The sequence below is a fragment of the Pseudobdellovibrionaceae bacterium genome (assembly GCA_019637875.1).
Lineage (GTDB): Bacteria > Bdellovibrionota > Bdellovibrionia > Bdellovibrionales > Bdellovibrionaceae > JAHBUW01.
Window position 1 is genome coordinate 114,773 of record JAHBUW010000007.1, and the last position, 55,206, is coordinate 169,978.

A 55,206-nucleotide genomic window follows, 5' to 3' on the forward strand; every position below is an offset into this window, starting at 1 on the left:
CGATCGATGCTTACGATTCAATTAATGACAAGGTCGTCAACCAGGTCGGGAAAGTCTGAGGTAGTTGATATATGATTCGTGCACTCAATACAGCCGCGACCGGGATGCAAGCGCAGCAGACGAACATGGACGTCATTTCGAACAACATGGCGAACGTGAACACCGCCGGGTTCAAACGTTCGCGCGCCGAATTCGAAGACCTTCTTTACCAAAATGAAAAAGAGCCCGGCACCGCGACCGGGATGAACGCCGTCACGCCCACGGGCGTGCAAGTCGGTCTGGGGGTGCGCACCGCAGCTGTCCAGCGTGATATGGGCGCCATCGGCAGCGCGGTCATGACGAAACGTGCGCTCGACGTGATGATCGAAGGCCCCGGCTTCTTCCAGATCCAGACTCCCGACGGTCAGATGGCTTACACCCGCGACGGTCAATTCCGTCCGGACGCGAATGGCCGCATCGTGGATAAGAACGGGAACGTTCTGCAACCCGAAATCACCATTCCCCCCGAAGCGACCAATATCGAAATCGCGCCCAATGGTGAGGTCCGCGTGCAGACGGGCGATACGGGCGTTCCGCAAACGGTGGGACAGATCGACATCGCGAATTTCGTGAACGCGGCGGGACTGCGTTCGATCGGCCGTAACCTTTACCAACAGACGCCCTCCAGCGGACAGGCGCAAGTTGTCCGCCCGGGCTTGAGCGGTGCGGGTTTCTTGGGACAAGGTCAGTACGAATCGTCGAACGTGAACATCGTCGATGAGATGGTGAATATGATCACGGCCCAGCGCGCTTACGAGTCGAACTCGAAAGCGATTCAGGCCGCCGATCAAATGCTCCAAACCATCAATAGTCTGAGGTAATCGCGAATGAGTTTGTGGTCTTCGGTTCAAAACGTCTGCCGCATTTCGCTCGTGATCCTCTTCGTGGTCACGTTGGTGTACGACTTCGCGCAAGCCAGTGAAGCCGCCGATCACGCGTTGGCGGTCGACGAAAACGGCAAGACCGGCTTCGAGCCCGAACTCAAGTCGACGAAGCGGAGCTTGCAGAACCAGAAGCCCGCGGCGGCCATCGCGGTGGGCTCGGCACAAGCTTTGGAGCAATCCGGAGAAGGCCGCGCTTTGGTCGAGGCGACGCTGCTCGCGCAGTTGCGCCAAGGCTACCGTAATCTTTGCGACGATTGCCGCGTGGAATTCCGTGACGTGAAATTCCCGCCGTTCGCCGTCGAGGACGTCGCGGATCTGAAAATCGGCTTCAAAGATCTGAAGTGGGGCGGAAGTTTCCTGTTACCGGTGGAGTTCCTGGGGGAAACCCAAAGCTACATCAGCGGTCAGGTGCGTTTGCATCGCCAAGGTTTGCAGGCCGCGCGGACCTTGAACGCGCTCGCGGTCTTGAACCCGTCGGATCTGAAATCCGAGTGGATCGACGTCACCTTCCTGAAGGACGATCTGGCGACTTACGCGGATCTCGATGGCGCGGTCGCCAAACGTTTTCTGGCGCTACGCCAAACCGTGCTGAAGTCGGATCTGCGTCTACCGCAGATCGTGAGTCGCGGTCAGATGATCAAGGTTGTCGCCGGGAACGATACGTTCGAGATCACCAGCCACTTTCGCGCGGAAGAAAACGGCAGCATGGGCGACTACGTTCGCGTGAAAAGCGATCAGAATAAAATCCTCAGCGTGCGCGTGATCGCACCCGGAACCGGAAGGCTTGAGTAATGACATTTCGGACAACGATCTTACACATCATCTTCCTGATCGCGATCGCTTTCGGTCTGCTGAATACCGGTTGCGCGGGTTTGATCCCGCGCAGTGAAAAAGCGCAGATCCAAGAGGAAGTCAGCGACGCCGTGAAGTTCTCGGACACGAACGAGTACATGAACATGGCGAATCGCAACTACAAGCGCATGACCCGCAGTCGCATGGAAGAAGAGGCCGAGCTGCACGCGCAGGCCGGTTCGATGTGGGTGATGGAAGGTCAGGGCGCCTATCTGTTCGCGCAGAACAAAAGTCGTCGTGAAGGCGATCTGCTGAACGTGAAGGTCGAAGGCCCCGCGCAAAAGCAAGTCGAAATGAAAGTGAACGTCATCAAGTCGCTGCTCAAGCAGCTCGAGGAACAGGAAAATCCGCCGGCCAAAGATCCGCAACCCGGCGAAGGGCAAACCGTCGAGTCGCAGAAACTCGCCGAGGGCAAAGACGACGGTAAAGGTCGCCAGCCCGCCAGCGAAGGCGGCAAAAGCGTGAACGAGCAGTCGACCGCGGACGCCGTGACGAACGTGCCCACCCGTATCGTCGAAAAACTTTCGGACGGGAATTACCGCGTGAAAGGCCAACAGCCCTTCATGATCGGACAGCGTGAGTACAAGGTGATCGTGACGGGCGTGATCCGTCCCGAGGATTTCAATGATGAAGGCGTCTCTTCCAACCGCCTGCTGGATCCGCAATTCGATGTCGTGAACATTCGCCGCACGGAGAAACGCTAATGAGCCCGCGCTTCGTTCTTCTTTCGATCTATGCCCTTCTGGTCGCGATGCTCGCGGATACGGCGCAAGCTGCGCGTCTGAAAGATATCGCCAGCATCCGCGGGGTGCGTGAAAACCAGCTGATCGGTTACGGGATCGTCGTCGGACTGAAAGGCACGGGCGACGGCAAAACTGAATTCACCGGCAAGTCGATGGCGCGTATGCTCGACAAGCTGGGCGTGAAACTCGATACCCAACAAGTGGACAGTAAAAACGTCGCGGCCGTCATCGTGACGGCGAATCTTCCCGCTTTCGGGAAAGCCGGAAATCCCATGGACATCACCGTAAGTTCGCTCGGCGATGCAAGCTCGCTCGAGGGCGGAACGCTTCTGCAGACGCCTTTGCGCGCGGCGAATGAGCAGGTCTATGCCGTCGGACAGGGAACGGTGACCATCGGTGGGCAAGGCAAAGACGCTTTCACGACGGTGGGGCGCATTCCGAACGGCGCGATCATCGAACGTGACGTCACCAGCGATTTCTCTTCGCGGAAGATGTTCCGTCTGACGTTGCACAATCCGGATTTCATCACGGCGGCGCGAACCTCGCTGCAGATCAATCGCGAGCTCGGCGGACAGTTCGCCGCCGCGAAGGATGCCGGGACGATCGACATCGTGACGCCGCCTTCGTTCGAAGGGCGGGGCGTAGAGTTACTGGCCACGATCGAAGCTGTGGAAATCAATCCCGACCAGAAAGCGAAAGTCGTCATCAACGAAAAAACCGGAACGGTGATCATCGGTGACCGCGTGAAAATTTCACGCGTGGCGATCGCGCACGGCAACCTCTCGGTGAAAGTCCAGGGGAAATCCGCCAAGGACGTGGTCGACGAGAAAGTGAATGTGATCGAAGGCGTATCGGTGGGTGAACTCGTCCAGTCGTTGAACAAGCTGGGCGTCTCTCCGAAAGACCTGATCACTCTGCTTCAGTCCATAAAGGCAGCTGGAGCTTTGCACGGGGAACTCGAAATTTTATGAAAAGTTCTCGTGGAATTTTGAGTTTTGATTCTACAATGTATTTAGCACCTGCGACATGGATGTTGTTGGTGCGCGGGGAGGGCGGGTTAGAGATCAAGAACCAAGGACGGTTAAGATTCTCAACACGTTTCTCGCAGGAAACAGGTGGCAATGGCAAGCAGTCGTCAAGGATTGACGGAATGTGGCCGAAGCTTAAAGAGCTCAGTGCAGGATGCACGCTGAACTCTGACTCCTCTCCCCTTTCTTTTCTCTCGAGCGGCGCGAATGGCGCCGATATCCACGGACGAAATCTATGAGCGAAGTGACGCGCCTCCAGCGTGGCTATCAGCCGCGCGCGGAAGTCACGAACGAACAGAAGGAAGCGAAGATCCGCGAAGTCGCGGAGATGTACGAAAAGCACTTCCTGCGCGAAATGGTGAAGTCCATGCGCGCGACGGTCGGTGACGGCGGACTCATTCAGAAAAACCAGGCCGAAAAAATCTTCAGCGAACAGCTCGACGAGCAGTACGTCGAGAACTGGGGGAAGAAGGGCGGCGTGGGCCTCGCGGATTTGATCCAAGACCAGCTCATGCAACGTTTCGGCGAACAGATGGGCCTGCGTTTCCCGACGGCGAAACCCCAAGGCCCCGTGGCGCTCGACGCGGCCTCGAAGGCCCGTCTGCAAGACGGTGCCCGCGCACGTGAAGCCCGCGTCGGTTTTCAAACGACGTCGAACGCGGCCGAGAAGCAAGTGAACTTCAAAATGAACGACCCGGAAAAACTGACACGCGAGGTCGCCCCCCCTTGGTCGGGGCGGCTGACCGAAATGACGACCGGCGCGAATGGCGAACAGGTCTTGGGCGTCGATCACGGGAACGGATTTCGCAGTCTGTTGAAATTCCAGGGCGAGCTGGTGACAAATTTGCGCCCCGGTCCAGTCGAGGCCGGTCAGGCGCTCGGAGCTTGGGATTCCGGGCGGGGCGACATGAACTGGACGCTTGAATTTCGCCCGGACTCGATCACAGAATAATTTTGGTCCGATGTCCCGATATGCTACGCTAATGAGTAGGGACCTGGTCTTGATGAAACTCGCCAAGGATAAGGCGATGGAGGCTTTCCGATGAAAATCACGCACAACAAAGTGGGTCAGAACGTGAACGTTCGCGACACTCAACGCGGTGAAAAAACCGACGCGTCGGCCAATATCGGTTCGGCCGCGAAGGCGAACATCAGCGAGTCCACGGGCGCGGGATTGAAAGAGCTCGGAGACTTGGGCGCATCGAAAGTCGATATTTCGAAACGCGCGCAGGACATCAAGAAAGCGAAAGAGCTGGCGACGGCGGCTCCCGATGTGGATGAAGCGAAAGTCGCGCGTCTGCAAAAGCTGATCGACGAAGGTAAATACAAAGTCGACGCGGGCGCGATCGCCGACAAGATGATCTCTGAAGCGACGTCGTGGGAGTAATCGATCATGTTCGACATGGACTCCGATAAAAATCGCGAAGAACGCACGCAGAACGCTTACAAGAAGTTGGTCACCAATCTGGATGACATGACGAAAGCGTACCGCAATTTCTTGGACGTCGTTCGCAAAGAGAAAGACTTCCTGCTGACGAGCGATATCGAAAAACTGCGCGACAACAACAGCGTGAAGGAAAGCACCCTCACGAAGCTGAAGGCGCTGGACGGCGCGCGTGAGCGTTACGCGAAAGACCTGGCGAACCTGGTGGGTGGCGAAGCGGAAAGCCCGCGCCTGCTCGATATCGCGCAGAAGATGGCCGGTCCCAACGGGGATCAGCTGCGCTCGATCCACGCGACGCTCGAACTTTTGGTTCGTCGCGCGACCGAGATCAATCGTGAAAATGAACGTTACGCCCAAAGCGCATTGAAGACCCTGGACGGCGCGATGGGAAATATCAAAGAGACGTTGGTGGGAAAAACCACTTACCAGCGCCAGGGCACACTTTCGAACGAGCCGAACAAAGCGGGTAATTTCGTCCGTAAGGAAGGCTAGTTCGCGGGACGGTAAGGCCGGTCCATGAAGGACGGGCCGATGACCTCAAGGAAGAGGGCAGGTTGTGGGTAAAATTCATGCCATGATGGACATGGGTAAACGCGCGATGATGAACAGTCAGACCGCGCTGCAAACCGTGTCCCACAACATCGCCAACAAAACGACCGAAGGTTATTCGCGCCAACGGGTCGAGCAGGTCACGGCGCCGCCCGTGAGCGAAGGCAATCTGCGGCTTGGGACGGGGTCGCGCGCGGCGCAGGTCAGCCGGATCAACAATCCTTTCATCGACAAGCAGCTTCAAGGTGCAAACCGCGAGATGGGGTTTCTGAACGCGCGTTCGGAAACCATGGGGCGCATCGAGCAGGTTTTCAACGAGCAGCAGAACAAAAGCCTGAACCAGTACGTTTCGGATTTCTTCAACAGCTTCCGCGAGCTTTCGAACAATCCCGAGTCGACCACGATCCGCACGATCGTGAAAGAAACCGCCGAAGCCCTGACCAAGGACTTCAAGCGCGTCGACGATCAGCTCGAAACCGTGCGCAAGGACATCGACTTCCAGCTGGACGCGCGGGTCGGCGAGATCAATCGCTATACCAACGAGATCGCCGAGCTGAACCAGAAGATTGCCTCGGTCGAAATTCAGAACGTGCCGGCGAACGACGAACGTGACCGTCGCGACCTCGTTTTGAAAAAACTGAATGAACTCATCGACGTGAACGTCGCCGACGGCGACGCGGGTATGATCAACGTTTCGACGGCGGGCAACGCGCTTTTGGTGACCGGTTTCAGTCAAACCGAGCTGAGCGCGAAAGTGGATCCGGGTTCGGGGCAAACCGAAATCTACGCCGTCGGCCAAGCCGGCGCGCATGACATCAAGATCACGAACCGGATCAAAAGCGGCGTGACGGGCGGATTGCTGTCGGTGCGCGATCGGGTCATCACGGAAGTCAAAGATCGCATGGACAGCCTGGCGTTCACGCTGGGGAACGAAGTCAACAAGGCCCACGTCCTCGGTTACGACCGCGGCGGTCGCGAGGGCTTGGCGTTCTTCATGACCAGCGACACGAAGGCGGGCGCGGCGCGCTCGCTGCGTTTGAATGAAGCGATCGCGAACGACGTCAGCCGGATCGCGGCGGGCGCGAAGGATGGCTCGCCCGGGGACAATACCGTCGCGAACGTCATCAGCCGTATTCAGTACAAACAGGTTTTCGATAACGGCGCGGCGACGATGGACGACTACTACAACGCCCAGGTGGGTCGCATCGGGGTCGTGGCCCATCAAGCGAACAAACAAGTCGAGACCCAGGGCAACGTCGTGAAGCAGATCGAAAAGCTGCGCGAGAGCGTTGCGGGCGTGAGTCTGGATGAAGAAGCGACGAAGATGATCGAGTTCCAGAAAAGTTTTGACGCCTCGGCGCGATTGATTCGCGTCGCGGATGAAATGTTCGACACGGTATTGAACCTTAAACGGATGTAATGAATGCGCGTCACTGACCGGATGAATTTTGACCAAGTCCATCAGAATCTGCAGAAGAATCGGACCGATATGTCCGATCTGCAGAATCAGGCGGCTTCGCAAAAACGTCTGAACAAACCTTCCGACGATCCCGTGGGCGCCGCGCGCGTCCTCGCGACGCGTACGGAAGACCGCGGATTGAATCAATTCGTTAAGAACATTCATCAAGCGCGCAGCTTCCTGGATATGACCGATCAGGCGCTGAATGAGATGTCGGATCTTTTGGTGCGGGCGAAAGAGCTTGCCGTGCAGCAAGCCAACGACGCCGGGGCGAACCCCGAAACCCGTCAGGTTGCCGCGCTCGAGATCGGTCAGACGTTCTCGCAGGCCGTTCAGATCGGGAACCGCAAGCTGGGCGAGCGTTACATCTTCGGCGGATTCAAGACGACGACCTCACCGTTCAATCAGGCCGGCGACTACAAGGGCGACGATGGCGACATGAACGTCCTGATCAACAAGGACGCGGAAGTCGCGATGAACCTGCCGGGCAGTCGGGTCTTCGGCGGCGTCGGCGTGAGCGCCGACGGTCACCTGCGCGCGAAAATGGATTCGCCGAAAACGGCCGAGGACTTGAACCAGTACCAACGCGACAACGAAGAACTTCGTCAAGAGATCGAAGACGGTCGCGACGAAGAATTCGTTTTGCGCGGACCGGCTTCTTCGACCGAGACTTCGCGGCGGCGTCAGGTCGAAACCGTCCCCCAAAATACGCAGGACGGGATCAACGTCTTCCGCGTGTTGAAGAACTTCGAAATCGCTTTGCGAACGAATGATAAAGAAGAAATTCAGATTGCGATCGATGACATCGACCGTTCGCTCAGCCAGGTTATTCAGGGCCGGGCCCAGGTCGGGGCGCGGGTTCAGACCTTGAACCAAACCCAGGAAAGTTTACAAAAATCCCTCGTCGACAATAAGGCTCTACAGAGTCAGATCGAAGATGCGGATCTCTTCCAAACGGTGAGTGATATCTCGAAGACCGATAGTGCTCTTCGCGCCTCGCTCGAGACGTCTGGGCGTTTAGTCCAGAAGAGCCTCCTTGACTTTCTCCGGTAGCGGAAATAGCTACAGTTCCGCTCTTTAGCCACCGATAAAGCCAGCGTTGGAGAACGCTCTTTACCCGGATTGGTATCGAGTCGGAATATCCAGGGAGCCCCCGTATGCTGGTTTTGACAAGGAAGTTGGGAGAAAGCATCGCCATTGACGACCATATCAAGATTCGGGTCGTTCAAATCAAAGGCAAGCAGGTCCGTTTAGGGATCGAAGCCCCCAAAGAGACGAAAATTCACCGCGAAGAAGTCTATCTGGCGATCCAGGACACGAATAAAGAGTCCGCGGCAACCGGTCCGGAAAAGACGCGTAATATCTCGAAAATGCTTAAACCCTAATCGGGTTAAAAGTTTTCGCGGCGCTCGAGAATCACTTTGTTTCCACCTTCAAACCGGCTCTGAACGCGCTTCAGAGGCCGGTTTTTGCGTTTTCGATGCACCGAGAACTCACCCGATTTTTGTCTTGCTGTGTCTGTTCTTTTAGGGTGTGATCCGTTTGTGGAGGGGGGGCCTGCACGTGGTTATTCAGACAACGCGTTTCGGACAAGTCGAGATTCAAGATCAAGACATCCTGTTGTTTTCCGAGGGAATCCTGGGTTTTGCAGAGCTGCACAAGTTCGTGCTGCTGGACGATCCCACGGACGATATCTTCGCTTGGCTGCAAAGCTGCGATGAGCCGGCAATCGCTTTCCCGGTGCTGGAGCCCGAACTTTTCGCGGAAAACTACAAAGTGACCCTCGCCAAGACCGATTACGAAGCCCTCAAAATGACGGACCTCAGCAAAGCTCGTCTTTTGTGCATCGTGACGATCCCCGATGATCCCACGCAAATGACCGCGAACCTCAAAGCACCGGTCGTGATCAATATTCCCGATCGCAAAGCTCGTCAGTGCGTCCTTCAGGACAACCACTTGGCGATCCGTGAGCCGATCTTTGCGAAGCTGCAGCAACGTGTGGTGCAGAATCCGACTCAGTCGATCAAATCGCAGAGCGCGGCCCTCGAAGTCGCGGTTCGTATCCAGAATAAGAATCAACCGGAAGCGGGTCTTTGACCCCCTCCGTTTTTCGCAAGGCTGGCGCAGCTGGCTTTCGCAAAGTCGCCTTGGGGACCTGGAAAACCGCCGGGGACCCCAGCGTCTACGGTCTTGTCGAGTTCGACGCGACTCCCTGTCTTGAGCTCATCCGCTCCACCAAAGCCGAATATGAACGTCCCTTGTCGCTGACGAGCATCGTCGGTGCGGCCGTTGCGCGCGTGCTCGCACGTCGACCCGAGATCAACGCGATTCTGTACCGGGGAAGTATCCGGCGTCGCGAGACCGTGGATTTGTTCTTCCAGTTGAACGTGCCGGGAGCGGGACCCGATCCCGTCGCGGGCGCGGAGCTGAAGGGCGTGACGGTTCGTCGCGCCGACACCAAGGATCTGCGCCGCGTGCACGAGGAGCTGACCGGCAAGGTGCGCGACTCGAAGGCCGGCAAAGAAAACGAACTCGATGCTTCGATGAAGGTCCTCGCGCTGTTGCCGACGTGGCTGATGGCGCTCGTGCTGCGGGCGGCGGCTTGGTTGAATTACGACATCGGCCTTCCGCTCACGTGGTTGGGGATGCCTAGGGATGCGTTCGGCTCGGTGATGATCACGAACGTCGGAACGCTGGGTGTCTCGGTGGCCTGGGCGCCGCTGGTGCCGTTCTCGCGCGTGCCGCTGCTGTTGACGGTGGGCGCGCTGGAAGACCGGGCGTGGGTCGTCGACGGCCGCGTCGAGGTTCGTCCGATCGTGCGTATGGGAATCACCTTCGATCACCGTCTGATGGACGGCGCGCACGCGGCCGAAATGCAGAAACTCTTTTTGGATTATATGCGAAACCCGTCGGTCTTACTCGGCCAGTAAGGCGGGATAAGTCGTCCCGGGATTGACGATAAGGATATCCGAAACCGAACGCGTGAAGATGCTCGGTGTGATGAAGGGCTTCGACTTCACGCGGGTGAGCAGACCCGTGCTCGGGTCGAAGCTGAAGTGTTCGATCGTGTTGAAGGCGGCCGCGGCCGCGACGACCAGAACGTCACCGTTCGCGAGCTCGGCCATTTTCGAAATCCCTTGAAGGACCGCCAGATCGCCGAAGGCTTTGACGGGCGTGCCGAAGGCGGCCGAGTTCACGGCGACACTGTGAATTTCGTGAACGGGGCCGGTGTTGTTGCCGTAGCCGATCAAAAGCTGTCCCGAGGAGTGCATCAGCAGCGATGTCGGAAACGAGGCCGTGGTCGGAGCCGCGAGCACCGCTAGGCAGTCGCCCGCCGTCGCGTAACCTGATTTAGAAATCATGACCACTCGGTTGTTCGCGGCCGCTGCGGTGAAGGCATGAGCCATCAGAACTTGTCCATCGGGGCCGTTGGCGATCGAACTGATGTTCGTGATCACGGGCGCGCAGGCGCCGCCGGGGGCGTTCACGAAGGCATTTGCGCCCATGGTCACACGTACGCCGTTCGCGGTAAACTTCTCGACGGCGGTCGAACGCGAAATCAATAGCGCGCCCGCCGAATCATATCTCATTTGTCGCAAGACCGAAGAGAGGCCCGCGTTCGTGAAAAGCGTCGAATAGCTGGAGCCATCTTTGCGCACGAGTTCCACGCGGCGGCTGGCGGTGTTTTCAACGAGCACCAGAATGTGTTGTTCATCATAGTCCGCGAGCGAGACCGGAGTATCGCCAGGAGAGCTCGTGTAGTCGCGCAAAACCGCGACGAAGTTTCCGTTGCCATCAAAGCGCGAGACCGTTTGCGAAGGTGCGGCCGTCGTGACGCCTAAGCCGACGTAGACCGTGCCGCTGGCCAGGTAGATGTCGGCCAAGGGGGCGGCGATCGCGGGCTCGTCTTTTTTCTTCTCGCACGCGGCGAAAAACCCCACGCACATCAGCACGAGAAGGCTTTGCCGCAGAAATTGAGAAGAGGACTTCTTGTTCACAATTAAGAGATCGGAAGCCTGATATGAGACTGAACAGGACTTACGGCATGTAATCGACGGATGACATGACCTATATCCCCCCGAGTAACCCAAGATTTTCGCGGTTTTTGAGGTCCGAATGTTCCCAACCGGCTTCGGGTTGATAGTTTGCATAGACGTTTCAGGGGATGAGAAAAGGGACAACAATCCAACGGGAGGATCCGTGAAGAAGTTTTTTGCTCGTCGAATCGCCGTGCTTTTGTCGGCGCTGCTCTGCTCGGCTTGTGTTTTCGCGCAGCCCGATGACCCGCAGGTCGTCAGCGCGGTCGATCTCAAACGTTATATGGGAAAGTGGCTTGAGATCGCCCACTCGCCCAACTTTTTCCAGAAGGGCTGCGTGCGTTCGACCGCTGAATACACCTTGAATGAAGACGGCAGCGTGAAGGTCTACAACGTCTGTACGAAAGGGGACGGCTCGGTCAGCGATATCGAAGGCGTCGCGACGGTGCCGAACGCGAATGAGCCGGCGAAGCTAAAGGTCGACTTCGGGTTTCCTTGGAAGGGTGACTACTGGGTCATCGATCTCGAGCCGAACTATGAATGGGCGGTCGTGAGCGGGCCGGGGAAAGACTCGCTCTTCTTCCTCTCACGCACGGCGCCAATGCCCGTGGCGACGCTCCAACCGATTCTGGAGCGTTTAGAGGCCCAGGGCTTCGAAACGGATGAGTTCGTGTTTGATCAGTGGTGAGGGAAGGGGCGCTTGCTTTTTAGGCACGAGGCTCCGTCGGTCGCGGCACTAGCCCGGCTTTCAATTCTTTGTTAAGAGGGCCTTTTCATTCTCAAGCGAAAGGCCTTTTTCATGGCAAAACCCACCGTGCCCAATCCCATCACTCCCGCCGCGGATTGGAAAAGCATCAAGACTTTCGAAGACATCAAGTTCGAAAAAACCGAGGACGGCATCGGCAAAATCACGATCAACCGTCCCGAACGGCGTAACGCCTTCCGTCCGCAAACCGTCTTGGAGCTTCAAGAGGCCTTCCACATGGCGCGTGAAGATCAGTCGATCGGCGTGATCATTTTGACCGGTGAGGGGCACGAGGCGTTCTGCTCGGGAGGCGATCAGAAAGTGCGCGGCGATGCGGGTTATGTCGGTAAAGATGGAATTCCGCGCCTGAACATCCTGGATGTGCAAAAACAAATTCGTCAAATTCCCAAACCCGTCGTCGCGATGGTCGCGGGCTACGCGATCGGCGGGGGGCACGTGCTGCACGTCGTTTGCGATCTGACGGTCGCCGCGGACAACGCGAAGTTCGGTCAGACGGGACCCAAAGTCGGCTCGTTCGACGGCGGTCTGGGCTCGAGCTACCTGGCCCGCATCGTGGGTCAGAAAAAAGCGCGCGAGATTTGGTACCTGTGCCGTCAGTACGATGCGCAGCAGGCTCTCGACATGGGCTTGGTGAATACCGTCGTTCCCGTCAAAGACCTGGAACTCGAGACCGTGAAGTGGTGCCGCGAGATGCTCCAACACTCGCCCATGTCGCTACGGATGCTGAAGGTCTGTCACAACGCGGATTGCGACGGTCAGATGGGACTTTTGGACCTCGCGGGCAACGCGACGCTGTTGTACTACATGAGCGAAGAGGCCCAAGAGGGACGCGACGCTTACGTCGAAAAGCGCAAACCCGATTTCTCGAAATTCCCGCGTCTTCCCTAATCGATGAAGCAGTGGCTCTTGGCCTTCCGGCCGAAAACTTTGACCGCCGCGGTGGTGCCGATCTTTGGCGCGACCGCGCTGGCGCTCTACGAAGGGCACGAGGCGGGCGCGCCCCCAATCCGCTATTGGATTTCGGGTCTGGCGCTTTTCATTTCGGTGCTGATTCAGATCGGCACGAATCTCATCAATGATGCCGTCGACTTTGAAAAGGGCGCCGATACGAAAGAACGCATCGGCCCCGTGCGCGTCACTCAGGCCGGATTGATCTCGAGTCGTCGCGTTTACCAAATGGCCTTCTTCACTTTCGGCCTGGCGCTGTTGTGCGGGATTCCTTTGGTGCTCGTGGGCGGCTGGCCGATCGTGGTGATCGGGATCGCCTCTTTGATCGCGGGTTACTCCTACACCGGAGGTCCGTTCCCGCTGGCGTACCGGGGGCTGGGCGATCTGTTCGTCGTTTTGTTTTTCGGGATCGTCGCGACTTCGGGGCTTTTCTTTTTGCTGACCGGTGCCTGGGATCTGTCGGCCCTGCTGTTAGGGACCCAAATTGGCTTTCATTGCGCGGTTTTGATCGCGATCAACAATTTGCGGGATATGCATGGAGATAAGCTTGTCGGTAAGCGCACTTTGCCCGTGCGCTTCGGGGCTTCCTTCGCGCGTTACGAGATCGCGTTTTTGTTACTGATCCCGTTCATCCTCAATTTTTACTGGTTGTGGCGGGACGCGGTCTGGGCGTTCGCGCTGGGTTTCTTGATTTTGCCTTTAGCTTTCGTTCTTATCCATCGTGTCTTTACCACCCCTCCGAGTCCTGCGTACAATAAGTACCTGGGCCAGTCCGCACTCGTGCATCTGGTCTTCGGTCTTTTGACGTCGGTGGGGTTGGTGTTATGTCGGTAATCCAGTTTTCATTCTGGAAGTACGCTTTGAAGCCGAAAACGCGTATCGGTTCGGTCGCCACGGTGGCCGAGCGCGAAGGCGCGCTTTTGCGGATCAAGTGGCCGGATGAACTGACGGGGTACGGGGATTTGTTTCCGTGGCCGGAGTTCGGCGATGCGGACGTGACGACCCAGCTTTTCAATTTGAAAAGCGGACGCCTGTCGACGGGATTGGAACAGACGATTCATTTGGCCCGCAAAGACGCGCAGGCACGCGCGTTCAATCAGAACTTGATGCGCGGACTGCCCCGCGTGCGCAACCACTTCCTGATTGCCGATCCCGATGCGATCACGGAGGCCGAGTTGACCGAAGCGAAAAAACTCGGCTTTCAAAGCGTGAAACTCAAGTGCGGTAGCCAGATCGACAAAGAGCTCGAATTGGCCGTGCGTCTGGTGAAGCAAAAAGGCTTTCTGCTGCGTTTGGATTTCAACGGCAAGGCGACTCCCGCCGACATCGAAAAGTTCAAGCATGAATTTCCGGAAGGTTTACGCTCGAAAATCGAGTTTATCGAAGATCCGTTCCCTTTCGTTCACGAGCTGTGGCAAGAGGCTTCGGAACTGGCTCCCCTGGCGGTGGACCAAGAGTACGTGCGTGTCCCGTGGGCCGACTATTCCGAGTCGAAACCGCCGCCTTTCAAAGTTATCGTTTTGAAGCCCGCCCGTCAGGACATGGTGAAAGCCCGCGAGTTCGCCCATCGTTTTCGCCTGAAGATCGTCGTGACCAGTTCGCTTGATCATCCGGTGGGCATCATGCACGCCGCCGCGGCCTGCGGGGACATGAAGCGCCTTTACCCGAACATGGTTTTGGACTCGGGTTGTTTTTCCCATACCGCTTACGAGCCCGATCGCTTCTCGCAGATGATGTCGCCGAAGGGTCCGTTTCTGGCCGAGGTCGCGGGATCGGGCGTGGGCTTCGACCAAATCCTGAAAGAGCTACCGTGGACCGATCTGCGCAGCCTGTGATTCCGGCTCCGGGGCTTTTGCTGAATCCCAGATTACCCGAAGGTGAAGTGAGCGAGTTCGCGTCGCTGCGCCCGCAACTCAAACCCGATCACTACTGGATCCTCAGTTCGGGTTCGACCAGCGCGCGGGTTTCCAAAGTGATCGGTCTTTCGACGGAAGCTTTACGTATATCCGCGCGCGCGGTGAACGCGCACTTGCGAGCACGGGCCGATGATGTCTGGGGCCTTTCGCTGCCGACTTACCACGTGGGCGGTTTGGGGATTTTGATTCGTGCCGAGCTCACGGGCTCGGTGGTCGTGGATCTGAATCCGCCGCTCGAGGGGCGCGGCTTCGCCGAGGCCGCCCGTGAATTCGCGTTGCGGTTGTTTGAGCGAAAGGTCACGTTGCTGTCGCTCGTGCCCACGCAAGTTTATGATTTGGTCGATCAGCGCATCCCCGCACCGCCGGCCCTACGAGCCGTCGTCATTGGCGGCGCGGCGCTCGCGCCGGACCTGTACGCGCGGGGGATCGAGCTGGGCTGGCCGCTTTTGCCGAGTTTCGGGATGACGGAATGCGGATCGCAAATCGCCACGGCCGAACTGGATCGGGGGTTGTCGTCGGCGGACCCGCGCCTGCGGTTGCTCGATCACGTCGAGGCGAAGACGGATGCGGAAGGGCATTTGATCTTGCGATCGGCGGCTTTGCTGACCGGACAATTCGAGCGCGGTGACGACGAGAAATGGGTTTTCCGCGATCCGAAGGTCGATGGCGCTTTGCGAACCCAAGACCGCGTCGAAATCGACGGACCCTGGTTGAAACCTTTGGGCCGCGCGACGGATTTTGTGAAAGTGAAAGGCGAAGGCGTGAATCTGGAAGATTTGCGCGAACGCTTCTTCGCGGATTGGTCGCTGGAAGAAAAGTCCCGCGCCGTGATCGTGGATCTTCCGGATGCGCGGGATGGGGCGAAGCTCGTTCTCGTTTTGGAATCCGCGACGACCGGGGCGACCATTCAGCAGCGGCTACAGGCCTGGAATCTGGGCGCGTTTCCGCCCGAGCGTTTGACGGACGTGCGGTCTATCGACCGTCTGCCCCGGACCGATCTGGGGAAGATCGCTTGGGCGAAATTACGCCAGCTCCTGGCGCATTCGGATCGATAAGCGTCTGGTTTTTCGACCCCAAAAAGCCGCGACCCGAACGTGGGGGCGTGAACAAGCCCGCGCGCACGGGCGGAGTGAAAAGCGGTCGCAGTGAGGCGACCAGCGGCGCGTCGTCGCCGCGATATTTCGCGAGCGCCATGTGGATCACGCCCAAGCGCTGCACGTGCGATCCCGTCGCGAAGAAATCCGAAGCCTCGTCGCAGCGCTGACCGGACTCGTTGCACTTGTTCATCGTGTAGCAGGCGCCGCCGTCGCTGACGAAGTCCTCGGGATAACCACGCACCAGAATGCCGTGCACCAGGCCTTTTTCGTCGAAGATGGGGCTACCGCTGTTCCCCATGAACGTGTCGATGTTCGCCGAGTAGAATTTCGTGAAGTCCTCGCTGATCACGCGGGCGGGGCCCGCGAGTTTCAGCGGAAGGCCCAGCGGATAGCCCATGGCGTAGAGTTGGCGCGGGGCCTTGAATTCACGCGACATCGTGAGCGGCGTGCGTCCCGGCACGGGGTTTTTCAAACGCACCAGCGCGAAGTCATCGCCAAAAACCGGCGGTGCGAACGCCGGTGAAGAGAAGTCGGGATTTTGCCCGTCGATGACCTCGGCGCATTCGAAAATTTTCTCGCGCGGCCAACGGTCGACGTTCAACGGGGTGCCGTTCGCGGGCTGCGCGAAGTCGGCGATCCAAACGAAGTCCGAACAACCGGCGGTTTCTTTGCGCTCGCTGCGTCCATAGGGAACGATACAGTGACCGGCGGTGACCACGAGATCCGGTGCGATCAGAAAACCGCTGCAGTTGATACCGGCGGTGAGCTGATCGGCGAAACGTTGGTTCGCGCACATATTGATCATCGAGCTTTCGCCGGAGGCTTTTTGGAAATCGAGTTTCACGAATTGGGGATCGCCCTCGTCGATGACGAAATTTCGGGAGGTCATCAGCAGGACGGCGGGGGCGTGGGGTTTGGCCCAGGAGAGGAGCGCCTCTTGGCGGTCGTCGGTGCCGTAAATCATGGCGAAGGCGGGAAGGGCGAACGAGAAGCTGAGCAGCGCGATGAAAGAACGAAGCATGGCGATCACCTCGCCCGCGGTTATCGCAAAAAGGCGGGCGGAAAACCATGCGGAGCGGGGCTCTTTGTAAGGCTTTTAGCGCAGACGATTGCGTCCCGAGATTTCGTCCTCGGCGGCCTGCTGTTCCTTCATTTGGCGTTCGATGTCTTCGGGCGAGCGGAGCGGGCCCTTACCGACGCCAGGGCAGTAGTCGGCGACTTCTTTTTTCCAGGTTTTGGCGCCCATGACTTCGGGCCAAAAGGGCCAGGTGCGACACTGCACGGGACGGGCTTTGTAAACTTCGCAACGGTTGCCGTCGAGGAACATGCATTCGGGACGGCTGGGCTCTTCCTTCAGGTGATAGGCGGGGCCGAGCTTGGTGGTGTATTTACGCGTGAAGGTCGCGAGCGAGACGCCGATCTCTTTGGCCATGTTGCGACGATCTTGCAGGGTCAGGAAAACGAAGCCGTATTCGCCGCGCGAAATGCAGCACTGCCCAGAACCTTGGCATTGAAAACGTACGCCTTCGGACCACCACTTTTTACCGCTCATGTGTTCGCTCCTTCGGTGCTCTGGTAGGCCGCGAGGCGCTCGCGGAATTCCGCGGGCCACGGCGTGGGGGCTTTCGCTTTCACGTCGAGCAGAACGTGAGTCGAATCCAAAACGAGCGCGGTTTCGCCGCCGGTTTTGAAGGTGAATTGGAAACTCACGCTGGTTTCGCCCAGGCGTTTGACGACCGCTTCGACCTCGTAAAGGGCGCCGGCGGGAATCGGGCGTCGGTAATCGGCCTGCGCCTGGCGAATAGGCATCGCGTACTGGGCGTTCGCGAACCAGTCCTTCCACGGAAAACCGGCCTCGATGAGCAGGTCTTCCATGCAGTCATGGGCCAATTCGAAAGCCCGGCCGAAGAACATCCAACCGGCGGGATCGGCCTGATGGAAGCGCATGCGGTTCTGCCAACGGAAGCTTTTCATAGACTGTCGAGAATGACGCAATTCCCATCTTGCGGCAAGGCGGAATCCCGAATAGTTTGGCGGTTATGAGCCTCAAGATCTACGACCCCCGGGACTTTCCCGCCTATCTCCCGAAATTGAACAACCTCTACGACGATCTGTTCACGGGCGGTAAAGGTTTCCGGTCGCAGCTCATCAAGTGGGTCGCGGGCAGCTTGGGTTCTTCCGACAAAATTCAGAATCTGCTGGGGCAGACGATCGAGTTCATCCACAACGCCTCGCTGTTGCACGACGATCTGATCGACCGCTCGCAATTGCGTCGCGGGAAAACCGCGGCCTGGGTGAAGTACACGCCCGAGTACGCCGTGCTGGCGGGGGATTACCTGCTCGCGCGCGTGATGGTGAATCTGTCCGGTAACGGCAACATCCGCCTCGTGCAGTACACGGCCGAGGTCATCTCGGATCTACTTGAGGGCGAGTGGCTGCAGGACTCGCTCGTCGGCGATATGGAAGTCGACTTGAGTCAGCTCGATCGCGTGCACAACCTGAAAACGGCGTCGCTGTTCAAGTGGTGCCTGCGCGCGCCGTTCCTCGCGGAGGAACGCTACGAGCCGGGACTCCATACGGCTCTTGAAGAGATGGGCACGCTGCTGGGGCAGCTGTTCCAACGCTCGGACGATCTTTTGGATTTTGACGTGCGCAACGACGAAGGGAAAAATCCTCTGGGCGATCTGAAGTCGGGATACTTGAACAGCTTCGGCGCGTTCGCGACCCGTGACCTGACCGCCGCGCAAAAACGCGAACTCAAAACTTGCGAAACTTTGGCGGACTTCCAGGCCCGGCTGGGGGGCGCTGCGGTTTTTGAGGCGCGCGTGAAAGAGTTCGACCAGAAAAACCAATTCCTGATTGATCTTTACCGCCACCAAATGGTCCTCTTGAAGAACCACCTGAAACCCGGTGAGGAAGTGCTGCTCGAACGGCTGGAGCCTTTGACGGAAATTCTTTACTGGCGACGTAAACCGAAATCTTGAGGTCCCGGATGACCCAACTGAAGACGCTCTCGCGCCAAGATCCCGAATTCCAAAAGTATCTCGACGGTCGTTTTTCCAAAACGGAACGCGCGATCCCGCTTGAGACTTTGAACGTGAACTCCGAGTCCGAGTCCGTCACCTTCCGTATCGTGCCCTTGAAGGACGTTGTCCGCCCCGGGTTCTTCGCGATGTGGTCCGAAGTTTTCAAGTTCCGTTACTTCCTGCTGTTGGCTTTTCCCGCGTTCGTGATCCTGACGAAAAACATGTTCGACGACATCGAGATCGATCCGCTCATCACGTCGACCTCGCTTCTGGGCGCGTTCTTTCTGATCGCGGCGGCGAATCTGTGGAACGACTACTTCGATCATCTGAAGGGCGTGGACCGCATCCTGCCCGAAACGCAGAAGAAACCGATCCAGAAGGGTTGGGTGACGGCGTGGGCGACGAAGGCGTGGGCCTGCGCGTACCTGATCCTGGGCGTGGCGCTGGGGCTTCCCGCCGTGATCGTCGAGCCCGTGATCCTCGCGATCGTGGCGCTGCCGGGCGCGCTGGCGCTGTGGGCTTGGTTGAACCCGATCAAAGGCTTGCGGTTCCGTCGCGGAGCGGAGCTTTTGGTCTTCCTGCTCGTGGGGCCGATGTTCGCGGTGGGCTTTCAGATCGCGTCGAGCGGATTTTTTGACATCGAAAGTTTGTGGATCGGCGTGCTGACCGGCTGGGTCGCGGTGTTTTTGATTCACGTCCGCAACTTCGAAGCGGTGATGGTGAACTCGCAGGCCGGTTTTCAAAGCACGGTCGTGGGTTTGGGCTTCGAAAGCAGCAAGAACCTGCTCGTCCTGTGGTGGGCGGCGCTGTGGGGCGCGTTCATCCTGTACCAATACGTCTACACGCCGCTGATCTGGTGGCCGTTGGGCAGCTTCGCGATGGCCCTGGCGACGATCTTTCCGTTGAACCGTCGGGTGTCGCAGCTGAAGTCGCCGATGGGCTCCGAGATGACCGCCTTGATTCAGAACTGCCGTTCGTTCGTGAACGTCTTCTGGTGCTGGTGGCTGCTGCAGTGTCTGTGGATGTACCTTCTTCTGGAAATCGCGCCGGCCTCATGAGCGCGCCGAGCTTCGCCATCGAAGACGGCGTTCCCGTTTTGCGTTTCCCCGACGACCGGCGCCTGCGCTTGGACTTCGCGGATTCGCGCTATCACCGTAAACTGCGCGGGAAAAACGAACTTCTGGCCAAAGCCGTGGGCATCAAGACTTTACCGACGGCCCCGCGCGTTTGGGATTTGAGTCTGGGACTCGCGGAAGATGCGTGGACACTCGCGCGTTTGGGCTGCGATCTGTGGGGGTTCGAACGTCAGCCGCTGCTGGCCCAGTTGGTTGAAGCTTCTTTGCAAGAGTACCGCATGCGGGTGGAGCCCGGTACGCACTGGGATGAGTCCGCCGCGCGTTTGCACGTGAACGCCGCTTCGGCGCGGGACGTGCTGCTCGCGTTGCGTGACGGGACGTCGGCGTTTCCGCGACCGGGGGCTTTGTACTTCGATCCGATGTACGAAGGCACCGGTAAATCCAGCGCGCTGCCGCGGTTGGAGATGCAGCTGCTGCGCGGTTGGGTCGGGACCGATGACGATCAAGCCGAGGTCCTCGCGTTGGCGCGCTCCATTCCCGGAATGCGGGTCGTGGTGAAGCGCGCGGTGAAGGCCCCGGCTTTGGGCGGAGCGCCCACGCACGCCTTTGTCGGCGAAAAGGTGCGTTACGACATGTACCAGAACACCGTCACCGCTGCGGGGGCGACGGATACGGAGGCGCCATGATCGAGATGTTACTGCTCGCGAAAAAGGTCGGGATCACCGGAGCCTCGCGTTCGCGACTTTTGGCCTTGGCGCTTTTGCCGCTCGTGGCGCTGGTCGACTTCACGGTGCTCGCGGCTTTGGTCTATGCGGTCAGCTTCACCGGCGTGTTTCTGCCCATCGTGCGCGAGGGCATGGGGACGGATCCGGCGGCCTGGGTGCTGTGGGTCGGCGATCCCGCCTGGACCCAAATGGCGGTGGCGGCGTTGCTGGGCCTGGTCGGCGGTTACGTTTGCGGAAAGTGGCCGCTCGTCAGCGGTTTGGCGATGGTCCTGACCTTCCCGAGTTTTCTGTCGGTGAAGGCGCTCGCGGTGATTTTTCTGTCGGAACGTTTGGGATTCCGCCTGCGCGATGCCCGTCGCGGGGTCGACGTCCGCGCCCGTGGCCTGGCGCTTCTGGCGACCTTGCTCGGCGCGCTCGCGCTCTTCGTCTTCGGGCAACTCGTCCAGATGATGTGGACCGAACTCATCGGGTTCGAATCAATTTTCCATCCGCGTTCGCGGTTCGTGCTTGCGGGACTGGTCGTCAGTCTGGGGCTGTGCCTGGAAGTGCTGCTGAACTTGGTGAGTTTTCATTTCCATTTCGAGCAGGTCTCCAAAGCCGCGCGGACGTAAAGGCTTTGCCATCAAGTTGCGCGCCCCTTACGATCAGAGGGAATGTCGAAAGAGTTGAAATCCCGCATCGAAGAATTGGAAGAGGCGCTCCGTCTGAAGGAGCAAGAGCTCGGCCGTTATCGCGCCGAACTTCAGAAAACCAACCAATCTTTGGAGCGGATCATCACCGATCTCTCTCAAGAATTGAAATGGGTCGGCATCATCCAGAAGGCGCTCGCGCCGACGCAGATTCCCAATATTCCCGGCTTCGAGTTCAGCTCGAAGTTTTTGCCCGGTCAGAGCGGCGGCGGGGATTATTTCGACATTTTCGAGCACGATGACCGACTGAAATTCGGCGTTCTGCTCAGCAGCTCGAGCGGATACTCCATGTCCGCGCTTTTTCTTTCGGTTCTCATGAAGGTTTCGGGACGCATCGAGGCGAAAAAAGGATTGCAGCCCCAGCAGGCTTTAGAGACGTTGGCCGCCGAGATGACGCCGAATATGCAGGCGAAAGACGAAGCCTCCGTTTTTTACGGGGTCGTTGATCGTCGCAGCTTCGAGCTGCGTTATACGCTGCTCGGGGATCTGGCCGTCTTTCACCAACCGCAGTCCGGAGATAAGCTCGTGCGACTCGATCCGGCTGGTCGTGGACTGTCGTTGAAGAACAACACGGGATTTATCGACCACACCATCCAGCTGGGACCGCGCGATCGCGTGATCCTGTGTTCGGAAGGCATCGTGCAGGCTAAAAATCCGGCGGGCGAAGCCTTCGGGATGGAGCGTCTGCAGAAATTGGTGCTGCGCGCGCCCCGCGGGGGAGTTCACGATTTGCGCAATGAGATTTTGTTCCGCAACGAGCAATTCTCCGAGACGAATGAACCGCTGCGTGACCAAACCGTGCTCGTGATCGAGGTCAATGACCGGGTCATTAAACTTGCGAAATAAGACCACGTCAGGGATATTGAACCCGACGTATTCAGTCTCTCTGAGGAAAGGACCAAGCGATGGCGGAAATTACGATTTATGAAGGTGCACTCGATAAAGGCCTGGAAGGGGTTGTCGCATGTTCGACGGCCGTTTCGACGATCGCTGACTCCACTTTGAGTTTCCGCGGTTACACGATCGAAGACCTCGCGGCGAATTCCACTTTCGAAGAAACCACCTATCTGCTGTGGAACGGCAAGCTGCCCACCAAGCCCGAACTCGACGCGTTCTCGAAAGAGCTGCACTCGGCGATGGCGCTTTCACCCGAGTACGTGAAAGTCTTGAAGACGATCCCCACCAAAGATGTCCACCCCATGGCTTGGCTGCGCACGGCGGTTTCGCTGATGGCGCACTGGGATGGCGACGCGAACGATATGTCGGAGGCGGCGAACAAGAAAAAAGCTGTACGCATGACGGCGCAGATGGCGTCGATCGTGTGCGCATTCGAAGCGATCCGTAACGGCAAAGAGCCCCTCGCTCCCAAAGCGGACAAGTCGGTCGCTTGGAACTTCATGTACATGCTGAAGGGCACTGAGCCGACTCCTGAGCTCGTTAAAGTGTTCGATACCTGTTTGGTCCTGCACGCGGATCACGAGCTGAACTGCTCGGCGTTCGCGACCCGCGTGACCGCTTCGTCGCTTTCGGACATCCACTCGGCGATCGTTTCGGCGATCGGTGCGTTGAAGGGCCCGCTCCATGGCGGCGCGAACGAGCAGGTCATGCTCATGCTCAAACGCATCGGCACCATCGAAAAAGCGCAGCAGTTCGTGAAAGACGCTCTGCAAGCGAAAGAGAAAGTCATGGGGATCGGTCACCGCGTTTACAAAAACGGCGACCCCCGTGCGGCGATCCTGCGCAAGATGTCGGACAAGCTGACCGCGCAAATCAACGAGCACCACTGGTACGAGATGTCGACTTTGATCGACGATACCATGTTCAAAGAGAAGGGCTTGATGCCGAACGTGGATTTCTACTCGGCGACCGTGTACTACTCGATGGGCATTCCGATCGACATTTACACGCCCATCTTCGCGGTTTCGCGCATCAGCGGCTGGCTGGCGCACGCGTTCGAGCAGTACGCGAACAACCGCATCTACCGCCCCCGCGGGAAATGGGTGGGACAAAAGGATATGAAGTACATTCCCTTGAGCGACCGGAAGTAAGCGCGTGCCGACTCGGGTGGTTTTAGTCGATACGTCCTATGAGCACCAACAGCGGCTCGAGGACGTGAACGAAGCCCACACGAGCGGTCAGTACACTTTCGAAACGACCGCTTCGTTTGCCCACGACGCCGCCTTCTGGGCGGCGGTCGACGTTTTGGTTCTGCATGTTCCCGATGAGCCCATGATTCAGGGCGCGTTTCTGGAAAAACTGAAGGCGCAGGTGGGGCCCAAGACCCGCGTGATCATCATGGCGCCGCAGATGAACCCCGCGTTGATCGCGGTTTCCCATCAATTTCCCAAAGTGCGTTTGATGAAGCTGCCGGTGACGGGCTACGCGCTTTACCGTGCGTTGGTGGACATCACGACGGACTATCCGCGGGGGCAGCAGCAGGTGCATCCGCGTTTTCTGACGGATCTCGCGGTCGAAGTCGTTTCGGATCTGAAGTCGGTGAAAAGTCCGGCGCGCGTGAAAAATCTGTCGATCAGCGGCGCGTATTTCGAAACCGTCGAGACCACTGAGGCGCAGGCCGTTTTCGTGGTCGGCGATCTGGTGCGGATGGCGATTGCGCTACCGACGGGTGCGGCGGGTGGCGTCCCCAAGGCCTATCAGTTCGACGCGCGCATCGTCTGGCAAAGGCCGCTCGAGGACGGGCAGGGCATCGGATACGGCTGCGCGTTCTTGAACAAAGAGCAGGTCTATGATGAACTCCTGGCGCAAGTCGGGAGGTAATTTCTATGGCTTCGGTTTTCACGAAAATCATCAGCGGTGAGTTGCCCGCGCATAAAGTGTACGAAGACGAGCGGATCATCGCGATCTTGGCGTTGGATCAGATCAACATGGGGCATACCCTCGTGATTCCCAAAGTCGAAGTGAACCATTGGTTCGATGTTCCCGAAGACGATTTCCTGCATCTGCAAAAAATCGCGCAACGGATCGGCCGCGCGATCAAGGCGGCGACCGATTGCCCGCGCGTGCTGACGGCGGCGGTGGGTTTCGAAGTGCCTCACTATCACTTGCATTTGATTCCGGCGGCGGCCATCGCCGACCTGAATTTCGCGAAGGCGACGCGCCGGACGGACGACGAAATGCGCGCGGTGCTTGAAAAAATTCGGGCGCATTTGTAGCCCGGGCGTCGGGAAAATCGCCCCGACTTTGGTCTGGGGCTCCTCCTAACAGTAATCATAAAATCAATTGTCTGGGATCACCCCGCGATTTTTGTTATCTTGAAGTTGCCGTTCTCACGGCGCGGAAGGGGGTGATGCTTGGTGACGAAATGTGACAAGACCAAGGCGGAGGTGAGTGTCCTTTAGGGACTCACGCTTTCGAGCGCGAACCTAAATGCGACATTTGCTTTCGCCTATAAGGTTTTACAGTTTCTTCTAGGGGGTTGCTTCAGGCAGCCCCCTTCTTTTTTTGTGGGTGGGGATTGGGGGGTTCAACTCCCAACTTCCAGATTCCCAATTCCCAATTCCCAATTCCCAATGAGACGGCTCTCGGTCAGCTCCGACTTTCGCGGAGTTGAGAAGTCGTAATGGACTCGTCGGGCGGAGCCGAGAAATCAGCGGAGTTTAGGAATAACTTCGCTGGCGGCGAAGCTTTGCGTTGAGAAATATTTGCTACGCGGTTTTTCGCTTTACAGGAATTTTCCACTTTGACGTTTCTGCAGGAGAAACGATCTGCGCGACATTTTCTAAAAATGACTCTCGAGTTGAGATCTCTCGTCATGCGCGAAGCTCCCGTCTTAGAAGGGGAAATAGACTTTGATCCTCGCCTCACGCGAATTCGTCTCTGGAAAACCCGTGCTAAGACATGTCTAGCGGAGGCGAAAGAAATGACGAACGCCGAACTCATTCGGAACTTCGAAAAGCTTGTCCAGGTCGAGCGACGTGTGACTCGAAAGCTACTCGAGCATATCGCCGAGATCGAGTCATGCCGTGCATATCTCGATCTCGGATACGATGGAATGTATGCCTATTTAACGAAAGGCTTGGGCTACTCAGAAGGGGCTGCTTACCGCCGACTACAAGCGGCGCGCGTTCTGAAGGTGGCGCCCTCGGTGGCTGAAAAAGTTGAGGCCGGAACTTTGAATCTCACCCAGCTCGCCGAAGTCGCAAAAGTCAGCCGACAAACGAAACTCAAGCCGACCGCCGAGCTTTTCGCGAAATTGGAAACGCGGTCGAAAGCGGCGACCGAGCAGATCGTCGCGCAGGCTTTTGACGTTTCGCCACGAAGTGAAGTTCACAAACGCACGCAGCGCGATCATTCGGTGCGTCTGGAAATCACTTTCTCGGCAGAGCAGTTTGCTGCCGTCGAAAAGGCGCGCGGTCTGCTTTCGCATATTTGTCCCGAGGGGGCTTGGCCCGAAGTTTTTGTGGAACTCGCCCGACGCTATTCAGAAAAATTCGAAGCTCGTGAAAGCCAACGCGCGAAACCCACGGCATCCGTTGAGGCGAAGGCCGCTTGGGTCCCGCTGGCGGGGAGACGCCGCAGCATCCCAGCCTCGCAACGGCGCCTTATTTTTCTGCGCGCGGGTGGATGTTGTGAGCACGTCGATCTCGCCAGTGGGCGGCGCTGTGGCTCGGCTTATCAACCTCAAGTGGATCATATCCAACCTGTCGCCCGTGGTGGTACGAACGATCCCGCGAATCTGCAGCTGCTGTGCGGCTCCCACAACCGAGCGAAGGGATTCGCGATTCCCAATCGGAAATCGTGAAAGGCCCCTGAAGCAGAGGGGCTTGCCTAAAAATCCCGCTGGACGGAGCCCTCAAGTGGGCCTATCACTCAGAACATGGTTCAAGATCTCGGCCAACTGATTCCGGCGCTTCAAGCCGCGAAGAAATCACTGCAAGCCATCGAGCCGCTCACCCGTGAGCAGCGCCTGGACAACCTCGCGAAGCTCGCGGAGGCCTGGGGGCGTGAGTTCGAGAGCGCGACCGCCGCCCAGTTGGCGCAAGAGTCGGGTCTTTCCGAAACTCTCGTGCGTGCTTGGGATTTCGCGGGCGCGAAGGCGTATCTGCGGAGCTGGCTCCAAGGCGAGATCGCCGCCTCCCAATCCGCCGTGACGGAAGGCGCGGTCGCCCGGGTTCAGCATCAACCTCGCGGGGTCATCTCGCTTTTGCAGCCGCGCTTTCACGGGCCGCGACTTTTTATCGAACGCTTCGCGCCGGCCTATCTCGCCGGAAATCCGGTTCTCGTAAAAATGAGTTCGAAAACACCGACGGCCGCCGTTCTCGTGGACCGTTGGTTGCGCGAAGCCGGCATCCCCGAAGAGCATGCCGTCGTCGTTGGGGGCCAGAGCGCCGACTACGCGAATCTGCTGGTGAAACATCCCGCCGTCAGTGCGGTCAGCGCCGTCGGCCGCCGCGAAACTCTGCTCGCGATTTATAAGGATTGCGCCGAGCTGGGCCGTGCGTTTCAAGGCTTTGCCGGCGGTCGCGCCACGATGTTCGTGATGGACGTCCAGGACGCCGACGCTTGGGGGAAGCTCCTCGGTTCTTCATTGGAGGATGGAAAGGGCCAGCGTCCCTACGACAACCTTCGCGTCTTCGTTCTCGAAAAAGACGAGAAGACCCAGCTCGCGAATCTTGAAACGGCCATGTCGCGGTTTCCGCAGGCGCGGTTGAGCGGTCACCTGACCCAATGTTCGGAAGATCATCAGGCCGAGGCTCTGGGGCCCGTCATCCTGTTCTCGTCGATCAAGTACCCGTTCGATCTTGCGAAGTGGGTGAACAATGCTTCGACGGGGTTCGCGGTGCAGATGTTCGGTCCTTTGGAGCGTCTGGAAAAGATCGCCCCGAAGCTCGACGTCGGCGCGATTCTGGCGAACCGCGATTTCGATCCGGCGGAGTCCGTTCTGTTCGGGACGAAAGAATCCGTCATCGGCGACACTCAGCTTTCCTCGACCGGAAGCTTCTTCAGTCAGCGCACGCAGCGGCGCGGACTTTAGGCGCAACGTTCGCTCGGTCCGGGTGCGACGTCCCGTGACCCGACGGTGTCGGCCAAGCACACTGTTCCCACATCACCAAAAAAGGGGTTCCCATGTTGAAATCCATCCTGACAAGCGTCGCCGTTGCGGCGGCCCTCACACTTTCGGCGTGCGCGCACAAAGACACCGCCACCACCGAAGCCACTCCGGCGGCCGTTGAAGCCGCTCCGGCCGCGGACGCCGCGACCACCGAGAAACCCTGCCCCTGTGGCCACGACCACAAGCACGCGAAGGGCGACAAAAAGCACGAGCACAAACATGAGCACGGCAAGTGCGAGCTTTGCGCGAAGTCGGAAGCCGCGTTCGAGGCGAAGAAAAAAGGCAAAGACGCCAAAAAGGACTGCGGTTGCGGTCACAAGCACGAAGGCTGATCCCCACGAAAGGATCAAAGCTTCGACACCTCTCCGCCAAATCTCTGGCGGTGGGGGTCAGAAAACGGGGGCCGTCAGGAAGCTGACGGCTTTTGTTTTAGTGGATCTTGTAAAGGCGCGAACGGTTGCGAATCTGGCATTCGGGGCAATGGGCCGTTTCGTGGATCTCGGTGCCGTCGTCGGTAAATCCGTGATCCAAGATCAGAATTGAGCTGCATAGCGAGCAGTGGTTCTGATCCAAAAGGAATTCCTGTTGCTGAGGATTTTCCACTTTCTCAAAGTATTGAAGCTTATCTACAGACATCCATGTCCCCTCTTCACATCGTTCATTGCGGAACGATGCAAAGAGCGTTCACAGACCAAGGGCCGGTCCGGCGTCCAAAATTTGCTACTCGGAGTCGTCCTCGACGGGAACGAGCGGACCCTTCACGGTGTCGCGTGCGAAGGCGCTGCCCACCGGAGATTTCAAAAAGGGCACGATCTCGGGATCGTAGTTCGCGATGGTGTTGATGTCGTAAACGCCGAGCATGGTGGCGTCGTTCATTTCCTCCTCGGACTCGAGACCCGAGGTGAAGCGCCAGCCGCTGTCGATGTCGTCATCGGGCGTTTCGCGGTACATGAACCCGACCTTGTGTCCGCGCACCATGATGTGATCGGTGGCGAAACCCGCGCCGTAACCGGTCGCGAGGTTTTTCAGGTTTTCGGCGGCAATGTAGAACTTCTTTTGCGGAGGTTTGCTCATGGGCGCATCAAAGCACGAGCCGCGTGCGGGCTCAAGCGCCGGGACGTCAGTTTCACTTCGTTTCGCCCTCTTCCGGGTGATTTCGCATAAAATCGGCGGTGTGGAGCATGGCGTGCAGAAATTCCGTACGTACGGGCTCGGCCAAGCCGACGGAATCCACCGCCGCGACCATACAGATCATCCACTGATCGCGCTCGGATTTACGGATCACGAAGGGCATATGACGTGCGCGTAGTCGGGGGTGGCCATGCTTTTCGATGAACAGATTCGGCCCGCCGGACCAGCCCGACAAAAACATGAAAAGCTTTTCGGCCGAGGAGGTCAGGTCAGGCGGGTGCATGTCACGGACGACGCGGACTTCCGGCAGCGTGTCCATGAGCAGATAGAACGAGGTCACGATTTTACGAAGGCCGGCTTCGCCGCCCAGGCGGTCGTAAAAAAGGGGTGCGGGTTCACTCATGGGCGCAACCTAACGCCCGGATCCCGGCGGGTCAACCGCGCGGGAACTGGGTTTTGAGCGCGTCTTCCGTGCGGGCCTTGGTCAAAGCGTCGTCGATCAGGGCGTGGATCAGATCCTTGTAGCCCCAGCCGCTCGCTTCCCACATCTTCGGGTACATGCTGATCGAGGTGAAACCCGGCAGCGTGTTGATCTCGTTGATGTGAAACTGATTCGGTCCCGTCATGAAGAAATCGATGCGGGCCATGCCCTCGCAGCCGAGCACCCGGTAGGTGTCTTTGGCGATCTTCTGGATCGTGGCGAGCTCTTCGGGAGTCATCTCGACGGGGATTTTGTAGGCCGCGCCGTTGGGATCAAGATACTTCGCCTCGTAAGAGTAGAACTCGTGCTGGGGAATCACTTCGCCCGGCAGGCTGACCTTGCAATCTTCCGTGGGGCCGAAGGCCGAGATTTCGATCTCGCGGCCCTTCATGAATTTCTCGGCCAGGATCTTGCGGTCGTATTGGAAGGCGTCCGCGAGATTTTTATCGAAGTCCGCGCGCGATTTGATTTTGTGCACGCCTACCGAGGATCCCGCGTTCGCGGGTTTGATGAAGAACGGCAGGCCCAGCGTTTTTTCCAAAGCGTCGAAGCCGGGATTGTTCTTCGGCGTGATCAGCATGAAGGGGGCGTTCGGAATTTTCGCCTCGTTCAGCAGACGCTTCAAAAAGTCTTTGTCCATGCCGACCGCACTCGAGGTGACGCCGCAGCCGACAAAGGGCAGACGCATCACGCGGAAGAGGCCTTGAATGGACCCGTCTTCACCGTAGGTGCCATGCAGGACGGGGAAGGCCACGTCGACGGGACGTTTTTCCGAACCGCGCGTGAAGAACAGGTGGGGGCGGCCGCCCTCGCACCCCAAAGAGACGGGGTCGACGTCCGCTGCGGGCAACTCTTCGACGCGTTTCAACGCGTCGGGGATAAACGCTTTTTTCAACAAGACCCAGTCCCCCGTGTCGCGGATGCCGACGAAGGACAGCTCGAATTTGTCTTCCGAGAGGGCGCGCGAGATATTGCGGGCCGAGACGACCGAGACTTCGTGTTCCGCGGACCGACCGCCGAAAAAGAGAACCAACTTCGTTTTGCTCATGCCATCTCCAGCAGTTCTTGGGTCAGTCCCTGAATCCCGTCGTACACTTGATGCGGTTTGGAGTCGCCGTGCATGTACGCGGGGGTCGTGATGATCTTGTGGACGCGATCGGTGATGTAATCGTCGACCGGGCAGGTCTCGACGTTGGCGCCCGTTTTACGGGCTTCCGCCGTGGCTTCGTTGTCGGCACCGAGGGTGATCGTGATGCCCTTCGGTCCCAAAACGCGCGCCAAAAGGACCGGCGCGATGCAGACGGCGGCGATCGGCAGTTCCTTTTTGTAGAACTCTTCAATCACGCGGCGGACGTCGACGTTCACCACGCACTGCGCGCCCTTTTCGTGCCAAGAGGAAAGGTTGCGGGCCGCGCCCGCACCGCCGGGGAAAACCAGCGCGTCGAATCCGTCCGCGTTCAGTTCCTTGAGCGGTTTGATTTTCGAGCGCGCGATGCGTGCGCCCTCGATCATCATGTTGCGTTCACCGCTATTTTCGTTGGTGAGGAAGTTGAGGGACTGAAAATTTTGATCGGGGGCGAAGAAGTGCAGTTCCGCGCCTTTGCGCGAAAGACCGACGATCAAGGCGACGGTCTCGGTGATTTCACTGCCATCTTTGTTTCCGCAACCCGACAGGACGAGGGCGATGCGCTTGGTGCTCATCGCCTCATTGTCCGATCAGTCGCTACCGAATGTAAAGTCTTTGATTTCGTCGCACTGGGTGACCTTCACGCGTTGTCCTTCATAGGGAACTTGCGTCGTGCCGCAGGACTTCAAAACGCCGGCGGGACTGGGGAACATGGTGCTGCCGAAGTAGGGGATGTCGGGACTGAAAATCCAAAGGACCGAGAAGCGCTGGCCTTCGTTGCCGGTCCACTGCACTTGATCGAAAGTCATGACGAAAGCTTTGAGGGCGCCACGGCATTTTTCGCTGCTGAGACCGCCGCAGTTCGCGCGTTGTTTGACGAAATCCGGCACGGGAACATAAGTCTTTTCCAGCTTCAGATTGTGGAAAGTGACTTTCTCGGTTGATGCGGGACGGTACGCGAAGGGCGTCAGCGTCGACATCTGCACGATGGGCGCCGTGCGGGTTTCGGTCGGGCGGAATTGCAATTGCGAGAGTTTCAGCGAAGACGTATTCGACGAGCGCTTGGTCAGTCGGACTTCGCTTTGGTTTTGCGAGATCTTTTCTTGGTCGCCGACGTATTCGCGGGTTTCCTTCACGAACGAAAAGATGTGATCGTTCGCATCTTCGGTTTTGTTCGTGACGGTATAAGCCCAGCGCTTATCGAGCTGATAAACTTGATCTTGCAGGACCGTACTGCGAATGAAGTAGGCGTACTCGTCCTTTTTGATCGTGTACGGATCCGGTCCTTCGATTTCCGAGAGCTTGCTCGAAAACTCGGCCGACGTCACCTCGGGACCGAAGTCCGCTTTCAGTTCGGGTTCTTTCATGCAGCCCGCCGCCGCGAGGGCGACGAGTGGAAGCCAAAGACGCAAATTTTTGATCATATGGAGTCCCAGCCCCAGAGCCAAAAGCGCAGGGGCAGAATTTCGCGGATGCGAGGGTTGAAATCAAGAATGGGGGTGAGCGCTTCGTCGTGAGGTCCGAACAGAAGGCGGATAAAATCCGCGTCGTTCAGCTGGTCGACCTCGGCCGGTAGGCCTCCGTAGGCGCCGAGCGCACGTTGTACTTTCGCCATCAGGGAGGGGCGATTCAAAGCTTTGATCATGCCGAGGTGCCCGTCGACACGTAGAACGTCCCGGGCCTCGAAAGCCTGGGCCAGGCTTTGCGAGTGGCGGGGAGCGATCACGGTGAAGGGGCGATTTTTGGTCATGAGGATGAAGTTGAAGAGCTGCAACAGCGACGAAACCGAGCCGGCCCACTCGTGAACGTAGTCGCGCAAGTCCGCGCCCTTGCCTTCGACCGCGAAGGCTTCCAGTCGGCCGTCCAGGGACCATGCGGTGTACAGGGTCGAATTCGGGATTTGCAGGAAGCGGCGGACCTCTTCCAACGAACGGTGGGTCATGACCGTATGCTTTTGCATCAGCCGGTAAATGGCCTCGGGATCGACCTGGGTGGTCGTGCGGAACGCGAGCTTCGCGCCGGTCACTTCCAGTTGATTTTCAATGAAGAAGGTCTGTTCGAAGCCCGCGAGTTCGAAGCCGATACGGCGGTAGAAGTCGTGAATCTCGGTCCATAAGACGGCGATGTCGCAGTTCTGGCGAACGGCTTCATCCAGGCACGAGTTCATGATCTTCGTCGAAAGGCCCTGGCCGCGTGCGGATTCGTCGGTAACGACGCTGCCGATCGCGCCGACCTTCAGCACCACGTGAGGGGTTTTGACGATCAGGGGCTTCAGAACCGCATGCGAGAGAATACGTTCGTTCTCTGTAATAATTCGCATATTGTGAAGGTTGGTCGTCGACAGGGCCGTCGGATACTCTTGGGCGATGGACCATTGGCTATCGGGACGCAGCTGGCCGTTCAAAAAGTCCAGGACACGGTCAAATTCGTTTTCCGTCGGAGAACGGGGTCCTTCCATGGATCACCTCTTTCCCCAATTCTAACTTTCTTTGACTCCAGGCCAAAATTCATTATAGTCCCTCCGGACGTAGAACCAGTGCGATTTTGAGGTCAGGCGAGATGGCAGATCTGTCGTTGAAATGGAAACAAAACATGCACGGCAAGATGTTCGTGGATCAGTCTTGCATCGCGTGCGACGCCTGCGTTCTGGCAGCCCCCGATAATTTCAAGATGGACGAGGACGAAGGCCATGCTTTTGTCTCGAAACAGCCCGCTTCGGCCGAAGAAGAAGCCGCTTGTAAAGAGGCCATGGACGGATGTCCAGTCGAAGCCATCGGTGACTTCGGTGAGCAAGAAGAAGCCTAAAATTCTGTCCGCTGCGGTCAAACCCAAGACGGCCGCGAAAAAGCCGACCAAGGCCCGGAAACTTCCACCCCCGAAAAGTCGCAAAGCCTTGCCCATTCGGGAAACCCTGGAGCGCCTTCGCGAGGCCTATCCCGACGCTCATTGTGAGCTTGATCATCGCAACGCTTTCGAACTTTTGGCCGCGACGATTCTTTCCGCCCAGTGCACGGACGTGCGCGTGAATATGGTGACGCCCGAGCTCTTCCGTCGGTTCCCCACGCCGCTCGCGATGTCCGAGGCGCCGCTTGAGGAGCTCGAAGAGCTCGTGCGCACGACGGGGTTCTTCAAGAATAAAGCGAAAAGTCTGAAAGGGATGGCGACCGCGATCGTCACCCGACACGCCGGTGAAGTTCCCCGGACGCTGGAAGAGCTGGTCGAATTGAGCGGGGTGGGGCGCAAGACCGCGAACGTGGTCCTCGGGAACGCGTTCGGCATCGCCTCGGGGGTGGTGGTGGATACCCACGTCTCGCGGATTTCACAACGCTTTGGCTGGGTGAAAGGCGGCAGCGCTGAGGCCATTGAACGCGAACTGAACGAAATGATCCCGCGCGCGGATTGGATCATGACGCCTCACCTGTTGATCTTCCATGGCCGTCGCGTTTGCAAAGCCCCCACACCGCGATGTGAGGAATGCTTCTTGTTTGACGCTTGTCCGCGCCGAGAGGTTAAATAGGCCATGTTTGTCGCCTTCTTCGAGAGCGTGAAGTACGTTGGCCACCTGATCCCGATCGCGTTCTTGCGCGTTTTTCTGGGTTACTACTACCTTGATCTGGCGATGACCAAATTCCGCGGTCCCTTCTTGGTGCAGCCGCGCTTTGCGGGCGAAATCGCCGAAATCCTGCCGACGTTGCAAGCGCCCATCTGGTACAAAAATGCGATCGAGACTTTTTTGATCCCGCACTGGCAAACCATCGCGTTCTTGCTTGTGGGATTGCAGTTCGCGATCGCGTTCTCGTATCTGCTGGGTTACGTCGTGCGCCCGATGGCGCTGATCGCCGCGTTCTTGGCGCTGAACCAACTGGCGCTCACCGCGGCGGGAACGGAAGAGCTGCCGCGGATGCTGCTGGCGATTCACCTGACGCTCGCGTGGGTGGGGGCGGGACGCTGTTTGGGGCTGGACTACTATTTCTTCAAACGCCGTCGCGGGCTGTGGTGGTAAAGTCATGAGACACGTCATCGGATTTCTCGCGATCGTTTTTGCCGGTCTTATCGGCGCGCAGTTTCTGAAAAACAGCCGCGACACGAGTCGTGATGCGCGGCCCGTGGTGCGCGTCTTCGGTCCGAGCTCTTTCGTATCGCAATGGGGACCCGGGCCTTGGCTCAAAACGCAATTCGAGAAAACCTGTGACTGTCGCGTTGAATTCGTCGACGGTGCCGACTCGACGATCCTTTTTCAGCGCGTGAAATCCGAAGCGCGCAGCGGAACGGATGTCGTTGTCGGTATCGACCAGTACGATCTGGAGACCGCGAGCAGTTCGTTTGAGTGGCGCGATCTTTCCAAAACGGGTTTCGTTTTCGATCCCGCCGTGCAAAACGCGCTGGGACACTCGAAGTTCATTCCGTACGACTGGGCGCCGCTGGCGTTCGTGTTGCGTCGGAGCGATCACCCGCAGCTGCCGACGAAGTTGGACGATTTGCTGGCGCCGACTTGGGCGGGCCAGATCTCGATGGAAGATCCGCGGACGAGCTCGCCCGGTTTGCAGTTCCTGCTTTGGTTGATCCACGTGAAAGGCGAAGAGCCCGCGTTCGAGTACCTGAAGAAATTCAACAAGAACGTGAAAAGCTACGCCGCCAGCTGGTCGATGGCCTACGGTCTGTTCACAAAACGTCAGGTGAAAGCCGCTTTCAGCTACGTGACTTCGCCGATCTTTCACGTGGTCGAAGAAAAAGACACCGACGTCGTGGCGGTGGAGTTTCAAGAAGGTCACTTCGTTCAATACGAATATGTCGGCGTCCCCACGCAGTGCCGTCAGTGCGAGCTGGCCGAAAAATTCGTCGCGCTTCTGCTTTCACCCGAAGGACAGAAGATCGTGATGGAAAAGAACTATATGTTCCCCGTCATTCAGGGAGTCAAAGAAGGTACGCCCTTCGTGAACGTGCCGCCGTTACGCACGGTCGAGCCGGTCAATCTGCCGAGCCTCGCCGATCGCGAACGGATCTTGAAGAAGTGGTCCGCCCTGCGCCGGATGGAGTGATCCAACGTGCGCGCGCTCGTCGTTCTTTTCTGCCTTTCCCCTTACGTTTACCTGCTGACGCAAATCGCGAGTTTCAAAAAGATCGATCTTGCGGAATTTTCCTGGGCGCTCGGAAATTCCCTGAAGCAAGCCTCGCTGAGCGCGCTCTTGGCGACCCTTTTCGGTCTGTGGATCGCCTTGGGTTTGAACCGACTGGAGCTTCATCGCCGGGCGTTCGCGCAAGCGTTGAAGGCCGCGCTTCTTTTACCGAGTATTTTGCCGCCATTTTTCATCATCCTGACTTTTCTGAGTTGGGTGCAGCCGTTCCCGTTCGGGGTGACCGGTATGGTGGTCGTGCATTTTCCGATGATGGCGGGTTTCGCGGCCATTTTACTGCAAGGACAGCTCAACGATAAATTGGGTGAGCTGTCGAATGTCGCGCAGGTGTTGGGATCGGGGCGTCTTCTTTTCTGGCGACGGAGCTTCGCGCTCGTCCGTCGTGAAGTCTTTTCGGTCGCGGGTTTTCTGTTCGTATGGGCCTTCACGAGTTTTTCGGTGCCGCTGGTTTTGGGGGGCAGTCGGGGGACGACGCTCGAGATTCTGATCTATGAAAAGATCCGGATCTCGGGGGACTGGGGGACGGCGCTGACATTGTCGCTGGTGCAGTCGGTGTTGGTGGCGACGATGCTGCTTTCGCTACCGACGACCAAAGCGCATCAAGGCCGCGGCGACGTGAAGCCTTCGGGCCTCTTGCGGTCGCGGGTGGGTTTAGGGGTCGGCGTTTTGTTCGCGGTGTTGTTCGTCGTGCCTTGGGTCCTCTTGAGTTGGTCGGGCTGGTCTTATCTTTTCGGCTCGGCCGAAGTGGTCACCCAAGTGGCGAACGCGGCCTGGATGTCGCTACGTCTAGGAACGCTGGCGGGCGTGTTCACACTTTTGTTTTTGAGTTTGTGCGTTTTCGGCTTCGGGCGTCCCTGGTTTTTTCGATTCTTGCGCGGCTACTTCGCGCCAAGCGCTTCGCTTCTGGGGCTTTGCGGATTGGGATTGATGAGCGCGGTCGTCGATCTGGATCCGGGATACTTCCTGCTTCGCGGGGGACGCGAGTTTTCGAATATCGTCTATGCTTTGACGCTCGTTTTGATGTTCGCCCCTTCGCTTTTCCGGATCGGTGTCGACTCGCGGCTGACGGATTTGGAAGAGCAAGTGCAGTCCGCGCGGATTTTAGGTGCTGGGAATTGGCAGATTTTCGTTGAGATCGTGCTCCCGCAGGTGTGGTCGCGTTTGTGCCTGCTTTCGGCGCTGGCCGCTTTTTGGACGGCCGGGGATTTTGCGCTCGCGAAGTTTTTCTTCGAATCGGGCGAAACCTTGCCGTTGATGATCGAGAATCTACTCGGCAGCTACCGCATCGATCCCGCGCTGTCCTTGGGGCACGCGGTATTCGTGATCGGCGGACTTTTGTTCTTCGCGTTCTGGAGGTTGGGCCATGTCTTTGATCCGCGATCTAAAACTTAAAATCGACGACTTCCAGATCGACATTCCCGAATGGGAAATCGCCGATCAAGGTATCACCGCGCTCACGGGACCTTCGGGTGCGGGGAAGACCAGCATCGTGAAAGTGCTTTTGGGGTTGACCCCATGCCCCGGCTTTTCTTGGAAGATGGGGGATGTCGATGTCGCCCAGCTTCCCGTGGAAAAGCGTCAGTTGGGCGTGGTTTTTCAGAATTACCTGCTGTTCCCGCACCTGACCGGTCGGCAGAATTTGACCTTCGCGGCCGAGGCGCGCGCGGTGCCCGCCGCGCAGGTCGAAGAAAAGCTCGCCGCTTGGTCGAAAATCTTGGGGCTTGAGTCCTGTCTGGACCGTCGGGCCGAGGTTCTTTCGGGCGGCGAAAAACAGCGGGTCTCGCTGGCGCGCGCGCTGATCGGGCGTCCCCGGTTTTTGATTTTGGATGAGCCCTTTTCGGCCATTGATGCGGATCTACGTTCAGAGAGCCGCCATTGGGTGAAGAATTTAATCGCGCTCGAGGGGCTGCCGACGCTGCTGATCTCGCATGACCGCGTGGACGTCGAAACGCTTGCCACGAGCGAGTTCCACTTGCGCGCGGGACGTATCTCGCGTGTGGGTGTCTGATTTTTCGACACAGCGACAAACTCCGTCATCGAAGTTTTTCAAAGATCGTTGGCACCGCACTCCTGCGGTGACGATTTACGTGCGCATGATTCCCGATTTTCCAACGGCCCGGAAGAGTTCCGCCGGGGTGGTTCCATTCTGGTAAAGTGCGGATCTCGGTGGAAGGAGTTTCGGATGTCGTCGGTCTCTCGCAAATCGAAGCTGATTTTGCGCTCCAACCTGGTGCTGTCAGTGCTGGTGATGGCGGGCTGTATGAAGCCTTTGACGAACGGTCAGACGGTGATCGATCCGTCCCATGACGGTTCGCCGGATCCGACCGAGGTTTATAATCCCGACGTTCTGAAACCCGACTTCCGCGAAAATATGTCTCCGAAATTGGAGCTCGATTCCAGTGAGATGCTGCCGGGCCGTCGCAATCAACCGACGACACCCGCGAAAGTGAAAGTCTTAGGTGATCAACCCGACGAGATGATGGAAGACGCCCCTTTGCCGGGCGAGACGACACGCGTGGGTTCGGTCACGACTCCGGCCGACGGTGGAACGACGTCGACCACGCCGAAAGTAGACGGAACGACGACGGTGACGCCGGCGGAAACCGCGCCGGACGTGCGTCGTCGCTTCAATCCGATTCCGAAACCCCGTGAAACCGAAGCCCGCCCCGGCGTCACCGCCGCGACGGGAGCCACCTCTCCGGGAGTTGTCGCGGCTACGGGCGCGCGGAAAGTCACGGCACCGACAGGAGTGCAGAAGGTCACCGCACCCACGGGCGTGCAGAAGGTCACTGCACCCACGGGCGCGCAAAAGGTCACTGCACCCACGGGTGCGCAGAAAGTGACTGCGCCCACCGGTGTACCGAAGGTCACCGCACCGACCGGTGCGCAGAAGGTGACCGCGCCCACCGGCGTCACCGCCTCGACCTCGACCGATGTTTCCGGCCGTCGCCGCTTCCGTCCGATCCCGCGTCCCACAGACACGGCCGTGACCGCACCGACGGGAAAACAAACCGCCGTGGCGCCCACGGGCAAGCAGACCGTTACGGCGCCGTCGGGAAAAGTCGAAATGAAGCCCATCCCGAAGCCGAAACCCGTCGTGACGACGCCGACCGAGCGCGAAGCTAAGCCCGTGACGACCACGCCGCAAGAGACGCGCACGACTCCGGCGACGGATGGCTACTCGGTACGTGTGGCGGATAACCGTGATATCAACGAAACCGGCACGATCACGCCGACCGTCTATTTCGTGGCCGTGATCGACGAAGACAAAGAGTCTTGCGATGACAAAGTCGGGATGTATCTGACGAGCGGCACCGTTTCGATGCGCGTTTGTCGCCGGACGGCTTCATTCTGCTCGGAGCAGGGATCTTGTTTGATCAAAAAAGGCGGCAAGTGGCAGACGTTCAACGTCGTCCGTCGCGTGAACGGGATCGACCGCTACGTGCTGATCAACGATGGCTGCTCGTATGGCTACGGTGTGCGCAATATCTGTTTGGATCCTTACTACTCGTTGGCGGCGGATTTGTCCGTTTACGATCCGGGTGACGTGATTTTCATTCCGAAGTTGCGCGGACTGAAGCTGCCGAACGGCGCGCGGCATGACGGTTACTTCATCGTGCGTGATAAAGGACGTGGCGTGAAGGGCCGCGGTCGCTTCGACTTCTTCTCGGGGTCCAAGAACTGGGGCGACGGCTCGAATCCTTTCGTGAAGATGCGTTTGAACGACAAGGATACGGACATGACCTATCACAAAGTCGCCGGCGATTTAGCGGCGCGGGTAAAGGCGAAGCGCGGTTATCCGAAGCTTCCGGCCCGTGGGACCGTGCACTCGGCGTTGAACGAGGCGAACACGAAAGGTGTTCCCACGTCGCACTTGGCTCAGCCGGGGGCCGAGGTTCAAGCGGGTCATGGTTTCGAGGAAACGCCAAGTTATCAGTAAAAACAGGGACTTATGAATACAGACTAAAGTCATAACGCAGTGCGTCCGAAGAGAGGGACGACTGTTGATGAGTTCCTAAAAAGAGTCTGTGGGCACAGGGTTCAAAAGCGCGGCGTCTCGGGCTGGGACACGCGGGGATGAATCCGAGGAGGAGTTGCCCCGTGAGCCTTCGAATCAATACCAACATGGCCGCCATCACCGCGCAGCGGGCGATGGCCCAAACCCAGCGTAAGCTCGGCACCGCGATGGAGCAGCTTTCGACGGGCAATCGGGTGGGCGATCCCAGTACGGGCGCCGCCGACTTCGCGATCTCCGAACATCTGCGCGCGCAAATCCGCGGTCAAAAGGCCGCGCGGATCAATGCGGAAAACGCGACTTCCTTCATGCAAGTCGCCGAGGGTGGGCTCAGTGAACAAACCAATGTTCTGATTCGAATGCGCGAACTGGCTGTGCAGTCCGCGAGTGACACATTTTCGAATACGGAGCGCGGGATGCTGGATCTTGAGTTCCAGCAGCTGGCGCAAGAATTCGATCGCATCGCGCGGACGACCAAATTCGGTTCGACGGATCTTTTGGCGGGCGGCTCGAAGGATTTCGAATTCCAGATCGGTCCGGGCGGTAGCGGCGCGGACGTGATCAAATTCACCTCGGACGCGAATACGACCGCGGGGCATCTCGATGTGGACGGGCAGTCGGTCGCCGACAAGTCGGATGCGCGCGATTCCATCGAAGTTCTCGACGAGGCTTTGACGACCGTCGCATCGGCACGCGCGAACTTCGGCGCGGCGATGTCGCGTCTGGATCATGTGACGAACAACTCGGATATCATGACCGAGAATCTCGAGGCCGCTCGTTCGCGTATCGCCGATACCGACGTGGCCGAGGCGTCGAGCGAGATGTTCAAACAGCAAGCGCTCACGCAGTACCAACTCGCCGTGATGTCGCAGGCGAATCAGTTTCCGGGCTCTGTGCTTCGATTGATCGCGTAAGGGCGAAATCTCTCAATGAAAGCGCGCAAAACTCCTGGTGAAGCCCACCAGGAGTTTTGTTTTTGGGCCTCGACCTGGACCTTGGTGGGTCTAGAACTCGACCAAAGCCCCCCCTAAAACACCCCTTCCTGGACCTTCGTCGAAATATTTTTTCTTTTCTCTTTCCCATGAAATCACGCGGACAAGATGCGCTGCGTCACGATCTGGACTGGACCTAAGTCCTCAAGGTTCCTGGACCTTCGCCGAGAAGTAGCATGTCACGTTGGAGAAAAGTTCGAAGCGCAGACTCTGGGAACTCATCAACAGTCAAACTGATGAATCCCCCCGGAAGAAGTGATGCGAATGAGGAAGTGCAAGTCATGGCCGTCACCATGGTTTGGATGGACTCCTCTGACATAACGCAAACCAACTGTCTGTGGAGAGTCCGATGGGGAATCGGGGTCTCAGAGGGGAGAATCTATGGGCTTAAGAATTCAAACTAACTTGCCGTCGATTTCGGCGCAGCGAGTTCTCGGAGTGCAGCAACAACGTATGCAGCACGCGACTCAAGCACTGGCGTCAGGTAGCCGGATCGTCAGCGCGGCGGATGATGCCGCTGGTCTCGCGATTTCGGAAAACTTGCGCGGTCAAATCCGCGGTATCTCGCAAGCGCGTAACAACGCGTTCAATGCGGGCTCGGCGATCCAGATCTCTGAAGGGGGCCTGAACGAGGTCAACAACGTGTTGATTCGTTTGCGGGAACTCGGGATCCAGGCCGCATCCGACACGGTCGGAGAGAAAGAGCGGACATTCCTTAATGAAGAAGCAAAACAGCTGATCCTTGAAGCGGATCGTATCGCGAACACAACACAGTTCGGCGATCAGAAACTGCTCGATGGTTCAGGTGGTGAAATGACTTTCCACGTCGGCCCCTTCGCCGGTGAGGAAAACACGGTCTCGTATTCGCTCGCGGCGAACGCCCGTGCCGGTGAACTCGGCATCGAAGGTCTCGAAATGACGGATAAGGAATCCGCTCGCGAGGTCCTGAGTGTTGTCGATGAAGCCTTGGTGAAAGTTTCGACGATGCGAGCGAACTTCGGTGCGGTTCAAAGCCGACTGAACGCTACGGTTTCGAACTTGGATATCCAGCATGAAAACTTGTCGGCCGCCAACTCGCGCCTGCGTGACGTCGATGTCGCGAAGGAATCCGCGGAAATGGCTTCGGCACAGGTTCTTCAATCGGCTGCGGTGTCGGTCTTGGCTCAAGCCAACACCTTCCCCGGCATGGCGCTGAAGCTCTTGGGTTGATCCGTCCGGCACCCGCCGGTCTGAGCTCCCGAGCTTCGGCTCTTTAGACCTTCTACTATATAAGTACAAAAGTTCGTCCACGGTGTGCGAGTCACATCGGGTACCGTGGGCGAATGAATAAAGACAGGGGGGATGTCTGCTTGACGGCGCCTTTCTCTCTGGACGCGGAACCACCAGGTGAAAACTTGGAGCCCGCCAACGGTTAAATTTGCGACCGCCGCTCGATGATCGAAAGATCGGGTGAGTGAACGGTCATCGAGTTGATGAGTGATTGAAGATGGGTTCGCGAAAGCTCATGGCGTAGCCATGCGCGATCGGGAAGCCGGATGGTAAAGGACGAGGCTCACGCGGTTTTCCCTCTGGGGATCGGGTGGACGAGTCCGCGAAAAAAAAGAAAAGCTCTCGAAGAGCGGACTTTGACCTTTACATTGAAGATCACGAACCAACTTGTGGATTGGTTTGCTAAGTTACCCAGCTTTTTGGGTCGTCGCCCACAGACCGATGACTCTAAGCCCACCCTCGGAAGAGAAGTCTTCCGGGGGTTTTTTCATTCCGTCCACTTCACCGGAGTTCGGGTGCCACTTAGCCAATCGCTTCTTAATATCGCATAACTGACCGTGTCTTTAAGGGCGCCATCTTGGGCTGGCCATGATTGTCGGTAGTGGCCTTCCTTAACGTAACCGCAAAATTCAAATACTTTTCTCATCGCGACGTTGTCCACACGAGTGGTGCCCTCAATACGTTGAAGAGAAGGCCATCCATTGAACAAGTAATTGGTGAGCCATTTGACGGCGCTTCTGCCAATTCCCAATCCCTGGAAGTTACTGGAAATGCGGATGTCAAATACGGGCGCTCCATCCTCGATGTCGTCCATTTCAAATAGACGAACGATACCGATTCTTTTTTCGTCTGCGCCAACGATCCAAAACGTATGGTTGTTTTCCCCCGAGTAATTTCCTTCCCGTACGGACTGAAGAATTTGTTCTTCGGAAACGCTCGAGTGGACATGAAACGGCCACTGCTGACTCGTAAGAAATTGCGCTAACGCGACACCATCAGAAGAAGGTTGGAAGGCTACGAAAGAAATATTCATTGCGAAGATGTCATCACGCGGACCTCATTCTGTCCAAGATGGATGTAAACAGATCTGCGCCACCATTCTGATCCTTCCGCCTAAGGTCCGGCGCTGGACCGACTAGTCTAATATCTTAGGACCTATGTCTCCGGACCCAAGTCGCCCGACTAGGCCGACCAAAGCAGCGCGACTCGACGACACCTACGGCCTGATTTCAAAACTTTAGTCCAGGAAAACCCGCGACGATGGTCCAGACCTTCCTCCGTCGAAAGTCCAGTTGTGGCGAAAAGGCATCCGTCTTTGGTCCAGTTCTCGAACGCTCGACTAAAGGCTCCCCGGACCTCGCCGAAGAGCTTGGTGTGAGCAGTTGAATGGTTCAGCGGCTCGAAAAAAAACCCGGCCGGAGCGCCACGGTTGCATCGGGGAAGAGTAGGTTCCGACCCACGCAGCCGAGTCACAGGATGGACATCTAATTGGAGGTCCCAGATGGGAATGAGAATTTCGACAAACGTGTCTTCGATCAATGCGCAGCGTACACTCACGGCGTCGCAGCGTGAAATCAACAAGAGCATGGCTCAGCTGTCCTCGGGCAGCCGTATCACTAAGGCAGCGGACGATGCTGCGGGTCTCGGGATTTCGGAAATGTTGAAATCGCAGATTCGCTCTTATTCTCAGGCATCGCGCAACGCGAACGACGCCATCTCGATGGTGCAAGTCGCGGAAGGTGGACTTGGTGAAATCTCGAATATCCTGACCCGTATGCGCGAACTGGGCATCCAGGCCGCATCGGACACTGTCGGCGACAAAGAACGTTCTTACTTGAACCTCGAAGTCAGCCAATTGAAAGAAGAAGTCCAACGTATCGCGAAGACGACCAAGTTCGGCAGCACGAACCTGCTCGATGGCACCGGATCGAAATTCGATATCCAAGTCGGTATCAACAACGACAGCTTCGAAGATCGCATTTCGTTCGATTCGTCGGTCCTGAACGCGACGAGCGCGGAACTGGGCATCGACGACGTGGACTACTCCAATAAAGAGGGCGCACAAGACTTCCTGATGGTGGTCGATGAAGCTCAATCGCGGGTTGCGGCTTACCGCGCTAATGTGGGTGCTCTGCAAAACCGCTTCTCTTCGACGATCGAAAACTTGGGCGCGCAACACGAAAACCTCTCGGCCGCGAACTCGCGTATCCGTGATGCCGACATCGCGACCAGCACGTCGGAAATGGCCCGCAACCAGGTTCTGCTGAACGCTTCGACTTCGGTCCTCGCGTCGGCGAACCAACAGCCCCAGCTCGCGCTGAAGCTGATCGGTTGATCCTTATCGTCTAAATTCAGGAAGAGGCCTCCTGCTCTTCCGGTACTAACCTACCCGGGCGTCTCGTCGGAAGACCCGAGCCGTCCGGGGTACTTAGGTCCGGAAATTAAAGGCCCTGGCTGAATTGACCGATAAAGAGACATGGACATCCGTCACGCGATCGGATCACTGCTACCCACGAACCTTCGGAAGAAAGATCCGGTGGAGCGTAACATCAAGTCGGATTCGGCAACGGATCGCGATGGGAACGGGCAAATGCCCGGACAGGACAAGAACCAAGGCGAGCAAAAACCGCCGATGTCCGAGGAGCAGTTGAAAAAAGCGATGGATCATCTGAAGGGCCTGCCCGTCGTGAAAGACCACAACCTTTTGGTGGAGCTGCTCACGAATGAAGGCGGAAAGAGATTCGTGCTTCTGAAGGAACCGAACGGCAAGTTGATTCGCCGAATTCCCGAGGAAGAGCTGTGGACTCTGCAAGTCGTCAAAGAAACCGAGAAGGGCCAACTTCTTCGGAAGACCGCTTAATGAAAGACGTTTCAGAATGAGACGTTTGCGGCATTTGTTTCCGAATGAGTCGATCGTCCCGCATAATGTGTCCAGGGGTAGCAACTTGGGGGCAGACATGGGAAGCGTTCGTTTTCTCGCGCTCGCGATCTTGATCTTGAGTTTTCAAAACGCCAATGCCAACAACGCCAATTGTTCCGACCTTTCGCCGGAAGCGAAGCAGAATATGCAGAGCTGGCTGAATAAGTGCGGATCGAAGCTCGCCAACAACGGTGCGGGCAAAGTCGCGATCGTGGACATGGGCGGAAGCGAGCCCAAACTTTTCCTTTTGGACAAACAGACTTTGAGTTGTTCGCTGGCCGTTCCGGTCGAGATCGGTAAAAACAGCGTCGGACGTCCCCCGAAGGCCGGTAATGAAGCTGAAAGCAACATGACTCCGGCGGGATTTCACATCACTCGTTTGCATCAGGGCGAACGTTACGGACCAAACAATTCTTTAGCGATGGACGGCACGGGCAGCGAGAACAACAACAGCCTCAGCCGCGCTATTTTGCTGCACGCCAAACAACCCGGGGTCAATACGATCGGTTGCATCGGCGTTCCCCCCGAGCATTTGAATACGGTGATGAACGAGCTCGGTACGGGCTCGGTGATTTATAATCACTTCCCAAATGAAAAGGGCGGCGATAGCCAAAACAACTGCGACGGTAAAGGCGCCGGAGCGCCGACGAACCGCAATTACCACGGCGGTCCCGGTCAATCGCAAGAGGGTTCGAGAACCCGAGGTCGGAACTAATGGATCTTTTTAAAACGACGCTCTCGGCGGCGATGATTTTTGTATCCCTCTCTGCTTTCGCGAACGATCTGCCGGTGCCGCCGCCGACGGCGCACGCCAAACCGGCGAAGCTCACGCCGGAGCAATATGCCGAGCTGATGGCGCTGAAGATCAATGCGGGCGCCAATGTTAAAGTGAAGTCCTATGATGCGAAGTCGAAAACCTTCGACATCATGATCAAAAATGAACCCGCCGTCGGCCCCAATACGACGTCGTTCGAGAACCTTCGGCGCGCCATGGGTGAGCCCACGGCCGCTCGCCGCATGGGAAATCCTGGGGACTGGGTTGGACGGGAAATGACGCTGGTCCAGGACCTGATTTTGCTGCCGGATGCGCCCGCGGTTCCGGATAAGCCCGTGGCGAAACCCGCCACCCGTCCGGGAAAAAGCCGCTAAGTCCTTGATAGTTCGAGCGAGAATCCTCATCCATCGTCCTGTCAAAACGCCGCGCCCGGAGCCTCAAGATTTTGGGGGTCCGAGGACAAACGATTGACTCACGAAATTCGAAAACGCCATGCGATGATTTTTGTATGGCGGCAATTCGTTTCTCGGGAATGGCCAGTGGTCTTCCCCCGAACATTGTAGAGCAGATCATGGATGCGGAGCGCATCCCGGTGAAGCAAATGGAGGCCAAGAAGGCGGACGAGGACAACAAGTTGACCCTCGTGACCGATCTGGAGACCAAGGTGAACGCCATCACCAAAAGCATCGGGGAAATGGTCGGCATCCGCGGATTCGCGAATCACAAGTTCGTTTCCTCGGACACGAACGTCATCGACGGCGCCGTCGACCCGGAAAAGGTCGTGACCGGCGATTGGCAGATCGAAGTCGTACAGCTCGCGCAGAAACCCGGGGCGATCAGCAACGGCTTTCCCGACAAAGACAAAACTCAGCTGGGCGTCGGTTACTTGCGCTTCGAAACCACGGAAGGACGCAAGGACGTTTACATCAGTCAGTCGAATAATACGCTCCAAGGCGTGGCGAACGCGATCAACTCCTCCAACGTGGGCCTGCGCGCGCAGGTCATGAACGACGCCAAGGATGCGGACAATCCCTTCCGTTTGATGGTGACGGGAATGGCGACGGGTAAAGGCAACGAAGTCGAGTTCCCGAAGATCTACATGCTGGATGGTGATCGTGACGTCTTCTTCGAAGAATCGCGTCCCGCGCAGAACGCGATCGTCAAAATGGACGGATTCCAGATGGAGATTCCCGAGAATAAACTCGAGGACGTCATCCCCGGCGTGAGTTTGGATTTGAAATCGACCGCGCCCGGCCGCGCGATCAATTTGTCCGTGAAAGAAGATCACGAAAAGATCACGGGCAAGATCAAGGAATTCGTCGATTCGTACAACGCGGCCCTGCAGTTCATTCAGGACCAGCACAAACTTCAGAAGGACAAACGAACCGGTAAAGAACGTTTGGGCCCTTTGGGCGGTGATAGCCTGGTGCGCTCGACCGAGTCGGCGCTTCGCCGCGTGATCATGGCGCCGCAGCTCGGAACCGGTAGCACGATCGGCCGTATCGCCGAGCTCGGGATCGAATTCGGCCGTAACGGAACGCTGTCCTACTCGGAAGAAAAATTTCAGAAGAAATTGAACGCGGATCCGCGGATGGTCGCGAACTTTTTGCGCGGCGACGGATTCGCGACGGGATTCATTCCGACTTTGAAGCGTGAGATTTCGAATCTGACGAATTCGGCTTTCGGACCTTTGGCCAATCGTAAGCGGGGTCTGACGGATAAGATCAATCAGATCGACCGTCGGATCGACATGAAGGAACGGCAGCTCGAAAAGAAGGAAGAACAGCTGCGCTCGAAATTCGCGGATTTGGAAAGCAAGATGTCCAATCTGCAAAGTCAGGGTGCGGCCGTGGGTGGAATCGCGGCGGCGGCGAAAGCCGGCGCGGGCGGGTAGTTGAACGGACATGAACTGGACTCGAGGACGCGTTGAAAAGTGCCGAATTGAGATTGAATAGTGTTGTTGTTTTTGAACGAAACTGAGGTCGGTAAGCGATGAGTAATCCGTATCAGAAGTACAAACAGACTCAGGTGACCAGCGCCAGCCGCGAGAAGCTGCTGCTCTTGATGTACGAAGGTGCGATCAAGTTCACCAAGAAGGCGATCACCGCGGCGGAAGAGAAGAACGTCGCCGAACGTTGCACCAACATCGGTCGCGCGTACGATATCGTCAGCGAGCTGAACAACACGCTCGATCACAAAGTCGGGGGGCCGATCGCGGCGAACCTCGAGCAATTGTATATGTTTATCACCGATCAGTTCACGAAAGCGAACATCAACGGCACGGTCGAGCCTTTACAGAACGCGCTGAAGATTCTGGAAACCCTGTACGAGGGGTGGGTCCAGGCGGTCGAGCAAGTGAAGAAACAGGAATCCGCGCAAGCGGGAACGGGCGCCAAGGGCTGATTCGTCAGCCCCCAACTCCGCCGACATGAAGTCCGCGGTTTATTGAATTGTTACTTAAGACCAAGGAGGGTCCTTTGCGAGTCATCCAGCTGCTTCAAGAGAAAAATCACTATCTCGAGAAGTTCTACACCCTGAACGAAACCGAACTCTTGAACTTCGCTCAGGCGAACTTCGACGGCCTGGAGACCTTCTACCAGACGCGTGAGCGTATCTTGGAGATGCTTGCTTACATCGATCGCGAACTCGAGAAGTGCGACCTGGGACCGCATATCCAGATTTCGATGGAAGACCGCGACCTGGTGCGCGAGTGTTTGGCGACCAAAGAGGGTTACGTTAGCCGCATCCTGGCCCAGGATCTGGAAATCCTTTCGTGCATCGAGAAGGCGAAGTCCGCCATCATCCGCGAGCTGCAAGAAGTTCGTCGCGCGCGCAAGGCCGTTTCGGGTTACCGCTCGGGTCCCGCGCCCAGCCGCCTGAACGAAGAAGCCTAGACCTCCGCTGCCAGACCATAGCCCGCAGGTCCTGCGGGCAAATTGACGGGCCGGATCTTTTCCGGCGTCAAATCGACGACCCAATCTGCGCGAAACTCCCGCCAAATCGTTCTGAAAGAAAATCCTGACTGGCACCGTGGTTGCTTTGTTTCTCCATCAAACAATTTGGGGGAAGCTCACTGTGCAGACGTCCAGTCTAGATTTCGTTATTGATCAAGAGCGTGCGCACAACGATGAACACGTTGGCGTTCGTTTTCCCATTGCGTCCGCCCCGGTCGAAGGCGCGGAGCGCCCGATGGTCCACGCGGAGCGTCCGGTCGCGCGCGCACAGAGCGCGGAAACTCGTCGCCAGGCGATCGCCGAATTCGAAAATGAATTTTCGGACGTGCCCGCACTCGTCGGCAACGCCGAAGTCTTAGCGCAGAATCAAGAGCGCGCGCTGGCGCTTGTGCTTTTGCGCCAAGCGATGAGCGAGGATAGCTTTCACGTTTCCTCTTTGCGCCGAATTTATAATCTGCTGCCCGGGGGCGAGTGGACCCTGGCCGAGCGGACCGCGATCGCCGAGACTTTGTCGACGACGACGAAGCTCGCCAGCGATACGCTGCGCTTGGCGAAACTCGAGTACGAGAAAGGCGACCTGGGACGCTCGCTCGAAATGTACTTCGAGGCGGCCGCGCAAATTCGTGAAGAGGACCAAACCGTTTTTGAAATCTACAAGGACATCGGGAACATTTACGTCCGCCAAGGCGACTTCGACGGCGCGGAAGAGTATTACCACAAGGCTTTCGCATTGAATCCCGACAGTGACGCCCTTCACGTCAATCTGGGGACGCTCGAAATCCAGCGTCAAGAATGGGGCGCCGCCCGTGACCGTTTCCGTTTCGCACTGGGACTCAACGAAAGAAACGACAAAGCCTGGGTCGGTCTGGCGTTGGCGCATTATCACTTGGGCGACACCGAGCTGGCTTTCGGTAACTTGGAAAAGGCGATCGACCTCGCTCCCGGCAATCGGACGGCGGTTCTGCTGCTCGCCGGCTGGGCCGAAAAGCACAATCGCACGGAAGAGGCGATCAACGCTTTGGAAAACTATCTGGGGGAAGTTTCTTTCGACGAGGACATGTCCCTGGCCCTGATCCAACTTTTCTGCCGCGAGAAGAATTACTTCTGCGCGAAATTTGAAATTGAACGCACGTTACTTTGGAACCCGACGCGTCCCGATCTTTTCGAACTGCTGAAGAAGATCGAAGACCTCGAGGGCGCGGAAGCCGAACCGGTTTTCAAAAAGTCGGGCTTGGCCGGGGAGATCTTCGGGTGAGTCGCATTCAGTTTCAAGGCGAACAAGTCCTGCGTGATGGACGGAGTTTACACTCGCCGCGCGATCCCGCGCGCGAGGCCGGCGTTTGGGTCGCCGGACGTCCCGCACGCGTTCAGGGCTTGGTTTTCGTTTTGGGACTGGGCGCCGGTCATCACGTGCGCGAGTGGGCTCGTCAACGACCCGATCTGACGATCGTGGCCATCGATTTCGATCAAGAGCTTTTCCATCACATGACGATGATCGACGACGTGGATGCGGCGGTCGATTTAACGGCCGGGATATATGGATTGTCGCTGGAGCACGCCATGATCGGTCGTGGTGAAGCGTTGATCGATCACGGGTATTCGGTCGTGCGGTTCCGTCCCGCGTGGGGGGGACGCGAAACCGAATTTCACGCTCTGGAAGATATTTTGCTGGATCGTTCGATTTTGCATTTGCGGAGTGATCTTGTGGCCGGCGGCGCGCAGGCATGGCCGCGGGGCCTGGATCTGAATATCAAAAGCCTGACGGCGGCGGGCGTGGAAATCGTCGATCTGGAAGACCGTAAACTGCTGATGGCGCTGCGGGAGCTCGTGGCATGAGAATCCTGGCTTTGTCCCTTCTTCGTTTAGGAGATCTGTTTCATCACGTGCACCTGTTGCGCGAGATCAAACGTCGCGCGGAAGCGACGACCCGTACGGGTTCGGTGGAACTGCACGTCCTTGCCTTTACGGATACGAAAGCCGCGGAAAAGCTTTTCCCGGAATTCCGCTTTCACTTCATCCCGCGTGCGGAGTTGCAGACCGAGCTGGTCGAGCGTCACCGGAGCTGGCGCCGCGCCCTGCAGCTTTTGAAAACGTCGATTCGCGATCTGAATGAATACGACTTCACGCAAACCTACAATCTGACGCACACTTCGTTTTCGGGGCGGATCATGGATTTGCTCGAGTGTCCCGAAAAGAAGGGGCTTCGCTTCGAGGACGGCCGCGCCGTTTTGGACGGACAAGGTCTGCGTTACGTGAACGAGATCTGGGCGTTCGAAAAGGAACCCCTGTTCAATTGGATCGACGCCACCGCGGCCTCGGTCGATACGCCGGAGCCGCCCATCATGGCTGCGGACGCGCGTGAGCGCGGTGAAGTTTGGCTGCAACCTTTGACCAGCGATTCGAAAAAGAATTGGTCCATTCCGAAGTGGCGTGAACTCGCGCGCCGCCTGCGCGCGCAGAATACGAAGTTCCGTTTCATCGCGGCGCCTGGCGAGGGGGCCTTGTTGGCCACGGCCTTGGGTGAAGACGTTTACGAAATGACTTTCCAAGCCCTGCGCGAAACGCGTGAACACTGCGCGCTGCTCGTCGCCGGCGATACGAGCGTCTTGCATTTCGCGGTGCTGGAGAAGATCCCGGTCATGGGGATTTATTTGGGCCCGGCGAATCCGTTCAAAACTCCACCCCGTCAAAAGGGCGCCGGCATTTGGTGGTCGCCCGTGGGCTGCTCGCCTTGCGGCCATCGTTCGACCTGTAGCCAGGCCACGCACGCGTGCGAAGAGGCCCTTGGCGCCGAGGAAGTCGAACTGGCCATTCTTGCGAAACTTAAGAAAATCGACATCGGATCACACCTGACCCAAGCCCATGCGCTTTATGGAGAAGTGCAGAGTTTCGGTCGGGTGCATTTCAGGAGGAATGATGCAGAAGCAAAACCCGGGCGCAGCCCTGGAAGCTTATCTGTTGCAGGCGCTCGCCCGGCTTGAGAAAGCCAGTGAAGCGATCAGAAAAACCCAAGGCTATACGCGTGAAACCGCGAAGGTCCGTATTTTAACTGAACTCGTACGTGAACAGGTGCCGCATGAAAATACTCGCGATACAACTCGCCAGACTCGGTGATATCTATCAAAGCTGGCCGGGCCTGCGTGCGCTGAAGCGAATGCTTCCGGACGCCGAGATTCACGTCTTGGCGCGTCCGCGTTTCATGGGCGCCTTCGAAGGTTTGGATGCCGTTTCGAAGGTGAAGGTCTTTCCGTCGCAAGACATTCTATCCGCTTACGGAGCGGGGGATGTCGCCGCCACGGCTGCCGAAGGACAGATTCTGACCCCGCGCGATCAGCTCGCGGTCGCGAAAATTGAAAACGTCGTGCGCGATCTGGAAGACGAAAGCTACGACTGGATCATCAACTTGTCCTTTTCGCCGTTGTCGGCGGATCTGACGTCGTTGCTCAGCGGACCGGACACGAAGGTGTCGGGTTACACGCGTTTTGACGACGGGTATCTCAATCTACCCGATGCGATGAGCGCGTATTTCTTCGCGCAGGTTGGTCATGACCGTGGCAATCGCTTTCATCTGTGCGAGATCTTCGGCACGCTTTGCGAAGTCGATTTGACGCCCGCGGATTGGCGCGCCCCGGTTCTGCCGGCGGTCCGCACGGAGCTGCCCGGTGAGTATATCGCCGTGCACGTCGGAGGATCCGAGTCGCACAAATCGATCTCGGTTTCGAAATGGATTTCGATTCTGCGGCACTTGCGCGGTTTGCAGCCGTTCAAGTTCGTTTTGATCGGCGGTCAAGAAGACGCCGACAAAGGCCTGCAGCTGCAATCTGTCGCGCCTGACGGCGAGGTGCTGAATCTGGCGGGGCAGCTGTCGCTGCTCGAGACCATGTCGGTGATCGCGAACGCGAAGTGTTTGATTGGTCCCGATAGCGCGCCCATCCACATGGCGTCGTTGACGGGAACGCCGACGCTGAATCTGAGTGTCGGTCAGGTCAATCACTACGAAACCGGTCCCCGCGCGGCGGGCTCGGTCGTGCTGAAAGCGGCTTCCGAGGATGAGCTGATGTCGAACGTGATCGGGGACCGCTTCATCGAAATGGTGCACGGTCTGCGGTATCCGTTGGGAACGATCGAAGTGAAGCCGGGAACGCCCAGCTACACGGGTTCGACCACGCGCGAGGCGAATTTCGTCTGGGACTTCATGCAGGCGATCTACATGGGAACCCAGTTCCCCGCCGTGGAAGAATTGATCTTCCTGGAAGGGATCAAGCAGCTGGCGGACGTGAATTCGTTCATGCTCGAGCAGCTGGAAGGCGTCCGCACGGTTGAGGATTTGCAAAACCGCAACGCGCTTTTGCAGCGTGGTGAGGAAGTGATCGAGACCATCGCGAAATTGGTGCCGGCATTGGCGCCCCTCGTGCGTTGGTACCAAACCGAGAAGGTTCGGGTCGGTCCGCAGCCCTTGGATCGCGTGCTGAGTCGAAATATCGAGATCCAGCGCCTGCTTCAAGGCGTGATCGAGATTTACAAACCGGGTGGGGCTCCGGCCACGCAGCCCGAAAAGGATGCCTTATGATTACGTTGAGATTTTCCCAAGAGCAACTGCACTCACAGTATCCGGGTTGTCAGACGTTATCTGAGCTGTTCCGCGCGGTCGAAAAGACCGCTGAACACGATGGGCGGGTGGTTTGTCAGTTCCGGATCAACGGCGTCAACTTCACCGAAGCCGATGAGAAGAAACTCGAACCTCTCAGCATGCGCGAGGTGAACCTCGTCGAAGTCTTGGTCGATACTCCAGAAAATCTGCTGAATTCCGTCATCGGGAACTGGATCGAGGAACTTCCGCGTATGGTCATCCAAAGCGACGGTATTTCGACGGCGCTGCGCGAGGACGGCTTCAACGTCCAGTATACGCCCATCGTGCGTTTGATCGACGCGTGCCAGTTTCTGACCGAAAGTTTGGTGTCGATCAAAAGCTTCCCGAACCTCAAGGGCGTTCTGGACGAAGACGATTGGGAGAAGAGCACCGCGCAGATGCAAAAAGCCATCAGCGAGACGCTCACCGCCTTCGAAAAGAAGGATTCCAACTGGGTGGCCGACGTGATTGAATATGACCTGGCGAACTGTCTGCAGCAATGGCAGGACGTTCTGAAGGGTCTGCATGGAAAGCTCAGCTCAGGCGGCCACTTTTCGGCCTCTGGTCCTGCGGTTCTCCCGTAAGGGAACCGCCGGGATCGTTCGTACATCGGCCACGAAGGCGGCTGAAGCGCGCACGTCATCCGGGCTCGGCTTCGATTGGGCCGAGCTCGTTACGCAGGACTCCGAAGTCATTTCTCAATACTTACGCGCGGGGCAAGTGGCGGTTTTGGTCGTCGACCAAGATCTGGACCCGCAATTGGCGCACCTGACGGAATGGGTCGGCGCATCCCCGGGTAGCATTCGCATTTTGATTTCCGAACATGCCGATCTGCATTTGATCCGCCAAGCGATCAACCGGGGACGCATCTACCGAATCGCGCAGTCGCACGACGAAGTGGATGAGCTCGTCGAGGCGGGCCTGCGCGAATTCCACCGCGAGATTCAGCGGGTGGAGCTGGTGCGCGAGTCCGCGCGCCAGAACCGTGAACTCGAAGAACTCACGCTGAGCCTGGAATCACGGGTCGAAGAACGGACGCAAAACATCCTCGTCTCGAAAGAGCAGGAAGAGGACAAACTCAATCGCATCCGGCGCCTGGTGAAATTCATCAAGCAGATGACCCAAATCAGCTCGATCGAAGAGCTGCTTTCGGTGATTCGCAATGATTTGCGCGGCTTTCACCACGTCGTTTCGCCGATCTTGATTTTCCCGGTGGGCGTCGACGAACACAACGTCGTCTATTTTTCCAAGACGCAGATTCAACTGCGCACCCTCGGCGCGGGTTTCCGCGCGGTGAAGTCGGGACAGCAAAGTTTGGGCGGCGAGGACGACACGCTGCCGGGCCTGCTGGCGAACGTGCTCGTTCGTCCCGTCGCGAAGCTTCTGCGGCTCGAGATCGAATTGCAGAACCGCCCGGCCCTTTTGGTCGTCGAGCACACGGGGAACGCGCGTGAGCTGAAGGCGCTCGAGAATCATTTGATCGAACGCCGCAAACCCTTCGGGATGAGCCTGGACCGTCTGCTCCTCGAGATGGAGAACAACTTCAGCTCGTACCGTTGGGAAAAAACCTTCGATAACTTGAAGAGTCCCATCTCGATCATCGATCGGCAGATGTCGGTGTTGCGCTCGAACCGGCAATTCAACGCCGGGGCGGGCGCGGTCGCGAACGGCCCCACGGAGCATCGCCGCGGCTCTTGCCACCGCATCTTCGCGGGGCGCGAGGCCTTGTGCGAGGGCTGTCCGGTGCCGCAAGTGATGGAAACGGGGTTGACCCAAACCGGAGTGGTGCAGGCGGGCGGTCAGGCCTTCGAAGTCCACTCGTATCCGATTCATTTGCAGCACGGTGGACCGATCACCAACATCGTGAACATCTACGTCGACATCACGCCCCAGCGCGAGCTGCAGCGGCGGCTCTTGCAAAACGAGAAGATGAGCGCGATCGGCTTACTTGCCGGCAATATCGCGCACGAGCTGAACAATCCCCTGACGGGGTTGCGGTCGCTCGCGCAGGTGCTCGCGCTGCAAGTCGAGCCGGAAGGGACGATGGCGCAGGATTTGAAAGAAATCGAAAAGGCCTCGGCGCGCTGTCAGACGATCATCCGCAATCTTTTGGATTTCACGACTCCGGGCGCCCAGCCGCTGCAGACGACCACCATGGATGCCATCGTCGAAAAGACTTTGCCGTTCTTGAAGTCGATGCTGCGCAATCACCGCTTGGACCTGCAGCTTCACGCCGAAAAAGCGAACATCGAGGTCGAACCCAACCTGATCCAGCAGGTCGTTTTCAATCTGATCAACAATGCTTGCCAGGCGATGAAGAAAAGCGGCACGTTGGGGCTTGAGACCCGCGTGCAGGACGGCGAGATCGTGTTGACCGTCAGCGATACGGGCGGGGGCATTCCGCCGGAAGTGCAATCGCGAATCTTC

At 57.8% G+C, this 55,206-nt stretch carries 63 protein-coding genes (2 of these 63 only partly in view); 51 read left to right on the forward strand and 12 right to left on the reverse strand.

Features of this window, described 5'->3' with window-relative positions:
* The 13 genes from flgF to KF767_10470 form a co-directional block, all read left to right on the forward strand.
* Positions 1-59: the end of a flagellar basal-body rod protein FlgF gene (gene flgF / locus KF767_10410; protein MBX3018292.1), read on the forward strand. 754 nt of this gene lie to the left of the window's left edge; 59 of the gene's 813 nt are visible here — the last part of the coding sequence; its start codon lies beyond the left edge, outside the window; the stop codon is at positions 57-59.
* Positions 60-71: 12 nt separating this feature from the next.
* Complete coding sequence (flgG, locus tag KF767_10415; protein ID MBX3018293.1) at positions 72-860, forward strand: flagellar basal-body rod protein FlgG; 789 nt, start codon at positions 72-74, stop codon at positions 858-860.
* Positions 861-866: 6 nt separating this feature from the next.
* The gene (flgA, locus tag KF767_10420) at positions 867-1,715 is read left to right on the forward strand and encodes a flagellar basal body P-ring formation protein FlgA (protein ID MBX3018294.1); all 849 of its coding nucleotides are present in this window, start codon (positions 867-869) and stop codon (positions 1,713-1,715) included.
* On the forward strand, positions 1,715-2,479 hold the full coding sequence (locus tag KF767_10425; GenBank protein ID MBX3018295.1) for a flagellar basal body L-ring protein FlgH: 765 nt from the start codon (positions 1,715-1,717) through the stop codon (positions 2,477-2,479). Before flgA ends, KF767_10425 begins: the two co-directional genes overlap by 1 nt.
* Positions 2,479-3,489, forward strand: coding sequence for a flagellar basal body P-ring protein FlgI (locus KF767_10430; protein ID MBX3018296.1), 1,011 nt, complete (start codon positions 2,479-2,481; stop codon positions 3,487-3,489). The genes KF767_10425 and KF767_10430 overlap by 1 nt, the downstream gene beginning before the upstream one ends.
* A 292-nt stretch (positions 3,490-3,781) precedes the next feature.
* Positions 3,782-4,498, forward strand: coding sequence for a rod-binding protein (locus KF767_10435; GenBank protein MBX3018297.1), 717 nt, complete (start codon positions 3,782-3,784; stop codon positions 4,496-4,498).
* 90 nt (positions 4,499-4,588) lie between these two features.
* Positions 4,589-4,933, forward strand: a complete 345-nt coding sequence (gene flgM / locus KF767_10440; GenBank protein ID MBX3018298.1) for a flagellar biosynthesis anti-sigma factor FlgM — start codon at positions 4,589-4,591, stop codon at positions 4,931-4,933.
* Positions 4,934-4,948: 15 nt separating this feature from the next.
* Positions 4,949-5,482 (forward strand): flagellar protein FlgN, encoded by a 534-nt coding sequence (locus tag KF767_10445; protein ID MBX3018299.1) that lies wholly within the window; start codon positions 4,949-4,951, stop codon positions 5,480-5,482.
* Between the two features lie 64 nt (positions 5,483-5,546).
* Positions 5,547-6,959, forward strand: coding sequence for a flagellar hook-associated protein FlgK (flgK, locus tag KF767_10450; protein ID MBX3018300.1), 1,413 nt, complete (start codon positions 5,547-5,549; stop codon positions 6,957-6,959).
* A gap of 21 nt (positions 6,960-6,980) precedes the next feature.
* Positions 6,981-8,051, forward strand: a complete 1,071-nt coding sequence (gene flgL / locus KF767_10455) for a flagellar hook-associated protein FlgL (GenBank protein ID MBX3018301.1) — start codon at positions 6,981-6,983, stop codon at positions 8,049-8,051.
* A 104-nt stretch (positions 8,052-8,155) separates the two neighbouring features.
* Positions 8,156-8,383, forward strand: coding sequence for a carbon storage regulator CsrA (gene csrA / locus KF767_10460; GenBank protein ID MBX3018302.1), 228 nt, complete (start codon positions 8,156-8,158; stop codon positions 8,381-8,383).
* Positions 8,384-8,561: 178 nt separating this feature from the next.
* On the forward strand, positions 8,562-9,095 hold the full coding sequence (locus tag KF767_10465) for a flagellar assembly protein FliW (GenBank protein MBX3018303.1): 534 nt from the start codon (positions 8,562-8,564) through the stop codon (positions 9,093-9,095).
* Positions 9,092-9,928, forward strand: a complete 837-nt coding sequence (locus KF767_10470; GenBank protein ID MBX3018304.1) for a 2-oxo acid dehydrogenase subunit E2 — start codon at positions 9,092-9,094, stop codon at positions 9,926-9,928. The genes KF767_10465 and KF767_10470 overlap by 4 nt, the downstream gene beginning before the upstream one ends.
* Here KF767_10470 and KF767_10475 read toward each other — a convergent pair.
* Positions 9,914-10,996 carry a hypothetical protein gene (locus KF767_10475; GenBank protein ID MBX3018305.1) on the reverse strand — a complete coding sequence of 361 codons (1,083 nt, stop codon included), beginning with the start codon at positions 10,994-10,996 and terminating at the stop codon, positions 9,914-9,916. The two genes, KF767_10470 and KF767_10475, sit on opposite strands and share 15 nt — an antisense overlap.
* Before the next feature lie 202 nt (positions 10,997-11,198).
* On the opposite strand from KF767_10475, the gene KF767_10480 reads away from it, so the two are divergent.
* The 5 genes from KF767_10480 (at position 11,199) to KF767_10500 (ending at position 15,720) form a co-directional block, all read left to right on the forward strand.
* Entirely contained in the window at positions 11,199-11,723 is a 525-nt protein-coding gene (locus KF767_10480) for a lipocalin family protein (protein MBX3018306.1), read from the forward strand.
* A 111-nt stretch (positions 11,724-11,834) separates the two neighbouring features.
* A complete protein-coding gene (gene menB, locus KF767_10485; GenBank protein MBX3018307.1) occupies positions 11,835-12,689 on the forward strand; it encodes a 1,4-dihydroxy-2-naphthoyl-CoA synthase in 855 nt (284 codons plus the stop codon).
* Positions 12,690-12,692: 3 nt separating this feature from the next.
* A complete protein-coding gene (gene menA, locus KF767_10490; GenBank protein MBX3018308.1) occupies positions 12,693-13,583 on the forward strand; it encodes a 1,4-dihydroxy-2-naphthoate octaprenyltransferase in 891 nt (296 codons plus the stop codon).
* A complete protein-coding gene (locus KF767_10495) occupies positions 13,574-14,584 on the forward strand; it encodes a hypothetical protein (GenBank protein MBX3018309.1) in 1,011 nt (336 codons plus the stop codon). The genes menA and KF767_10495 overlap by 10 nt, the downstream gene beginning before the upstream one ends.
* Positions 14,585-14,631: 47 nt before the next feature.
* Positions 14,632-15,720: an AMP-binding protein gene (locus KF767_10500; GenBank protein ID MBX3018310.1), complete on the forward strand. Its 1,089-nt coding sequence runs from the start codon at positions 14,632-14,634 to the stop codon at positions 15,718-15,720.
* Here KF767_10500 and KF767_10505 read toward each other — a convergent pair.
* The 3 genes from KF767_10505 to KF767_10515 all read right to left on the reverse strand — a co-directional run bounded on the left by KF767_10505 (position 15,638) and on the right by KF767_10515 (position 17,736).
* Positions 15,638-16,783, reverse strand: a complete 1,146-nt coding sequence (locus KF767_10505; GenBank protein ID MBX3018311.1) for a trypsin-like peptidase domain-containing protein — start codon at positions 16,781-16,783, stop codon at positions 15,638-15,640. The genes KF767_10500 and KF767_10505 overlap by 83 nt on opposite strands.
* 75 nt (positions 16,784-16,858) lie before the next feature.
* Positions 16,859-17,314, reverse strand: a complete 456-nt coding sequence (locus KF767_10510; protein ID MBX3018312.1) for a YkgJ family cysteine cluster protein — start codon at positions 17,312-17,314, stop codon at positions 16,859-16,861.
* Positions 17,311-17,736 carry an acyl-CoA thioesterase gene (locus KF767_10515; GenBank protein MBX3018313.1) on the reverse strand — a complete coding sequence of 142 codons (426 nt, stop codon included), beginning with the start codon at positions 17,734-17,736 and terminating at the stop codon, positions 17,311-17,313. Before KF767_10515 ends, KF767_10510 begins: the two co-directional genes overlap by 4 nt.
* Positions 17,737-17,801: 65 nt before the next feature.
* Between KF767_10515 and KF767_10520 the strand changes: the two genes are divergently transcribed.
* The 11 genes from KF767_10520 to KF767_10570 all read left to right on the forward strand — a co-directional run bounded on the left by KF767_10520 (position 17,802) and on the right by KF767_10570 (position 27,683).
* Positions 17,802-18,746: a polyprenyl synthetase family protein gene (locus tag KF767_10520; protein MBX3018314.1), complete on the forward strand. Its 945-nt coding sequence runs from the start codon at positions 17,802-17,804 to the stop codon at positions 18,744-18,746.
* Positions 18,747-18,754: 8 nt separating this feature from the next.
* Entirely contained in the window at positions 18,755-19,846 is a 1,092-nt protein-coding gene (locus tag KF767_10525) for a prenyltransferase (protein MBX3018315.1), read from the forward strand.
* A complete protein-coding gene (locus KF767_10530) occupies positions 19,843-20,550 on the forward strand; it encodes a class I SAM-dependent methyltransferase (protein MBX3018316.1) in 708 nt (235 codons plus the stop codon). The genes KF767_10525 and KF767_10530 overlap by 4 nt, the downstream gene beginning before the upstream one ends.
* Positions 20,547-21,200, forward strand: a complete 654-nt coding sequence (locus KF767_10535) for a hypothetical protein (GenBank protein MBX3018317.1) — start codon at positions 20,547-20,549, stop codon at positions 21,198-21,200. The genes KF767_10530 and KF767_10535 overlap by 4 nt, the downstream gene beginning before the upstream one ends.
* Before the next feature lie 42 nt (positions 21,201-21,242).
* Complete coding sequence (locus KF767_10540; protein ID MBX3018318.1) at positions 21,243-22,124, forward strand: SpoIIE family protein phosphatase; 882 nt, start codon at positions 21,243-21,245, stop codon at positions 22,122-22,124.
* Positions 22,125-22,183: 59 nt separating this feature from the next.
* Positions 22,184-23,326, forward strand: coding sequence for a citrate synthase (locus tag KF767_10545; GenBank protein ID MBX3018319.1), 1,143 nt, complete (start codon positions 22,184-22,186; stop codon positions 23,324-23,326).
* A 4-nt stretch (positions 23,327-23,330) separates the two neighbouring features.
* Complete coding sequence (locus KF767_10550; protein ID MBX3018320.1) at positions 23,331-24,056, forward strand: PilZ domain-containing protein; 726 nt, start codon at positions 23,331-23,333, stop codon at positions 24,054-24,056.
* Between the two features lie 5 nt (positions 24,057-24,061).
* Positions 24,062-24,451, forward strand: coding sequence for an HIT family protein (locus tag KF767_10555; protein MBX3018321.1), 390 nt, complete (start codon positions 24,062-24,064; stop codon positions 24,449-24,451).
* Between the two features lie 707 nt (positions 24,452-25,158).
* Positions 25,159-26,040 carry an HNH endonuclease gene (locus tag KF767_10560; protein MBX3018322.1) on the forward strand — a complete coding sequence of 294 codons (882 nt, stop codon included), beginning with the start codon at positions 25,159-25,161 and terminating at the stop codon, positions 26,038-26,040.
* Between the two features lie 75 nt (positions 26,041-26,115).
* The gene (locus tag KF767_10565) at positions 26,116-27,273 is read left to right on the forward strand and encodes an aldehyde dehydrogenase family protein (GenBank protein ID MBX3018323.1); all 1,158 of its coding nucleotides are present in this window, start codon (positions 26,116-26,118) and stop codon (positions 27,271-27,273) included.
* 92 nt (positions 27,274-27,365) lie between these two features.
* Entirely contained in the window at positions 27,366-27,683 is a 318-nt protein-coding gene (locus tag KF767_10570; protein ID MBX3018324.1) for a hypothetical protein, read from the forward strand.
* Positions 27,684-27,780: 97 nt separating this feature from the next.
* On the opposite strand, the gene KF767_10575 is transcribed toward KF767_10570, so the two are convergent.
* From KF767_10575 to KF767_10605, 7 genes are all read right to left on the reverse strand, one after another.
* Positions 27,781-27,987, reverse strand: a complete 207-nt coding sequence (locus KF767_10575; GenBank protein MBX3018325.1) for a hypothetical protein — start codon at positions 27,985-27,987, stop codon at positions 27,781-27,783.
* A gap of 84 nt (positions 27,988-28,071) precedes the next feature.
* On the reverse strand, positions 28,072-28,425 hold the full coding sequence (locus tag KF767_10580; protein ID MBX3018326.1) for a DUF2185 domain-containing protein: 354 nt from the start codon (positions 28,423-28,425) through the stop codon (positions 28,072-28,074).
* Positions 28,426-28,477: 52 nt separating this feature from the next.
* On the reverse strand, positions 28,478-28,885 hold the full coding sequence (locus KF767_10585; GenBank protein ID MBX3018327.1) for a group II truncated hemoglobin: 408 nt from the start codon (positions 28,883-28,885) through the stop codon (positions 28,478-28,480).
* 31 nt (positions 28,886-28,916) lie between these two features.
* Entirely contained in the window at positions 28,917-30,011 is a 1,095-nt protein-coding gene (locus KF767_10590) for a D-alanine--D-alanine ligase (protein MBX3018328.1), read from the reverse strand.
* Positions 30,008-30,664: an isoprenoid biosynthesis glyoxalase ElbB gene (gene elbB / locus KF767_10595; GenBank protein MBX3018329.1), complete on the reverse strand. Its 657-nt coding sequence runs from the start codon at positions 30,662-30,664 to the stop codon at positions 30,008-30,010. Before elbB ends, KF767_10590 begins: the two co-directional genes overlap by 4 nt.
* Positions 30,665-30,679: 15 nt before the next feature.
* Positions 30,680-31,513 (reverse strand): hypothetical protein, encoded by an 834-nt coding sequence (locus KF767_10600; protein MBX3018330.1) that lies wholly within the window; start codon positions 31,511-31,513, stop codon positions 30,680-30,682.
* Positions 31,510-32,547: a GNAT family N-acetyltransferase gene (locus KF767_10605; protein ID MBX3018331.1), complete on the reverse strand. Its 1,038-nt coding sequence runs from the start codon at positions 32,545-32,547 to the stop codon at positions 31,510-31,512. The genes KF767_10600 and KF767_10605 overlap by 4 nt, the downstream gene beginning before the upstream one ends.
* A gap of 101 nt (positions 32,548-32,648) precedes the next feature.
* On the opposite strand from KF767_10605, the gene KF767_10610 reads away from it, so the two are divergent.
* From KF767_10610 to KF767_10650, 9 genes are all read left to right on the forward strand, one after another.
* Positions 32,649-32,894, forward strand: coding sequence for a ferredoxin (locus tag KF767_10610; GenBank protein ID MBX3018332.1), 246 nt, complete (start codon positions 32,649-32,651; stop codon positions 32,892-32,894).
* Complete coding sequence (gene nth, locus KF767_10615; protein ID MBX3018333.1) at positions 32,779-33,606, forward strand: endonuclease III; 828 nt, start codon at positions 32,779-32,781, stop codon at positions 33,604-33,606. The genes KF767_10610 and nth overlap by 116 nt, the downstream gene beginning before the upstream one ends.
* Before the next feature lie 3 nt (positions 33,607-33,609).
* A complete protein-coding gene (locus KF767_10620; GenBank protein ID MBX3018334.1) occupies positions 33,610-34,092 on the forward strand; it encodes a hypothetical protein in 483 nt (160 codons plus the stop codon).
* 4 nt (positions 34,093-34,096) lie between these two features.
* A complete protein-coding gene (locus tag KF767_10625) occupies positions 34,097-35,128 on the forward strand; it encodes a thiamine ABC transporter substrate-binding protein (protein MBX3018335.1) in 1,032 nt (343 codons plus the stop codon).
* A 6-nt stretch (positions 35,129-35,134) separates the two neighbouring features.
* The gene (locus tag KF767_10630) at positions 35,135-36,616 is read left to right on the forward strand and encodes an ABC transporter permease subunit (GenBank protein MBX3018336.1); all 1,482 of its coding nucleotides are present in this window, start codon (positions 35,135-35,137) and stop codon (positions 36,614-36,616) included.
* Positions 36,588-37,232 carry an ATP-binding cassette domain-containing protein gene (locus tag KF767_10635; protein MBX3018337.1) on the forward strand — a complete coding sequence of 215 codons (645 nt, stop codon included), beginning with the start codon at positions 36,588-36,590 and terminating at the stop codon, positions 37,230-37,232. The genes KF767_10630 and KF767_10635 overlap by 29 nt, the downstream gene beginning before the upstream one ends.
* Positions 37,233-37,406: 174 nt before the next feature.
* Positions 37,407-39,164, forward strand: a complete 1,758-nt coding sequence (locus KF767_10640; protein ID MBX3018338.1) for a hypothetical protein — start codon at positions 37,407-37,409, stop codon at positions 39,162-39,164.
* 161 nt (positions 39,165-39,325) lie between these two features.
* Positions 39,326-40,153 carry a flagellin FliC gene (locus KF767_10645; protein ID MBX3018339.1) on the forward strand — a complete coding sequence of 276 codons (828 nt, stop codon included), beginning with the start codon at positions 39,326-39,328 and terminating at the stop codon, positions 40,151-40,153.
* Positions 40,154-40,612: 459 nt separating this feature from the next.
* Positions 40,613-41,440, forward strand: a complete 828-nt coding sequence (locus KF767_10650; protein ID MBX3018340.1) for a flagellin FliC — start codon at positions 40,613-40,615, stop codon at positions 41,438-41,440.
* A 547-nt stretch (positions 41,441-41,987) separates the two neighbouring features.
* Here the strand turns inward: KF767_10650 and KF767_10655 are convergent.
* The gene (locus KF767_10655; protein MBX3018341.1) at positions 41,988-42,533 is read right to left on the reverse strand and encodes a GNAT family N-acetyltransferase; all 546 of its coding nucleotides are present in this window, start codon (positions 42,531-42,533) and stop codon (positions 41,988-41,990) included.
* Between the two features lie 468 nt (positions 42,534-43,001).
* On the opposite strand from KF767_10655, the gene KF767_10660 reads away from it, so the two are divergent.
* The 13 genes from KF767_10660 to KF767_10720 form a co-directional block, all read left to right on the forward strand.
* Positions 43,002-43,835 (forward strand): flagellin FliC, encoded by an 834-nt coding sequence (locus tag KF767_10660; GenBank protein MBX3018342.1) that lies wholly within the window; start codon positions 43,002-43,004, stop codon positions 43,833-43,835.
* A 141-nt stretch (positions 43,836-43,976) separates the two neighbouring features.
* Complete coding sequence (locus KF767_10665; GenBank protein ID MBX3018343.1) at positions 43,977-44,360, forward strand: hypothetical protein; 384 nt, start codon at positions 43,977-43,979, stop codon at positions 44,358-44,360.
* Between the two features lie 97 nt (positions 44,361-44,457).
* On the forward strand, positions 44,458-45,135 hold the full coding sequence (locus KF767_10670; protein MBX3018344.1) for a murein L,D-transpeptidase catalytic domain family protein: 678 nt from the start codon (positions 44,458-44,460) through the stop codon (positions 45,133-45,135).
* Positions 45,135-45,569, forward strand: a complete 435-nt coding sequence (locus KF767_10675) for a hypothetical protein (protein ID MBX3018345.1) — start codon at positions 45,135-45,137, stop codon at positions 45,567-45,569. The genes KF767_10670 and KF767_10675 overlap by 1 nt, the downstream gene beginning before the upstream one ends.
* Positions 45,570-45,703: 134 nt before the next feature.
* The gene (fliD, locus tag KF767_10680) at positions 45,704-47,089 is read left to right on the forward strand and encodes a flagellar filament capping protein FliD (GenBank protein ID MBX3018346.1); all 1,386 of its coding nucleotides are present in this window, start codon (positions 45,704-45,706) and stop codon (positions 47,087-47,089) included.
* Between the two features lie 98 nt (positions 47,090-47,187).
* Positions 47,188-47,598 carry a flagellar export chaperone FliS gene (gene fliS / locus KF767_10685; GenBank protein ID MBX3018347.1) on the forward strand — a complete coding sequence of 137 codons (411 nt, stop codon included), beginning with the start codon at positions 47,188-47,190 and terminating at the stop codon, positions 47,596-47,598.
* A gap of 74 nt (positions 47,599-47,672) precedes the next feature.
* A complete protein-coding gene (locus tag KF767_10690; protein ID MBX3018348.1) occupies positions 47,673-48,089 on the forward strand; it encodes a hypothetical protein in 417 nt (138 codons plus the stop codon).
* 295 nt (positions 48,090-48,384) lie between these two features.
* The gene (locus KF767_10695; GenBank protein ID MBX3018349.1) at positions 48,385-49,404 is read left to right on the forward strand and encodes a tetratricopeptide repeat protein; all 1,020 of its coding nucleotides are present in this window, start codon (positions 48,385-48,387) and stop codon (positions 49,402-49,404) included.
* On the forward strand, positions 49,401-49,985 hold the full coding sequence (locus tag KF767_10700; GenBank protein ID MBX3018350.1) for a hypothetical protein: 585 nt from the start codon (positions 49,401-49,403) through the stop codon (positions 49,983-49,985). The genes KF767_10695 and KF767_10700 overlap by 4 nt, the downstream gene beginning before the upstream one ends.
* Positions 49,982-51,130, forward strand: coding sequence for a glycosyltransferase family 9 protein (locus tag KF767_10705; protein ID MBX3018351.1), 1,149 nt, complete (start codon positions 49,982-49,984; stop codon positions 51,128-51,130). Before KF767_10700 ends, KF767_10705 begins: the two co-directional genes overlap by 4 nt.
* 95 nt (positions 51,131-51,225) lie before the next feature.
* Entirely contained in the window at positions 51,226-52,719 is a 1,494-nt protein-coding gene (locus KF767_10710) for a glycosyltransferase family 9 protein (GenBank protein ID MBX3018352.1), read from the forward strand.
* Positions 52,716-53,363, forward strand: a complete 648-nt coding sequence (locus KF767_10715; protein ID MBX3018353.1) for a hypothetical protein — start codon at positions 52,716-52,718, stop codon at positions 53,361-53,363. Before KF767_10710 ends, KF767_10715 begins: the two co-directional genes overlap by 4 nt.
* Positions 53,305-55,206, forward strand: partial view of a PAS domain-containing sensor histidine kinase gene (locus KF767_10720; protein MBX3018354.1) — the 5' portion only. 162 nt of this gene lie beyond the right edge of the window; only the first 1,902 of its 2,064 coding nucleotides appear in the window; it begins with the start codon at positions 53,305-53,307; its stop codon lies beyond the right edge, outside the window. Before KF767_10715 ends, KF767_10720 begins: the two co-directional genes overlap by 59 nt.

What these genes read in the sequence shown, in the direction of transcription:
- flgG (MBX3018293.1), top strand. Translation starts at nt 72, where the DNA reads ATGATTCGTGCACTCAATACAGCCGCGACCGGGATGCAAGCGCAGCAG.
- KF767_10530 (MBX3018316.1), top strand. Translation starts at nt 19,843, where the DNA reads ATGAGCGCGCCGAGCTTCGCCATCGAAGACGGCGTTCCCGTTTTGCGT.
- KF767_10495 (MBX3018309.1), top strand. Translation starts at nt 13,574, where the DNA reads ATGTCGGTAATCCAGTTTTCATTCTGGAAGTACGCTTTGAAGCCGAAA.
- KF767_10585 (MBX3018327.1), bottom strand. Translation starts at nt 28,885, where the DNA reads ATGAGTGAACCCGCACCCCTTTTTTACGACCGCCTGGGCGGCGAAGCC.
- KF767_10600 (MBX3018330.1), bottom strand. Translation starts at nt 31,513, where the DNA reads ATGATCAAAAATTTGCGTCTTTGGCTTCCACTCGTCGCCCTCGCGGCG.
- KF767_10620 (MBX3018334.1), top strand. Translation starts at nt 33,610, where the DNA reads ATGTTTGTCGCCTTCTTCGAGAGCGTGAAGTACGTTGGCCACCTGATC.
- KF767_10520 (MBX3018314.1), top strand. Translation starts at nt 17,802, where the DNA reads ATGAGCCTCAAGATCTACGACCCCCGGGACTTTCCCGCCTATCTCCCG.
- flgL (MBX3018301.1), top strand. Translation starts at nt 6,981, where the DNA reads ATGAATTTTGACCAAGTCCATCAGAATCTGCAGAAGAATCGGACCGAT.
- elbB (MBX3018329.1), bottom strand. Translation starts at nt 30,664, where the DNA reads ATGAGCACCAAGCGCATCGCCCTCGTCCTGTCGGGTTGCGGAAACAAA.
- KF767_10640 (MBX3018338.1), top strand. Translation starts at nt 37,407, where the DNA reads ATGTCGTCGGTCTCTCGCAAATCGAAGCTGATTTTGCGCTCCAACCTG.
- KF767_10540 (MBX3018318.1), top strand. Translation starts at nt 21,243, where the DNA reads ATGTCGAAAGAGTTGAAATCCCGCATCGAAGAATTGGAAGAGGCGCTC.
- fliS (MBX3018347.1), top strand. Translation starts at nt 47,188, where the DNA reads ATGAGTAATCCGTATCAGAAGTACAAACAGACTCAGGTGACCAGCGCC.
- KF767_10570 (MBX3018324.1), top strand. Translation starts at nt 27,366, where the DNA reads ATGTTGAAATCCATCCTGACAAGCGTCGCCGTTGCGGCGGCCCTCACA.
- KF767_10655 (MBX3018341.1), bottom strand. Translation starts at nt 42,533, where the DNA reads ATGAATATTTCTTTCGTAGCCTTCCAACCTTCTTCTGATGGTGTCGCG.
- KF767_10535 (MBX3018317.1), top strand. Translation starts at nt 20,547, where the DNA reads ATGATCGAGATGTTACTGCTCGCGAAAAAGGTCGGGATCACCGGAGCC.
- KF767_10610 (MBX3018332.1), top strand. Translation starts at nt 32,649, where the DNA reads ATGGCAGATCTGTCGTTGAAATGGAAACAAAACATGCACGGCAAGATG.
- KF767_10565 (MBX3018323.1), top strand. Translation starts at nt 26,116, where the DNA reads ATGGTTCAAGATCTCGGCCAACTGATTCCGGCGCTTCAAGCCGCGAAG.
- KF767_10710 (MBX3018352.1), top strand. Translation starts at nt 51,226, where the DNA reads ATGAAAATACTCGCGATACAACTCGCCAGACTCGGTGATATCTATCAA.
- KF767_10650 (MBX3018340.1), top strand. Translation starts at nt 40,613, where the DNA reads ATGGGCTTAAGAATTCAAACTAACTTGCCGTCGATTTCGGCGCAGCGA.
- fliD (MBX3018346.1), top strand. Translation starts at nt 45,704, where the DNA reads ATGGCGGCAATTCGTTTCTCGGGAATGGCCAGTGGTCTTCCCCCGAAC.
- KF767_10510 (MBX3018312.1), bottom strand. Translation starts at nt 17,314, where the DNA reads ATGAGCGGTAAAAAGTGGTGGTCCGAAGGCGTACGTTTTCAATGCCAA.
- KF767_10635 (MBX3018337.1), top strand. Translation starts at nt 36,588, where the DNA reads ATGTCTTTGATCCGCGATCTAAAACTTAAAATCGACGACTTCCAGATC.
- KF767_10665 (MBX3018343.1), top strand. Translation starts at nt 43,977, where the DNA reads ATGGACATCCGTCACGCGATCGGATCACTGCTACCCACGAACCTTCGG.
- KF767_10430 (MBX3018296.1), top strand. Translation starts at nt 2,479, where the DNA reads ATGAGCCCGCGCTTCGTTCTTCTTTCGATCTATGCCCTTCTGGTCGCG.
- KF767_10590 (MBX3018328.1), bottom strand. Translation starts at nt 30,011, where the DNA reads ATGAGCAAAACGAAGTTGGTTCTCTTTTTCGGCGGTCGGTCCGCGGAA.
- flgA (MBX3018294.1), top strand. Translation starts at nt 867, where the DNA reads ATGAGTTTGTGGTCTTCGGTTCAAAACGTCTGCCGCATTTCGCTCGTG.
- KF767_10555 (MBX3018321.1), top strand. Translation starts at nt 24,062, where the DNA reads ATGGCTTCGGTTTTCACGAAAATCATCAGCGGTGAGTTGCCCGCGCAT.
- KF767_10425 (MBX3018295.1), top strand. Translation starts at nt 1,715, where the DNA reads ATGACATTTCGGACAACGATCTTACACATCATCTTCCTGATCGCGATC.
- KF767_10695 (MBX3018349.1), top strand. Translation starts at nt 48,385, where the DNA reads ATGGTCCACGCGGAGCGTCCGGTCGCGCGCGCACAGAGCGCGGAAACT.
- KF767_10560 (MBX3018322.1), top strand. Translation starts at nt 25,159, where the DNA reads ATGACGAACGCCGAACTCATTCGGAACTTCGAAAAGCTTGTCCAGGTC.
- menB (MBX3018307.1), top strand. Translation starts at nt 11,835, where the DNA reads ATGGCAAAACCCACCGTGCCCAATCCCATCACTCCCGCCGCGGATTGG.
- KF767_10625 (MBX3018335.1), top strand. Translation starts at nt 34,097, where the DNA reads ATGAGACACGTCATCGGATTTCTCGCGATCGTTTTTGCCGGTCTTATC.
- KF767_10705 (MBX3018351.1), top strand. Translation starts at nt 49,982, where the DNA reads ATGAGAATCCTGGCTTTGTCCCTTCTTCGTTTAGGAGATCTGTTTCAT.
- csrA (MBX3018302.1), top strand. Translation starts at nt 8,156, where the DNA reads ATGCTGGTTTTGACAAGGAAGTTGGGAGAAAGCATCGCCATTGACGAC.
- KF767_10675 (MBX3018345.1), top strand. Translation starts at nt 45,135, where the DNA reads ATGGATCTTTTTAAAACGACGCTCTCGGCGGCGATGATTTTTGTATCC.
- KF767_10605 (MBX3018331.1), bottom strand. Translation starts at nt 32,547, where the DNA reads ATGGAAGGACCCCGTTCTCCGACGGAAAACGAATTTGACCGTGTCCTG.
- KF767_10525 (MBX3018315.1), top strand. Translation starts at nt 18,755, where the DNA reads ATGACCCAACTGAAGACGCTCTCGCGCCAAGATCCCGAATTCCAAAAG.
- KF767_10715 (MBX3018353.1), top strand. Translation starts at nt 52,716, where the DNA reads ATGATTACGTTGAGATTTTCCCAAGAGCAACTGCACTCACAGTATCCG.
- KF767_10445 (MBX3018299.1), top strand. Translation starts at nt 4,949, where the DNA reads ATGGACTCCGATAAAAATCGCGAAGAACGCACGCAGAACGCTTACAAG.
- KF767_10575 (MBX3018325.1), bottom strand. Translation starts at nt 27,987, where the DNA reads ATGTCTGTAGATAAGCTTCAATACTTTGAGAAAGTGGAAAATCCTCAG.
- KF767_10545 (MBX3018319.1), top strand. Translation starts at nt 22,184, where the DNA reads ATGGCGGAAATTACGATTTATGAAGGTGCACTCGATAAAGGCCTGGAA.
- menA (MBX3018308.1), top strand. Translation starts at nt 12,693, where the DNA reads ATGAAGCAGTGGCTCTTGGCCTTCCGGCCGAAAACTTTGACCGCCGCG.
- KF767_10660 (MBX3018342.1), top strand. Translation starts at nt 43,002, where the DNA reads ATGGGAATGAGAATTTCGACAAACGTGTCTTCGATCAATGCGCAGCGT.
- flgM (MBX3018298.1), top strand. Translation starts at nt 4,589, where the DNA reads ATGAAAATCACGCACAACAAAGTGGGTCAGAACGTGAACGTTCGCGAC.
- KF767_10515 (MBX3018313.1), bottom strand. Translation starts at nt 17,736, where the DNA reads ATGAAAAGCTTCCGTTGGCAGAACCGCATGCGCTTCCATCAGGCCGAT.
- KF767_10505 (MBX3018311.1), bottom strand. Translation starts at nt 16,783, where the DNA reads ATGCTTCGTTCTTTCATCGCGCTGCTCAGCTTCTCGTTCGCCCTTCCC.
- KF767_10435 (MBX3018297.1), top strand. Translation starts at nt 3,782, where the DNA reads ATGAGCGAAGTGACGCGCCTCCAGCGTGGCTATCAGCCGCGCGCGGAA.
- KF767_10670 (MBX3018344.1), top strand. Translation starts at nt 44,458, where the DNA reads ATGGGAAGCGTTCGTTTTCTCGCGCTCGCGATCTTGATCTTGAGTTTT.
- KF767_10580 (MBX3018326.1), bottom strand. Translation starts at nt 28,425, where the DNA reads ATGAGCAAACCTCCGCAAAAGAAGTTCTACATTGCCGCCGAAAACCTG.
- nth (MBX3018333.1), top strand. Translation starts at nt 32,779, where the DNA reads ATGCTTTTGTCTCGAAACAGCCCGCTTCGGCCGAAGAAGAAGCCGCTT.